35 protein-coding genes, 1 tRNA gene and 4 pseudogenes are annotated in these 40946 nt (G+C 71.3%); 18 read left to right on the top strand and 22 right to left on the bottom strand.

From position 1 onward, the window contains the following. Positions 1-68: 68 nt before the first annotated feature. A complete protein-coding gene (locus AB0I42_RS33580; protein WP_357543778.1) occupies positions 69-2666 on the bottom strand; it encodes an AAA family ATPase in 2598 nt (865 codons plus the stop codon). 126 nt (positions 2667-2792) lie between these two features. Here AB0I42_RS33580 and AB0I42_RS33575 point away from each other — a divergent pair, with 126 nt between their 5' ends. Both AB0I42_RS33575 and AB0I42_RS33570 read left to right on the top strand, forming a co-directional pair. Continuing rightward, entirely contained in the window at positions 2793-5432 is a 2640-nt protein-coding gene (locus tag AB0I42_RS33575; protein WP_357543777.1) for a LuxR family transcriptional regulator, read from the top strand. 99 nt (positions 5433-5531) lie between these two features. Then, positions 5532-5747 (top strand): hypothetical protein, encoded by a 216-nt coding sequence (locus AB0I42_RS33570; protein WP_357543776.1) that lies wholly within the window; start codon positions 5532-5534, stop codon positions 5745-5747. Between the two features lie 97 nt (positions 5748-5844). On the opposite strand, the gene AB0I42_RS33565 is transcribed toward AB0I42_RS33570, so the two are convergent. After that, complete coding sequence (locus AB0I42_RS33565; protein WP_212816866.1) at positions 5845-6051, bottom strand: hypothetical protein; 207 nt, start codon at positions 6049-6051, stop codon at positions 5845-5847. 133 nt (positions 6052-6184) lie between these two features. Here AB0I42_RS33565 and AB0I42_RS33560 point away from each other — a divergent pair, with 133 nt between their 5' ends. Next, positions 6185-6694 (top strand): hypothetical protein, encoded by a 510-nt coding sequence (locus AB0I42_RS33560; protein WP_357543775.1) that lies wholly within the window; start codon positions 6185-6187, stop codon positions 6692-6694. An 18-nt stretch (positions 6695-6712) separates the two neighbouring features. Here AB0I42_RS33560 and AB0I42_RS33555 read toward each other — a convergent pair whose 3' ends face one another. Then, a complete protein-coding gene (locus AB0I42_RS33555) occupies positions 6713-7081 on the bottom strand; it encodes an MmcQ/YjbR family DNA-binding protein (protein WP_357543774.1) in 369 nt (122 codons plus the stop codon). A gap of 159 nt (positions 7082-7240) precedes the next feature. After that, a complete protein-coding gene (locus tag AB0I42_RS33550; protein WP_357543773.1) occupies positions 7241-8410 on the bottom strand; it encodes a hypothetical protein in 1170 nt (389 codons plus the stop codon). A 129-nt stretch (positions 8411-8539) separates the two neighbouring features. Here AB0I42_RS33550 and AB0I42_RS33545 point away from each other — a divergent pair, with 129 nt between their 5' ends. Further along, positions 8540-9196, top strand: a complete 657-nt coding sequence (locus tag AB0I42_RS33545; protein WP_357543772.1) for a response regulator transcription factor — start codon at positions 8540-8542, stop codon at positions 9194-9196. A gap of 170 nt (positions 9197-9366) precedes the next feature. Next, entirely contained in the window at positions 9367-10704 is a 1338-nt protein-coding gene (locus tag AB0I42_RS33540; protein ID WP_357543782.1) for a HAMP domain-containing sensor histidine kinase, read from the top strand. A gap of 1689 nt (positions 10705-12393) precedes the next feature. Here the strand turns inward: AB0I42_RS33540 and AB0I42_RS33535 are convergent. Beyond that, positions 12394-13317 (bottom strand): annotated as a pseudogene (locus tag AB0I42_RS33535) (tetratricopeptide repeat protein); the annotation flags it as partial. Between the two features lie 61 nt (positions 13318-13378). After that, the gene (locus tag AB0I42_RS33530; protein ID WP_357543771.1) at positions 13379-13852 is read right to left on the bottom strand and encodes a MarR family transcriptional regulator; all 474 of its coding nucleotides are present in this window, start codon (positions 13850-13852) and stop codon (positions 13379-13381) included. Between the two features lie 47 nt (positions 13853-13899). On the opposite strand from AB0I42_RS33530, the gene AB0I42_RS33525 reads away from it, so the two are divergent. Continuing rightward, complete coding sequence (locus AB0I42_RS33525) at positions 13900-14421, top strand: VOC family protein (protein WP_357543770.1); 522 nt, start codon at positions 13900-13902, stop codon at positions 14419-14421. Between the two features lie 98 nt (positions 14422-14519). Beyond that, a complete protein-coding gene (locus AB0I42_RS33520) occupies positions 14520-15413 on the top strand; it encodes a hypothetical protein (RefSeq protein WP_357543769.1) in 894 nt (297 codons plus the stop codon). Here AB0I42_RS33520 and AB0I42_RS33515 read toward each other — a convergent pair. Then, positions 15394-15894 carry a potassium channel family protein gene (locus AB0I42_RS33515; RefSeq protein WP_357543768.1) on the bottom strand — a complete coding sequence of 167 codons (501 nt, stop codon included), beginning with the start codon at positions 15892-15894 and terminating at the stop codon, positions 15394-15396. The two genes, AB0I42_RS33520 and AB0I42_RS33515, sit on opposite strands and share 20 nt — an antisense overlap. Before the next feature lie 84 nt (positions 15895-15978). Continuing rightward, positions 15979-16161, bottom strand: a complete 183-nt coding sequence (locus tag AB0I42_RS33510; protein ID WP_357543767.1) for a DUF4236 domain-containing protein — start codon at positions 16159-16161, stop codon at positions 15979-15981. A gap of 301 nt (positions 16162-16462) precedes the next feature. Here AB0I42_RS33510 and AB0I42_RS33505 point away from each other — a divergent pair, with 301 nt between their 5' ends. Further along, entirely contained in the window at positions 16463-16978 is a 516-nt protein-coding gene (locus tag AB0I42_RS33505) for a flavin reductase family protein (protein WP_357543766.1), read from the top strand. A gap of 16 nt (positions 16979-16994) precedes the next feature. On the opposite strand, the gene AB0I42_RS33500 is transcribed toward AB0I42_RS33505, so the two are convergent. The 3 genes from AB0I42_RS33500 to AB0I42_RS33490 form a co-directional block, all read right to left on the bottom strand. Beyond that, positions 16995-17450 (bottom strand): Rrf2 family transcriptional regulator, encoded by a 456-nt coding sequence (locus AB0I42_RS33500; RefSeq protein WP_357543765.1) that lies wholly within the window; start codon positions 17448-17450, stop codon positions 16995-16997. Positions 17451-17480: 30 nt separating this feature from the next. After that, a complete protein-coding gene (locus tag AB0I42_RS33495) occupies positions 17481-18302 on the bottom strand; it encodes an AraC family transcriptional regulator (RefSeq protein ID WP_357543781.1) in 822 nt (273 codons plus the stop codon). A 427-nt stretch (positions 18303-18729) separates the two neighbouring features. Next, positions 18730-19161 (bottom strand): SsgA family sporulation/cell division regulator, encoded by a 432-nt coding sequence (locus AB0I42_RS33490; protein ID WP_357543764.1) that lies wholly within the window; start codon positions 19159-19161, stop codon positions 18730-18732. Positions 19162-19678: 517 nt separating this feature from the next. Between AB0I42_RS33490 and AB0I42_RS33485 the strand changes: the two genes are divergently transcribed. Further along, entirely contained in the window at positions 19679-20056 is a 378-nt protein-coding gene (locus tag AB0I42_RS33485) for a TIGR02611 family protein (RefSeq protein ID WP_357543779.1), read from the top strand. 60 nt (positions 20057-20116) lie between these two features. Beyond that, positions 20117-20188, top strand: a tRNA-Val gene (locus tag AB0I42_RS33480). 76 nt (positions 20189-20264) lie between these two features. Here the strand turns inward: AB0I42_RS33480 and AB0I42_RS33475 are convergent. The 5 genes and pseudogenes from AB0I42_RS33475 to AB0I42_RS33455 all read right to left on the bottom strand — a co-directional run bounded on the left by AB0I42_RS33475 (position 20265) and on the right by AB0I42_RS33455 (position 28310). Continuing rightward, positions 20265-21486, bottom strand: a pseudogene (locus tag AB0I42_RS33475) (tyrosine-type recombinase/integrase). Beyond that, positions 21486-21683, bottom strand: a complete 198-nt coding sequence (locus tag AB0I42_RS33470) for an excisionase family DNA-binding protein (RefSeq protein WP_357543763.1) — start codon at positions 21681-21683, stop codon at positions 21486-21488. The pseudogene AB0I42_RS33475 and the gene AB0I42_RS33470 overlap by 1 nt, the downstream one beginning before the upstream one ends. Further along, positions 21680-23230, bottom strand: coding sequence for a replication initiator (locus tag AB0I42_RS33465; protein WP_357543762.1), 1551 nt, complete (start codon positions 23228-23230; stop codon positions 21680-21682). Before AB0I42_RS33465 ends, AB0I42_RS33470 begins: the two co-directional genes overlap by 4 nt. 2243 nt (positions 23231-25473) lie before the next feature. After that, positions 25474-26334, bottom strand: a complete 861-nt coding sequence (locus AB0I42_RS33460; RefSeq protein ID WP_357543761.1) for a hypothetical protein — start codon at positions 26332-26334, stop codon at positions 25474-25476. Positions 26335-27446: 1112 nt separating this feature from the next. Further along, positions 27447-28310: a helix-turn-helix transcriptional regulator gene (locus tag AB0I42_RS33455; RefSeq protein WP_357543760.1), complete on the bottom strand. Its 864-nt coding sequence runs from the start codon at positions 28308-28310 to the stop codon at positions 27447-27449. A gap of 541 nt (positions 28311-28851) precedes the next feature. Here AB0I42_RS33455 and AB0I42_RS33450 point away from each other — a divergent pair. The 3 genes from AB0I42_RS33450 (at position 28852) to AB0I42_RS33440 (ending at position 31410) form a co-directional block, all read left to right on the top strand. Further along, a complete protein-coding gene (locus tag AB0I42_RS33450; protein WP_357543759.1) occupies positions 28852-30177 on the top strand; it encodes a helix-turn-helix transcriptional regulator in 1326 nt (441 codons plus the stop codon). Further along, the gene (locus AB0I42_RS33445) at positions 30174-30761 is read left to right on the top strand and encodes a flavoprotein (protein WP_357543758.1); all 588 of its coding nucleotides are present in this window, start codon (positions 30174-30176) and stop codon (positions 30759-30761) included. The genes AB0I42_RS33450 and AB0I42_RS33445 overlap by 4 nt, the downstream gene beginning before the upstream one ends. A gap of 175 nt (positions 30762-30936) precedes the next feature. After that, complete coding sequence (locus tag AB0I42_RS33440; RefSeq protein WP_357543757.1) at positions 30937-31410, top strand: hypothetical protein; 474 nt, start codon at positions 30937-30939, stop codon at positions 31408-31410. A gap of 179 nt (positions 31411-31589) precedes the next feature. On the opposite strand, the gene AB0I42_RS33435 is transcribed toward AB0I42_RS33440, so the two are convergent. Continuing rightward, positions 31590-31883 carry a hypothetical protein gene (locus AB0I42_RS33435; RefSeq protein WP_357543756.1) on the bottom strand — a complete coding sequence of 98 codons (294 nt, stop codon included), beginning with the start codon at positions 31881-31883 and terminating at the stop codon, positions 31590-31592. 641 nt (positions 31884-32524) lie between these two features. Between AB0I42_RS33435 and AB0I42_RS33430 the strand changes: the two genes are divergently transcribed. The 3 genes and pseudogenes from AB0I42_RS33430 to AB0I42_RS33420 form a co-directional block, all read left to right on the top strand. After that, positions 32525-32830: a hypothetical protein gene (locus AB0I42_RS33430; RefSeq protein WP_357543755.1), complete on the top strand. Its 306-nt coding sequence runs from the start codon at positions 32525-32527 to the stop codon at positions 32828-32830. A gap of 177 nt (positions 32831-33007) precedes the next feature. Further along, entirely contained in the window at positions 33008-34111 is a 1104-nt protein-coding gene (gene mraY, locus AB0I42_RS33425) for a phospho-N-acetylmuramoyl-pentapeptide-transferase (protein ID WP_357543754.1), read from the top strand. Positions 34112-34399: 288 nt separating this feature from the next. Next, positions 34400-34549, top strand: a pseudogene (locus tag AB0I42_RS33420) (transcriptional regulator); the annotation flags it as partial. Between the two features lie 158 nt (positions 34550-34707). Here AB0I42_RS33420 and AB0I42_RS33415 read toward each other — a convergent pair. The 5 genes from AB0I42_RS33415 to AB0I42_RS33395 form a co-directional block, all read right to left on the bottom strand. Next, positions 34708-35601, bottom strand: a complete 894-nt coding sequence (locus tag AB0I42_RS33415) for an IS5 family transposase (RefSeq protein WP_357543753.1) — start codon at positions 35599-35601, stop codon at positions 34708-34710. A gap of 796 nt (positions 35602-36397) precedes the next feature. Further along, positions 36398-36598: a hypothetical protein gene (locus tag AB0I42_RS33410; protein ID WP_357543752.1), complete on the bottom strand. Its 201-nt coding sequence runs from the start codon at positions 36596-36598 to the stop codon at positions 36398-36400. A 236-nt stretch (positions 36599-36834) separates the two neighbouring features. Then, the gene (locus AB0I42_RS33405; RefSeq protein WP_357543751.1) at positions 36835-37344 is read right to left on the bottom strand and encodes an NUDIX domain-containing protein; all 510 of its coding nucleotides are present in this window, start codon (positions 37342-37344) and stop codon (positions 36835-36837) included. Positions 37345-37398: 54 nt separating this feature from the next. Next, a complete protein-coding gene (locus AB0I42_RS33400) occupies positions 37399-38349 on the bottom strand; it encodes a tetratricopeptide repeat protein (protein WP_357543750.1) in 951 nt (316 codons plus the stop codon). Between the two features lie 52 nt (positions 38350-38401). Next, positions 38402-39466 carry an RNA ligase (ATP) gene (locus tag AB0I42_RS33395; RefSeq protein ID WP_357543749.1) on the bottom strand — a complete coding sequence of 355 codons (1065 nt, stop codon included), beginning with the start codon at positions 39464-39466 and terminating at the stop codon, positions 38402-38404. A 228-nt stretch (positions 39467-39694) separates the two neighbouring features. Between AB0I42_RS33395 and AB0I42_RS33390 the strand changes: the two are divergent. Further along, positions 39695-39931, top strand: a pseudogene (locus tag AB0I42_RS33390) (IS607 family transposase); the annotation flags it as partial. Continuing rightward, a partial coding sequence (gene tnpB / locus AB0I42_RS33385) for an IS607 family element RNA-guided endonuclease TnpB (protein WP_357543748.1) occupies positions 39928-40946 on the top strand: 1019 nt, incomplete at its 3' end. The pseudogene AB0I42_RS33390 and the gene tnpB, both read left to right, overlap by 4 nt.

The following is a 40946-nucleotide window of genomic DNA, read 5'->3' as shown; positions in this document are numbered from 1 at the left end:
CATTGAGCCGACGGCCGGCAGCCGGCTATAAAACGGGGCGTGACAGCGACCGACCTGCGGATGCGCGGCTACCGCGATTCCCAGAGCGGGTCGACCCGAAGGCCGGGGCTGGGCAGGCCGAGCGCGGCCGGCAGGTCCCGCCGGCCGCGCACCCCGAGCTTGCCGTACGCGCGGTGCAGGTGGTTGGCGACGGTGCGCCGCGACAGCCCCAGCCGCCCGGCGATGACGTCGTCGGGCAGGCCGGCGGCGGCCAGCTCGCAGGTCTGCCGTTCCCGGCCGGTCAGCGCCGCCGACGGCCCGGCCACCAGGGTCCAGGGTGGACGGTTGCCGTCGCAGTGCCGGTGCAGCCGGCCGACCTCGGCCCGCAGCCCCGCCGCGACCCGGCCGTGGCCGGCGGCGGTGGCCAGCGCCGCCGCGGTCGACACCGCCTCCAGCGCCAGCCCCCGGTAGCCGCGGCCGTCCAGTTCGGCGGCGACCGCCCGCAACCCGTCCAGGTCACCCGTCGCGGCGGCGCCGGCATGCCGCGCGAACACCTGGAACAGGTCGCTGTCGCAGCCGGCGACCACCTCGGCGAGCGCCGCCGCGACCAGCGGCGACGGGCGCAGCCGGCCCGCGAGGTAGTACGCCTGCGCCGCCTCGGTCGGCCGGCCCGCCAGCCGGTACGCCGTACCGAGCCGGACGGCCTCCTCGGCGGCCGTCCGCCGGCCGCTCCACGCGTCGACCTGCACCGCCGCCAGCCGCAGCATCCCGTCGGTGGCCGACGACGTGGGCACCCGGTGGCCGACCTCGGCCAGCACCGTGGCGGCCCGGTCCGGGTGCCCGGTGGCGGCCAGGCCGGTCGCGTACCCGGCGAGGACGCGGATCTGCACCGCGACCGGCGCGTCCTCGTCCAGCAGCGCCCGGGCCTCCCGCAGGTGTGGCAGCGCCCGCCCGGGCCGCCCCGCCCACATCTCGCACGCACCCAGTTCCGCGGCGAGCAGTGCCGCCTCGGCCGGCACCGCGCCGGCGACCGCCGCCCGGTAGCCGGCGCCGGCGGCGTCCGTCGCCTCGTCGAGCCGGCCGGTGAGCTGCAGCGCCTGCACCCGGCAGGCGACGGCGGCGCCGCGCATCGACGACCACGGCCGGGGCGCGCCCACCCGGTCGGCGGGGAAGGCGTCGGCGACGTACGCCGGGCGACCCGCGTGGATCAGCAGGAACGCCCGCAGCGGGTCGACGACGCTGGCCACCACCGGGTCGACGACCACCAGGTCCGCCATCTCGGCCGGGCCCGGCATCGGTGCGCCACCGAACGCCGCCATCGCCAGCCGCGCGACCCGCAGCGCCGGGGCCCCGTCCCCGGTGCAGCCGCGCACCAGCTTCGCGGCGTCGGCCGGCCGGCGCCGGTTCCACAACAGGTTCAGTGCCCGGACCACCACCTGGCCGGGACGGTTCGGCAGTGGGTGGCGGCCGAGCTGTTCCTCGGCCTCCACCGCCCGGTCCTGGGCGACCAGGGCCCGCCCGAGCAGCTCCGCGCCGGCCGGGCCGTCGACGTGCCGGGCCAGCGTCGCCGCCAGCGCCGCGTCGCAGCCGGCCAGGGCGTCCTCGGCGGCGCCGAGCACCTCGGCGTCGGTGATCCGGTCACCGGCCGCGAGCCGCCAGGCGACCGTCCGCGGTCCGGTGGCCCGGCCCCGCGCGGCCCGGGCCAGCTCCCGGTAGATCCGCGACCGGGCCGGGGCGTCGGCCCCGGCCCGCAGCACCTCGCCGAACAGCGGGTGACCGATTCGTACCACGAGCCGTTCGCCGTCGCGTTCCACGGCGATCAGGGCCCGCAGTTCCAGCTCTTCCAGGACGGCGGCGTCGACCAGCGTCTCCAGCACCCCGAGAGCGACCGGCTCGGCGTGCGCGACGTACGCCAGCGCGGCCGTCTCGGCCGCCGTCGACGCGCCGAGCAGGTCGAGCACCAGGTCCCGCAGCTCCCGGCCGGCCCGCATCGCCCCCGCCCACCGCCACACCCCGGCGGTACGCCGCAGCGCCCCGGTGGCCACGCCGGTGTCCAGCAGGTGCCGCAGGAACAGCGGGTTGCCCCGGGTGGCCCGCCACAGCCGGTCGGTGGTCAGCCCGTCGACCGGCCCGTCCAGGGCCTGCTCGACACAGTCGGCGACGGCGTCGCGGGGGAGCGCCCCGACGGTCATGGTCCGCACGAACGGCCGCTGCCGCAGCGCCGGCACGGCGCCGGCCGCCAGGTGCCCGGTACGGGTCGCGGCCAGGATCCGTACGCCGGCGGTGACCGCCAGGTGCTGCACCAGCGCGACCGAGGTGGCGTCGAGCCGGTGGACGTCGTCGACCGCCAGCACGCAGCGGCGGCCGGCCGCGGCGGCGCGCAGCTCCCGGGCGGCCGCACCGAAGGTGTCCGCCACGTCGGCGCCGGCCGGCCACGGCGTCTCGCCCGCCGACCCTGCGGCCGGGGTGAGCGGCCGCCCGCCCGCCCCGGCGACCAGCACGTACGCCCCGTCCGCCCGGCACCGGTCGACGATCTCGGCCAGCAGCCGGGACTTGCCGACGCCGGCCGCGCCGGTCAGCAGCACTCCCGGCTCACCCACCCGGGCCAACCGGGCGGCCGCCGCGTCGACCTCGGCCGCCCGGGCCACGAAGGGCCAGCCGGAGCGGAGCTTCCATTGCTTTTCCACCCGGCTTCCTTCCCGACCTGATGTCGTGGCTGGCATGGCCCATCCGCTCGTACGACACGATCCCTGCCGGTTCCAAGGAGGATCATGAGTATTTCGTACTCAATGACTTCGTCACCGATCGTGATCGTGGCTGAGCGTACGGACACCGGCGGTGCCGGATCCGACTGGCCGGTCCTCGGCCGCGACACCGAGGCCGGGTACGGCGAGCGGACGCTCACCGGACCGGACGGCCCGGGACTGATCGTCACCGGCGAACCCGGGGTCGGCAAGACCCGGCTCGCCGACCTCCTGCTCGACCGGTGCGCCGACCGCGGCCTGCTGGTGCTGCGCGGCGCGGCGGCCGACGCCACCCGGCACATCCCCGGCGTCGGCGTCGCCGGGCTGCGCCGGCACGACGCCCCCGACTGGCTGTCGCCCGGCGGGCGGCTGCGCGACGAACTGCCCCACGACCGGCCGGTCGTGGTCGGTATCGACGACGCCGACCACCTCGACGACGCCTCCGCCGCGATCCTCGCCGGCCTTCGCGCCGTCGCCGACGTACGGCTGCTGCTGACCGCCGGCCGGGTCACCGGACTGCCGGCGGCGCTCACCGACCGGCCGTTGCCCCGGCTGGAGCTGCCCAGCCTCGGCCGGGCCGTCACCTCCGAACTGCTCGACCGCGTCCTCGGCCCGGTCGACGGCCGCACCGCCGACCTGCTGTGGCGGGCCACCCGGGGCAACCCCCGACTGCTGCGGCGGATGCTCGACATCGGACTGGAGACCGGCGGGCTGACCCGCTCCCACGGCGTCTGGTCCTGGCGCGGCCGGCTCGGCGACGAGCCCCGGGTACGCGACCTCGCCAGCACCGACCTCGGCACGTTCGACGGCCCCGACCTGACCGCGCTGCGCTACGTCGCGCTCGCCGGTCGGCTGCCGGAACGGATCCTGGTCGACCTCGTCGGCGCCGACGCGGTGGCCGCCGTCGCCGGTCGCGGCGCGGTCGTCCCCTCCGGTGCCGTCGCCGTCGAGCCCGGGGCCCGGCCCCGGACGGTGACGATGGCCCACCCGCTGTACCGGCAGCTCGCCCTCGCCGGCCTCGGCCAGCTCCGGCGCCGGCAGATGTACCGCGACCTGGTCCGCGCCGCCGGCCGGGCCGGCACGCGCGGCGTCGACATCGCGAGCGCGGTGTGGTGGCGGCTGGAGGCCGACCTGCCGCGATCGGGGATCGGGCCCGGCATCGCCGCCGTACGGGCGCTGGCCGCCGGTGATCCGGTCCTGGCCGAGGACCTGGCCCACCACGTCCCCGGCCCGCGCGGCGTCGGGCTGCGCGCCCAGGCCCTGATGGCGCAGGGCCGGGCCACCGAGACCGAACGGCTGCTCGGCGCGGTCGACCGGGACGCCGAGTTGGCCGCGCTCCGGTCGTTGAACCTGTTCTGGGGACTCAGCCGCCCGGCCGACGCCCACGCCGAGGTGCTCCGGGCCCGGGTGGCGGCCGGAACCGCCGCGGGGCCGGCCGGCGACGATCTCGAGATCGCCGAGCTGGCGGTGTCGCTGTTCACCCGCGGCGCGACCCGGGCCGCCGCCGGACCGGGCGACCGCCCCCGGCCGGCCTCCGACGCCGGCCCGGCGCCGGCCGCGGGCCGGTCCAGCGCCCTCAACCCGCTGGTCGCCGACGCCGCGACGACGATGAACGCCTACCTGCTGACATTCCGTGGCCAGCCGGCCCTGGCCGCCGACCGCTTCGCCGACGGCGGCCTCGCCCTGCCGGCCCGCTGGCCGGCGATGCGGGGCTCGGCCGCCGCCTGCCACGTGCAGGCGCTCGTCCTCGCCGGCCGGCTGGCCGAGGCGACCCGGCTCGCCGACCGCTACTACGCCGAAGCGGTCCGGCGTGGCCAGCCGGTCGAGGTCGCCGTCGTCGGCCACGCGCGCGGCCTGTGCGCGATGTGGGCGGGGCGCCCCACCGACGCCCTGCCGGCGCTGCGCGAGGCCCGGGCCCTGGTCGACGAACACACCCCGTTCCCGGTACGGGTCTTCGTGTCCTGCGAGTACGCCGTCTGCGTCGCCACCCTCGGCCGGCCGGACGAGGCGTACCGGGAACTGGACCGTGGCCTGGCCGGCATCCCCGACGACCTCGGCCTGCGCGACCGCGTCGAGTTCAGCCAGATCCGGGCACTGGCCCACTCCGGCCGCCTGGCGTACGCGGCCGACCTCGCCGACCGGCTCGCCGACCGCTACCTCGACGCGGCCCGGCTGACGACCGCCGTCGAGTGCGCGTACTTCCAGGTCCGGCTGCGCCCGTCGACCCGGGGCGCGGCCCGGCTGCGTGCCGCGGCGCGGCAGTGCGACAGCCCGCTGTTCGACCTGTTCGCCGACCACGCCGAGGCGCTGGCCGCCGCCGACGCGCCCGCGCTGTGCGAGGTGGCCGACGGGTTCGCCGGGCGCGGCTACCTGGGGCTGGCGTACGAGGCGGCGGCGGCCGTGACCGGTGGCGGGCGGGCCGGCCGGGACGCCGAGCGGCGGCTCGCCGACCTCGCCCGGCGCAGCGCCGGCCCGTACCCGCCGTGGGCCGGCGGACCGGCGGCCGACCCGTTGACGCCCCGGGAGCGGGAGGTGTGCGAGCTGGCCGCCTCCGGCCTGACCAACGCCGCCATCGCGCAGGCCCTGAACATCTCCGTCCGCACCGTCACGAACCTGCTGGAGCGGGCGTACCACAAGCTGGGCATCCACCGCCGCCGCCAGCTGCCCGCCGCCCTGTCCCGCTCCCTGATCCCGGTGATCAGGGAATAGGCCCCGCGTGTCGCCGGCGTGTCCCGGTGTCCGTTCCCTGATCACGACGATCTTGCCGAGTGGCGGCAGTTTCCGCAGGTCAGAGCTATCGTCGGCCGGGTGACGGGGTTGGTGTGCCGGTGCTGCGGGCAGTGGCGGGTGACGGTCGAGCTGATCCGTGGCCGGCACGTCTACCGGCTGGCGCACCGCCGGCGGCCCGGCACCGGCGAGGGGGTCGAGGTCGTCGGCGAGGTGCCGACCGTCGGCGCGCTGGAGCGGCTGCTGTACGTCCACGCCCGGCTCACCCTGGCCGACCTCGCCGACGCCGTCCGGTAGCCGCACCCGACGCGGGCCCGCACCCGACGCGGGCCCGCACCCGACGCCGGCCCGCACCGCGGGTCGCGGTACGGGCCGGTACGCCGGGGTCGCGCCGTCACTGCGACGGCTGCGGGACCTCACACTCGATCTTCGGGTTGGCGCCCATGTAGTTCAGCGGACCGGCGATCGCGGTGACCACGATCGTGCCGGCCTTGGCACAGTTGGCGTCGTCACCGTCGAAGTAGCCGCGCTGGCCCGCCGCCACCACGCCGATCAGCACCCAGATCAGCAGCAGCACACCGACTATCGATCCTCCGCGCACGAGAGCCTCCCAGGTCGTACGAGTCGCCGCGTCCACTCTGGACCGTCATGTCCGGCGATGCCTGACCATTCGTACCCAGAGCCGGCGGCGCCCTAAACAGCACCGACTTGCGCCGGCCGGGGAGGATGGCGCGATGGGCTGGAACACGACCGCGATCTTCGCCGCCGGCTGGACCACCGACCGGCTGCTCGAACTGGCGCCCGACGACCTGCGCCACCGGCCGACCGGCGAACTGGTCGGCCTGGACGAGGCGGGTGCCGCCTTCCCCGGCGGGCGCCTCTACCTGCGCGAACACGCCGGCTGGGCCCAGCTCTGGGACCCCGAACTGCGGGTGATGCCGTTCGCCCCCGACCCCGGACGCGACGGGCTGGCCGCCCCCGGCACCCGCGTCCTCGGCGTCATCTTCGCCAGCGTCAGCAGCACCTACGGCTTCTGGTACGTCGAGGACGGGAAACTCGTCCGCCAGATCGTCTTCCAGGACGGCGAGCCGGTCCAGGAAGACGGCGAGCCGCTGCCGGTCGAGTCAGGGATCGAGTTTCCGGACTGGGGTCCCGACGAGGACTTCGTCTTCGCCGTGATCCGGGCGGTGACCGGCTTCGAACCCGACGACGAACCGCGCTACGCCGTACACGAGGTGGCCTGAACCGGCTGGTGGGCGGCCCTAGCCGCCGGCGACGCCCGGCCGGCCGGCGGTCAGCTTGCGCGGCGCGGTGAGCAGCCACGCCTCGGTGACCAGTTCGGCCAGTTCGTCCGGCGGCACGTGCGCCAGCCGCACCAGCACCCACCCGAACCGGCCCGAGCAGTGCGACCGCTCGTACGCCACCGGGTTGTCCAGCACCAGCGCCGCCTGCTCGTCGCGGGTCGCCTTCACCACCAGCGTCTCGCCGTCGTCGGACAGGTAGGCGAAACCCTTGCCCCGGACCCGGAACGCCACGTCGTCGCGCGACTGGTGCTGCTCGACGCCGGCCAGCCCGCCGGCCAGCCGCAGCACCTCGTCGGCGCTGACCCCGCCGCCACTGACGTCTGCCATACCCGCAGGTTTACCAGCCCGGGCGCCGTCCCGCGACCGGCCGGGCCGGCCCGCCGGCGTCGGGCCGGCCGCGTGGCGCCGGGCGCACACGACCGCGGCGCCGGGGACGCGGTCCACACCGCATCCCCGGCGCCGCCGGTGCCCATCCCCGAGGTCGGGCTACTTCGTCTGCGCCGCCACCTCGTAGAGGCGTTCCGGCGTCACCAGGCCGCCGATCACCCGGCCGTCGTCGGTGAGCAGCACGTTGAACAGGTGGGTCGAGAAGAGCCGCCCGCTGCCCCAGTCACCGCTGACCGCCGGGAACTGGTCGAGCATGCCGGCGAGCTGGGCCAGGTCGGTGCCGGGCTCGCCGCCCGCGCCGGGCGTGCCGGGTGCCCCGGGCGCCGACTCGGGCATGGTGCCGACCAGCACCGTCGTCCAGCCGGTGCCGACCGTACGGGTCTCCGGCCGCTGCTCCGGCGCCGTGCCGGGTTCGGCGGACTCGCCGTCCGGCCGGTGCCCGCCGAACGGCCCGCCGTCCGGGCCGGCCCCCTTGGCGTCACTCTCGGTCACCTTCGTGCCCGGCGGCGGGTTGAACACGAACTGCTCCGGCGCCGGCCGGTTGAAGTCGACCTGGGTGAACGCGACCTCGAACGCCGGCTCCTCGACGCCTTCGGCGAACACCTCGAACCGCAGCGGCACCTTCTCCTCGGCGTCGATCGCGATCCGGATCTCCTCGACCAGCGACGCCTTGTCGCGCGGGGCGAGGATCAGCTCGTACGCGTCCCGGCCGGCGATCGTCGCCGACCGGCCGACCCGTACCTCGGTGGTCGGGTCGATGGCGGCCAGCGCCTTGTCGGCGGCCTCTTCCGGGGTGGCCGGCAGCCCGCCGGGCAGCTCCGGCGACTCATCCTTCTTGCCCGGGTCGAGCTTGTAGTGGACGGCCTCCTTCTTCTGGCTCGACCAGACCCAGGCGTCGGAGCCGTTGCGGATCACGTCGGTCTCGCCGAGCGTGCCGACCAGGGCGATCCGGGCCTGGTCCGGCCCGGCGTACCAGACCCGCAGCGTGTGCCGGCCGGTCGCCAGCGCCGCGAGTTCGGAGCTGTTGCCGGCCAGCGTCTCCAGCGCCGGCGGCAGGCCGAGGTCGGCCCGTTGCAGCACGGTGCCGGACAGGCCGTCCAGGCGGGCGGTCTGCAGGTCGACCAGGAGTTGGGCCGCGTCGCGTGGCGGCAGGTTCGGTTCGGACGCGGCCGCGAGCGTGCCGATCGCCGCGCCGCCGCCCAGGACGACCACGGCGGCACTGGTGGGGACGAGCCAGCGCAGCGCGGGACGGGACTGGAACAGTGACATGTTGTGTACCTCCTGGCACCCATCGTGCCCCGAATGCCCTGTGAGACGGCTGAGAAACCGGACGCCGAGCTGTGCCCGGGCTGAGAAGGGGCATGGTTGACCGGGAGCCGGGATGGCACGCTTGACGGCGTGCGGTTGCTGGTGGTGGAAGACGAGGCGCGGCTCGCTACCGCGCTGCAGCGCGGCCTGCAGGCCGAGGGGTTCGTGGTCGACGTCGCCGCCGACGGGCCGAGCGGTCTCGACCTGGCCCGGCACGGCGGCTACGACGCGATGATCCTCGACGTCATGCTGCCCGGCCTGTCCGGCTACCGGGTGGTCCGGCAACTGCGGGCCGAGGAGCACTGGCTGCCGGTCCTCATGCTGTCGGCCAAGGACGGCGAGTACGACCAGGCCGACGGCCTCGACTGCGGCGCCGACGACTACCTGACCAAACCCTTCTCGTACGTCGTCCTGCTGGCCCGGCTGCGGGCGCTGCTGCGCCGGGGCGCCCCGCAACGGCCGGCCGTACTCACCGCCGGCGAACTCAGCCTCGACCCGGCCCGCCGCCGGGTGACCCGCGGCGATGCCGAGGTCGGGCTGACCGCCCGCGAGTACGCTCTCCTGGAATACCTGATGCGCCGGGCCGGGCAGGTCGTCTCCAAGACCGAACTGCTCGACCACGTGTGGGACGCCGGGGTGGAGACCGCGCCGAACGCGGTCGAGGTCTACGTCGGCTACCTGCGCCGCAAGATCGGCCGGGACCTGCTGGAGACCGTCCGGGGCGCGGGCTACCGGCTGGCGACGTGACCACCAGCCCGCCCCACACGACACCCGCCGGGCCGGCGACCGGTGGCCCCGACGGACCGGCGGGCGGCGCCGGGACCGCCGGTCCGCCACCGGGCCGGGCGCCCGCCACCGGTGCCACGCCGCGCCGCGGGTGGCGCCGCCTGCTGCCGGCCGGCCTGCGCGGCCGGCTCATGGTCGTCGCCGTCGCGGGCCTGACCGCCGGGCTCCTCCTGGGCGGGATCGCACTCGTCGGCACGCTGGCCTACGCCCTCGAACGCAGCGCCGACAACGAGGCCCGCCGCATCGCCGAGGCGGTCGCCATGCTGGTCACCGAGGACGCCCTGCCCGACCCGCTGCCGGTCGTCGGCACCACCGTCAAGGTCCAGGTCATCGACCCGCAGCGCCGCGTCCGGTCCGCCTCGATCGACGCCGACCGGCTGGTCCCGATGCTCTTCGGCGACGAACTCGACCGGGCCCTCGACGACGGGCCGGTGTTCATCCCCGGCAACCGGCTCGGCCTGCACGGCCCGGTACGCGTCGTCGCGATCCGGGCCGGGCCCGCCGACCACCCGCAGACGGTGCTGGTCGGCAAGTCGATGGCCGACGTCGCGCACAGCGTCGACCTGCTCAAGACCAGCCTGATGATCGGGTTCCCGCTGCTGCTGGCGCTGCTCGCGGTCGTCGCCTGGCGGGTCATCGGGGCGACCCTGCGCCCGGTCGAGGCGCTGCGGGCCGGCGCGGAGGAGATCACCGGCGGCGCCCGCCCGGGCCAGCTGCCGGTGCCGGAGTCGCACGACGAGATCCACCGGCTGGCGGTGACCCTCAACGGGATGCTCGACCGGCTCGAAGCGGCCCGCGGCCGGCAGCGCGCCTTCGTCGCCGACGCCGCCCACGAACTACGCAGCCCGCTGGCCAACATGCGCACCCAGCTCGAGGTCGCCCAGCGGCTCGGACCGCAAAGCGACTGGCCGGCGGTCGCCGACGACCTGCTCGCCGACACCGAACGGCTCAGCCGGCTGGTCGACGACCTGCTGCTGCTGGCCCGCGTCGACGACGCCGGCCCGCGACCGGCCCGGGTCGGGCCGGTCGAACTCGGCGAACTGATCGCCGGGGCGGCCGGCCGCCACCCGTCGCCACCGGTCCGGGTCGAACCGCCGGACGATCCGCTGTGGACGGTCGGCGCCCCGGACCAGCTCGGCCGGGTTGTCGCCAACCTCGTCGACAACGCCGTACGGCACGCCCACGGCGAGGTGGTCGTGTCGGCGTACCCCGAACCGCCGTACCAGGTGGTCATGGTCACCGACGACGGACCCGGCATCCCGGCCGCCGACCGCGACCGGGTCTTCGACCGGTTCACCCGGCTCGACGACGCGCGGGCCCGCGACGCCGGCGGCGCCGGACTCGGCCTCGCGATCGTGCGCGAACTCGTCCGCCAGCACGGCGGCACCGTGCGGCTCACCGACGCCCGGCCGGACCCGGCCCGGCCCGGGCTGCGGGTCGAGGTACGCCTGCCGGCCGCCCCCGGCTGACCGTCAGCCGCGTTCGGTGCAGACCGGCTCGGAGCGCCCGACCAGGTCCGTGGAGTAGACGACCGCGACCACGAAGCAGTAGTCGACGCTGGAGTCCAGCCCGTACACGACGTAGCTCGACGTGCCCGGCGCCAGATCCTGGAACGCCCGCGGCTCCTGCCCGGTGCGACCCGCCGACACCACGACCGGCCCCTCCGCGCCCGGCGGGTACGTCCACGTCAGCGTCACGCTGTCGCGGTTGTCGGTCACCGTCACCCCGCCCGGCGGGGTACCGGGCTCGGCCGGCGGCGGCGCTGCCGGCGACGTCGGCGACGTCGGCCCGGGGGCACCGGTCGCCGGCGGGACCGGCTGGCCACCGGCGTCCGGGGTCGGCTCACGACGGTCGGCGAGCGCGAATCCGGCGATCACCGCGACCGCGCCGAGGGCGACGACGACCAGCCCGGCCAGGATCACCGGCACCAGACGCCGGTCCGGCGGGGGTGCCGGCGGCCGCCGCACCGGGACCGGCAGCGCGTTGCGGCGACGTACCGGCAGGTCGCCGCGCTGGCGCACGGCCAGGTCGGTCGTCGGGGTACGGCGTACCTCGTGCACCCCCGGGTGGGCGTCGCCGGCCGGCGCGCCGCCGGCCGCGAACTGCCCGCCGTCGGGGTCGGCCGGCGCGAAGTCGGGCACGTCCGGCGGCAGCGCCGGCTCCCGCTCCGGCCACGCCTCCTGACCGGTCGGCCCGGGATCACGCCAGGTCGGTTCCTGGTCCGGCCAGGCCCGTTTGGTGAGGTCCGGGCGCCGGGCCGCGTCGGGGTCCGGTTCCGGGTACGTCGGCTCGGCGTACCCCCGCTCCGGATACCCGGTGCCGCGGTCGGCCGGGTCGTCCCAGGGTTGATCCGCGTTCCACGGCTGCTCAGGCGGGGCGTCGTACCGGTCGGCCCGGTTGTCGGCGTCGGGACGGTCGGCCTGGTCTCGGTCGGCTTGGTACCGGTCGGCGTCGGGCCGGCCGGGATCGGGCCAGTCGGGTTCGGTGGGGCCGGGGTCCGACCAGGTGGAGTCGGGGCGGTCGGTGCCGGGGCGGTCGGTGCCTGTCCAGGCGTCCTCGGGGTCGCGGGCGCCCGGCCAGCCCGGGGCGGCGTGGTTCGCGTCCGGCCAGCCACCGTCGGTGGGTTCGGTGTCCGGCCGGTCGGCGGCGGCGCGGTCGGGGATAGGCCGGTCGAGGGGGTCGGCGGCCGTCCAGTTGCGATCGAGGGGATCGGCGACCGTCCAGTCGCGGTCGAGGTGGCCGGTGTCCGTCCGGTCGGGGTCGGGGCGGTCGAGGTCCGGCCAGCCGCGGTCGGACAGCGGGTCGGGGTGCACGCCGTTGGCGTGGGCTTCCTCGCCGGGCCGGGTGCCGGCGCCGAGTGGGTCGTCGGACCAGGCCCGGTCGTCGTAGCTGGTGTCCGTACCGGCGGGCTCGTCGCGCCAGGGCTGCTCCGACCCCGGGCCGGCCGGGTCGTGGTACCAGGCCCGGTCGTCGTAGGTCGCCGGTCCGGTCGGGGCGTCGTCCCGGTCCCGGTCGGTGCCGGCGGTCGCCGGCTCCGGGCGCTCGTCGGGCTCACCCGGCTCGGGCGGCCACCACCGGTCGGCCGGCGGGTCGGCGAGGCCCGGGCGCTCCGGGTCGTCGGGTTCGTCCGGGAAACCGGACCGCTCCGGCCGGTCCTGCCCGGCGCCCGGCCGGTCCTGCCCGGCGCCCGGGCGTTCCTCCCACGGCGGCCCGGCATCCCCACCGGTCGGGATCGGCTCGTCGATCAAGGAGGAGTCGTGGCTCTCGCCCGGCGTGTCGCCCGCAACAAGTCCTTGATCGCGCCTCGGGGGCGGGGCGGGCGGGGAGAGCGGGGCGGATGCAGAGGGCGGGGCGGGGGCGGGGGGAGAGGGTGGGGGTGGGGGAGTGGCGCAGAGGTGGTCGGGGGTGGCGGTGGCCCGGGCCAGGGCCGCCACCTGCACGGCGAGCGGATGGTCTGGCGGCAGGCTCTCCCGGCACAGTTCCTGGGCCAGGGCGAGGTTGTCGTTGGCCTCGGTGAACCGCCCGCAGTCGCGCTGCATCGCGCCGAGCCGGGCGAGCATCTTGATCCCGCTCGGGTGGGTGTCGCCGTACACCTCGCGGTGCAGCGACCAGGCGTCCTCGAGGCGGTTGCGGGCGACCTCGCACTCGCCCCGGGCGTATTCGACGGTGGCGAGGTCGGCGTGGGCGGCCAGCACCCGCAGCGACTCGGGTCCGTCGATCGAGGTCAGTTCGGCGATCACGTCGCGGTAGAGGTGGGCGGCGCGGGCCTGGCTGCCGACCCGGTGGAGTACGGCGGCCAGGGTGGCGGCGGCGCCGACGGTGCGCTCGTCGTGCGTACCGTGCAGGCGGCCGACGGCGGCGTACGCGAACGCGGCCCACGGCCGGGCGGCGCGCGGGTCGCCGAGGGTGAGCAGCAGCCGCGCGTGCAGGCCGGCGGCCTCGGCCAGGTCGTCCGAGGCGTTGGCGGGGCTGGGATCGGCGCCGACGAGTGCTCCGGCGAGCAGATCCCGGGCGCCGGCCAGGTCGCCGGCGGCGACGAGGTCGTGTGCGCGTGTGGTGATTTCCCCCAGCCCGATTGACACGCCCCATCGTGCGTGTACGGCAACGTTCAGTACAAGGGGGCGAAGGCGGGTTCTTTGGTCATTAAGCCGTCCGATCCGGTTGGAGGTGGTCGATGAGCGCCTCGCTGATCCGGCGCAGCTGGTCGACCTGGGCCGGGGTGAGCGGGTCGAACAGGTGGGTGCGGACGCCTTCGACGTGGCCGGGGGCGGCGGCGGCCAGCACCTCGAAGCCGTGGTCGGTGAGGACGGCGATCTGTCCGCGCCGGTCGGTGGGGCAGTTGTCCCGGCGTACCCAGCCGGCTTCCTCCAGCCTGGCGACGGCGTGCGACAGCCGGCTGCGGGACGAGCCGCTGGCGTCGGCGAGTTCGCTCATCCGCAGCCGCCGGTCGGGCGCCTCGGAGAGGCGGACCAGGATCTCGTAGTACGCGTGCGGCATGCCGGCGTCGCGCTGCAGTTCGCGGTCGAGGGTTTCCATCAGTGCGCGGGAGGCGGTGAGGAACGCGCGCCAGGTGCGCTGCTCGTCGGGGTCCAGCCAGCGGGTCATGACCACGATCATACCGGAACTGATTGAACTCTCAACTAAAGTCGGCTACCGTCGAGTCCATGGGCATCCACCGTCTCAACCACGCCGTCCTGTTCGTCAGCGAACTTTCCCGCAGCGTCGCCTTCTACCGCGACGTGCTCGGCTTCCGCCCGGTCCCGATGACCCCGGACGGGTTCGCCGGAGCCGCCTTCCTCCAGGCCCCGGGCTCCACCAACGACCACGACCTGGGCCTGTTCGAGGTCGGGCCGGGCGCCGCCGCGTCACCGGCCGGCCGCGGCACGGTCGGCCTCTACCACCTGGCCTGGGAGGTCGACACCCTCGACGAACTCGAGGCCACCATGGTCCGGCTGGTCGGGGCGGACGCCCTGGTCGGCAGCTCCGACCACGGGACCACCAAGAGCCTGTACGGCAAGGACCCCGACGGGCTGGAGTTCGAGATCGTCTGGCTGATCCCGAAGGACCTGCTCGACCAGGAGGCCCTCGACGCCCGCCGGCGGATCCGCCCGCTCGACCTCGGGCGCGAGAAGCAGCGGTACGGCGGCCAGACCCGCGGCGGCGTCGGCATCTCCGTACCGGCCTGAGCCGGACAACGGCCCGGCCGCCGTTACCGCCCGCCGCCCGGCATCGGCAGCGGACCCCGCGTCGGTCGGGTCCGCTGCCAAGCGGGTAGAACCGACGCATGCCGCTTCGCGCCGTCACCGGTCACCTGCTCGTCCGCCAACTCGGCCACTGGCTGCCCGACGCGCTGCACCGGTCCCGCCGGGCAACCCTCGTGCAGGCGTACGGCGGTGATCCCGGCGGCACCCCCGAGGCGGCGCTGCGCGCCTGCGGGGAAGCCGCCCACCTGCTGCGTGGCCGGCAGCTCACCGTCGTCGTGGTCGCCGAGCACGCGGTCGACGTCGCTGCCCGGCTCGACGCGCCGGCGCCCGGGGTGGCGGTGCACGGCGTACCGGGTGGCCCCGACCGGGTGCCGGTCGCGCTGAAGGCCGCGGCGGCCGCCGGCGCGCCCGTGCTGACGTACCTGGACGCCCCGACCGGGCCGGCGCCCGGGCCGGCGACGCTCGCCGCGGTGGCCGGCGGCCGGCCAGGCGAGTTGTTCATGGTCCTCGGCCCGGCGGCCCGCGCCGGGTACGACCACCGGGCGGCGCTGGACGCGGCCGGCTTCCCGCTGGTCACCGCCGTCGAGCTGGTCCCGCCGGACGGGGACGGGCGGTGGCTCGTCGTCTACGCCACCCGGCTCGGCCGGGCGCTCGACGCGTTCAAGGAGGCGTTGTGGGCGGTCGACGGGGCCGGCGGGGTGCGCTACCGCGATCCGGACGACCCCGACGCGGCACCGGTCGACGTCACGCCCGGCCCGGACCTGGCGCCACTGCGCCGCGCGCTGGTCGCCCACCTCGACCGGGTACGGCGGGCGGGCGTCACCGACCTGCGCCGGTTCACCGCCACCGCCACGATCTACCGGTCCGGTGACACCGACCGGGTGCTCGCCGACCTGCTGGCCGCCGGGGTGGTCGGCCGCGAGCCGCGTGACGGCCGGCTGGCCGGTGACGTGGTCATTTCGACTTCTTCCTGATCCGGTCGGTGATCAGGTCGATGAAGATCGACGCGCCGGTGGCGAGCACGACCAGGTTGAACGCCATCTGCACCATCACCACCGCCCGGGCGAGTTGGCCGGTGGGGTGCACGTCGCCGTATCCGACGGTGGCGAGGGTGGCCAGCGCGAAGTAGAGCGCGTCGGTCTTGGTCTGCAGGCTGGCGAACTGGTCGGGGCCGGAGATGGCGATGATGTAGTCGGCGAGCGCGAAGATCACCAGGCCGCCGACGAGCGCGACGGCGAGTCCGGCGGCGCCACCGGCGGGTCGCGGGTCGGCGATCTGCCGGCGGATCTGCGCTCCGACGAGCCAGGCCACCAGCAGCAGGACGACCGCCGACGCGGCGCCGCGTACGACCAGCCGGGCGCCGCCGACGCCGGGCTCGACCGGCACCAGGTAGAAGATCGCCACGATCAGGGCGCAGGTGAGCGCGGGGTGGGTGAGCAGCGGTCGAGTGGCCATGCCCGGATTGTCGGTCGCGGCGGCCGGCGCGTACGCGGAAACGGGGTGCCGGCGGACGCCGACACCCCGTTCACCGGGCTTCGATCATCTACTGCGGGCCTTGTCCTGCTTCCAGGACAGCGGGCCGGGCAGGTCCACGCGGTGTGCCCTGGCCCGGGAGTTCCAGGACCATCGGCCGATCTTGACGCTCCACGACGAGAAGCCGTTCTCGGTGAAGTTGAGAATGATCGGTCCGTACTTCTTGCGCTTGCGGAACATCAGGCCCATGGCTGTGCTCCCTTCGGATTCGACTGCTCAACCGGGGCTGGATCGAAGTTTCCCTTTCGGCCGAACGGTCAAACGCCGCTTCGTGCGCCATGCTGGACAGTGTGGCATCGATCAATTCCAAAACCTATCTAGCATGTAGGAGATTGGGTCATGAGTCGCCTGTCAGGGCTTGATTATGGACGCCTCATGGAGTTGAATCCCACCATCTGGATGGCCGTTGACGGTGCCCGTCGGCCGGCGGCAGCATGAGTGGCATGCCGCAGCGGGCCGAGATGATCCGCCTTGGACAAGAGGAGATCCCGTGACCGCTGCCGACCTCGCTCGCGTCGACGCCGATCTGTTCCGATCCGTCCTGCGCCGCCAGGCCGCGTCCGTCACCGTCGTGACGGCCGCCGGCGACCCACCCGCCGGATTCACCGCCACCTCGTTCACCTCGGTCTCCCTCGACCCGCCCCTGGTGTCGTTCTGCCTCGGCCGCGACTCGTCGAGCTGGCCCACCGTCGACCGGGCCGGCCACCTGGCCGTGCACCTGCTCGCCGAGGGACAGGAGGAGGTCGCCCGGATCTTCGCCACCAGCGGCATCGACCGCTTCGCCACCCACACCGGCTGGCACCGCGGGCCGCACGACGTGCCGATCATCGACGGCGCGCTGGCCTGGCTGCTCTGCCGCCCGGTGCAGCGCATACCGGCCGGCGACCACACGATCGTGGTCGCCCAGCCGATCGTCGGGCGGCACGACCTCGACGGCGACCCGCTGGTCTACCACGCCGGGCGATACGCCAGCCTCGCCGAAGAGCCGGGCGTAAACCTGCTGTGACCGACGCGGCCGTCGGTCAGCGGGGCTCCCAGGCGTCCGGCCGGGTGGTGAGCTTGCGTACGTGGGCCGGCATCTTGCCGCTGACCAGCTCGGCGAGGCTGACCTCGTCGACCACCTCGCGGATCGCCGCCCGCACCGCGACCCACAGCCGGGGCAGGTTCTCGGCCGGCCCCTCGTAGCGGGTCTCCTCGGGCCGCAGCCCGCGTACGCCCGCCAGCGGGCCGTCGACGGCGCGCAGGATCGCGCCGACGGTGATGTCACGCGGAGGGTGCGCCAGGGTGTAGCCGCCCTCGGCGCCCCGCTGGGCCCGCACGATCCCGCTGCGGCGCAGGTCGGCGAGCACCGCTTCGAGAAACTTGCGAGGCATGTCCTGGTCCTGGGCGATTGCCTGGGCGGACATCAGCGAAGGGTGGGCAGCCGCCAGGGCGAGCGCCGCCCTGACCGCGTAGTCGCCACGCGCGGAGATCTGCACGCGACCATCATGCCGGTTACCCGCACCCCGTCACGGCACGGGATCCCAGCGGGTCGCGACCGACAGCGGTCGACGCTGCCCCGGCACCCGTACCGCCACCGGCCGGCGCAGCCCGCCGCGGAACGCACCCGGGCTACGCCCGACCTCCCGCTGGAAGAACCGCCCGAAGTTCGTCGGCTCGGGAAAACCGAGCCGCCGGCCGATGTCGGCGATCGGCAGATCGGTGGCCGCGAGCAGCCGCCGGGCCTCCAGGGCCACCCGGTCGTCCACCACCTGTTTCGCGCTGCGGCCGGTCGCCGCCAGGCAGGCCCGGGTCAGGGTACGCACCGAGCAGTCCAGCCGCCGGGCGTAATCCTCCACCCGACGGGTCTGCGCGTACGACCGCTCGACCTCCGCCCGCAGCCGCTCGAACGTCCCCGCGCCCGCGGTCTCCGGCGCCTCGGTCCCGTCCGGCGCGGCGGTGCCCGCCGGGACCACGGTGCCGGCCGGGCCGGTGTCGCCACCGGTCGGGAGCAGCGCGATCCGCAGCAGCAGCACGGTGAGCTGGTGGCGCAGCAGCGCGGCGGCCCGCTCACCGGAGCGGTTCCGCTGGCAGTCGACCACGAGCTGGCTCACCTCGTTGATCACCGCGTCCTCGTCCTCGCCGGCGAGCTGCCACCGGCTCGGCCCGTACGGGTCGTCGACGTGGACCGTGCCGTCCCGCCAGTAGACGACGACCGCGTCGAGTCCGGGCTGGTCGCCGAGGCGGATCACCTGGCCGGGCCGGGCCAGTAGCAGCGTGCCCGGCCGGCAGGGGTGGCTCTCGAAGTCGACGTCGTGGCTGCCGTGGCCGACCGTGACCAGGGTCAGCATGTGCCGGTCGAGCAGCACCGGCGGCGGGTACGCCCCGTCGGAGCGAAGCTCACGCAGGGTAGTTGTGGTGATCCCGGCCAGGCCGGGGAGCGGGGCGGTCGAGCGCGTGCCGCCGTCGGACTGACCGAAACGGACCATCTCGCCGACGGTAGCCGTACCAGGGCGGGTTCGCACCCCGGGAACGGAAGACGGGGGTACGGCGCACCGCCGAACCCCCGTTTCCGGTCGCGACCGGCGGACGGACCGCCGTGTCGCTGGCCCGGATTACCCGTGGTCCGACGGGGCAAACCCTTTTCTTCTGACCGATTGCTGGATTTCTGGCAGTTAGCTGGATTTCTGGCAGTTCGCTGGCAGAAAGGCGCCGCACGGATTCGGCAGATCCGCGCGGCGCTCCGTTGTCCGGTCTTCCGGGGACCGGGTGGTGCGGTCAGCGGCCGGCGAGCAACCGGTTGACCGCAGTGTCGACGTCCAGGTGCTCGGTTTCCCGGCCACGCGGTACGACGACGTACGTCCGGCGCAGGAACCGGACCAGGACACTTCGGGGCACTTCAAACAGTGCGTTCCCATCAGGTGAAGAAAGGGCGAGTGCGGCGAAGTCGCCCCGCGGGGTGGCCCAGGGCCAGACCCGCACGTCGCCGATCCCGGCCGGCTCGTCGAGGCCGGTGACGAGCAACTCTCGGGCAAAAGACCAGCTCACCGCCTCGCCGCCGGCGGACTCGGCGTGGAACAGGACGTGGACCGCGTACGGGTCCGCTGGGTCGTAGCGCAGACTGGCACGCACCGGCAATGCGGTGGCATCAGGCGCGACGAGCCGCAACGACGTTTCGACCTCGACGGTCGTCGGTCGGATGACACTCATGGACGAACTCCCCCCGGCACCGCTGCGAGGCGCGCGTGCCTCGCGTTTCCCATACTCAGGTGATACTCCTGGTTACGCTCCGCCATACGCTGATCTCACCCAGTAGTGGGAAGGCGGTTCCGAAATATCACAAGAATGCGAAAATCCTTGTACGATGTCCGGTTCTGCCTAAGCACTCGGTCCCGCCCGGCGTCGGGTGGTTCAGACGTCGACTCACTCCGGTAACGTCCAGTTGTCCTGTTGAGTGACGGGCCGTGGTGCACTGGGGAGCGAAATGACTGCGGAACAATCCTCGATCGAGCACACAACCCCAGGGCAGATCACCGATCGGTCACCCGTACAAGGTGCCGGCCCGACCGGCGCGGGGAAACGAACGGGACACGACGACGAGTGGAGGTATGCGGTGCCGCGTCAGGAAGGCGGTGACCGCCAGCCCGGCGGCGCGCCCCCGTCACCCGGTGTCGCGCCGGAACCCACCACGGTCGCCGTCGACGACCCGCCCGCCCGGCGCGGACGGCTGCGCACCACCCTCGACCTGATCCGGTCCAATCCCACCGGACGCGCCGCACTGCGCATCGGCGTCGGCGTCACCGGCGCCATCGTGGTCATCATCGGGCTGATCCTCGTACCGCTGCCCGGCCCCGGCTGGCTGATCGTCATCGGCGGCCTCGCGATCTGGGCCGTCGAGTTCCACTGGGCCCGCCGCCTGCTCGCCTTCACCCGCAGGCACGTCACCGCCTGGACGCGCTGGGTGACCCGACAGTCGCTGTTGGTGAGAGGGGCGATCGCGCTCGCCTGCTTCCTCTTCGTCAGTGTCGTCGTCTGGCTGTCGGTCAAGCTCGGCCTCGGCATCGACCTGGTGGCCACCGTCCTGAAGTACCTCGCGACCAACTGACGACCCGCCGCCCCGGATGTGCGGCGGGGTGGCGGCATCGGGTACAGTCATGCGCGCTGAGGGCGATTAGCTCAGCGGGAGAGCGCTTCGTTCACACCGAAGAGGTCACTGGTTCGATCCCAGTATCGCCCACGCAGTTCAAAGGCCACCTTCCATCGAAGAAGGTGGCCTTTCTGCTGCCCGTACAGCAGCGGAGTACAGCAACGCCTCAGCCGTCCAGGGCCGCTCCGAGCCGGCGCAGCGCGTCCCGGGTCGCGGTCGAGGACACCTGCGTGTAGACCTCCATCGTCACCGAGAAGCGGGCGTGCCGGAGCACCCGCATCGCGACTCTGGGGTGGACGTCGAGGTCGGCCAGCAGCGTCGCGCAGGTACGCCTCGCGTCGTGGACGGTGATCGGCCGTACGCCGGCTTTGATGCACCGGGACTGCCAGGAACGCTGGAAGTTACGTGGCTCGATCGGCGTGCCATATCGGGTGGTGAATACGAGGTCGGATTCCTGCCACGCCTTTCCGGCCGATTCCCGTGCGCCGTCGCGCTGTGCCTTTCGGAGTCTGAGTGCCGTGCCGCAGATGTCGGGCAGCGGGAGTGTCGCCTCCGATGCCGGTGTCTTGGTGTCGCGGTGCAGGAGCCGGCCGCGTACCCGTTGCAGTTGCCGGCCGATGGTCAGCTCGCCCGCTTCGAGGTCGACGTCGGGCCAGGTGAGTCCCAGTGCCTCGCCCTTGCGCAGACCGACGACGAGGACCAGGGCGTACGCGGCGTACAGCGGGTCTTCGTCGTGGCGGGCGGACTCCAGGAACCGGCGGGCCTCGTCGCTCGACCACGCCTTTTCCCGGCGGCGGCGGACGGTCGCCACGGTGACGGGTACGGCCGGGTTGCGGGTGATGAGTTCTTCGGCCTGGGCGTGGCCGAGGGCGGCCCGCAGCGCGGCCCGGATGTCGCTGACCGTCCGTGTCGACGGGACGGCCTGGCAGCAGCGACCGACGGCGCAGCAGCGGCGCCGGTCCTTCGGGCGGGCGGCGTCCTTGCCCTGGGCGCAGCACTGGCAGGTGCGGGCCACCTGGTTGATCCAGGTCTGTACCTCGCGTGGCCGGAGCCGGTCGAGCCGTTTGGTGCCGAGGCCGGGGGGTGATGTAGCGGTGGACGAACGTCTCGTAGGTGGCGTACGTCAGTGGTGCCCGGTGGGGTTCGATGATTTCGGCCAGCCAGTTGGAGAGGAACGCGCCGACGGTCGGGACGCTGGTGGCCACCGGTCCCTGTTTCGCCTGCCGGTGCAGGCTGATCCACTTGTCGTGGACGAGTTCGCGGGTCTTGCCGTAGACGTACTTGCGGGTCCGCTTGCCGTCCGGCTTGGTCACCCAGACGTACGCGGCGAAGCCGTTGCGGTACGGGAAGATCGAGCCTTCGCCGTTGGCACGGGTACGGGCGGGCATCAGGCGGCCTCCTGCCGTGCGACCTGCTCGCGGACGTAGTCGTCGACCCATTCGGGCAGGACGCGGCGGTACTTGCCGTCCTTGATGGACCGCAGCTCACCGGTGGCGATCTTCATCTTGACCTTGGACAGGCCGAAGCCGAGCAGGACGGCGACCTCGGCGGGGGAGTACCAGCGCGGGGTGAGGCCACGGCTCATGCGGCGGCCCCGACGAGCTGGGCGTCGAGTTCCTGGCGGCCGACCCGTCTGCTCTCCCGTCGGCGGGCGGCGGCGGTGTTGGCCAACAGGGCGTCGCCCTCGGTCAGCCACCCGGAGCCGGCGAAGCTGAGCGCCCCGACGGTGACGGTGTCTCCGTCGCTGCCGTCTTCGGCACGGCGGTAGGTGGTGCGGGTGTCGCGGAGCAGGCCGAAGGTGACGGAGTACCGGCGGGCCTTGGTGAGGAAGTGGCCGCCGAAGCCGAGCATGTGCGCCCACCGCCGCAGCCCGGCGTAGCCGCTGTCAACGGGGTCTTGACGGTGTTCGTCTGCTGTCGTGTCGCTGCTGGTTCCGGTGTGGGTGGGGCGGCCGAGGTGCCAGCAGGCGTCGATGAGGCGGGCCAGGTGGTCGCCGTCCGGATCGGCGTAGCCGTTGATGGTGTCCGGGGTGAGGCGGGTGGAACAGTGGCCGGTGATCTCAGTGGACTTGGTGGCGTACTTGGCGAGATAGGCGGCCACCGACCGGTCGGTGATATCGCCGGTGGAGTCGAGCCGGCGTACGTCGGTCTGTGCGCCCCAGGCCACCAGCCAGCCCGCCGGCCGGTCCGGGTGTGGCGGTGTGGTGACGGTGATCTGCCGGGCGGCGGCGTGTACGGCGGCGTCCAGGTCGTCGACGGTGATGCCGGCCGGCGGCGGCACCAAGGCGTTGCGGTCGTCCGGGTCGACGCCGTCGAGGCGGAGCAGGACGTGGAAGTGCACCGCGCCCCGACGCTGCATCTCGGCAACCTTGCCGTGCGCGACCCGGACCGGTGAGACGGTCCGTACCCGACTTCCGTTGATGGTTCGGACCGGCCGGATGCCGCGTCGGCGGCACAGTGCGGCGAGGTGGCGTTCGATGGCCTGTTTGGTGCGTCGCCACAGTTCGCCGGAGAAGTGGTTCCAGACGGCCTGGTGGTCGTGCTCGTAGCAGTCGAGGCAGAGCGGCTGCCCGAGCCGCGGATCGTCGGTGTCGTGGCGGGCGAAGCAGGCCGCGGGCCGCCCGTGGCGGCAGGTGGCGGCGGTACGGCGGGCGTGGCACGGTGCGGGCCGGCAGTCGCAGCGTCGCCGGTCGGCGCAGGTGTGGCGGGCGATGTGCCGGTGATGGACCGTGCCGAAGGAAGGGGCGGTGAAGGTGGCGAAGACGACCGGGTGCCGGGCGACCGAGGCGGGTACGCCCTTGCCGCCGGTCAGGCCGCACCGGACGACCTGGAAGGCGTCGCCGGCGTAGACCCAGGCGCAGTCGGGGCACTGGGCGGCGCGGCGGTTGCCGCAGGCTTTGTAGAGCGTACGGTCCGGCAGGTCGTCGGTGTGCCGGTCGTGCAGTACCCGGCCGGTGGTCGGGTCGACGGCGGTGAGCGTGCCGGTCAGGCGGATCGGGCGGGTGCAGCCGCCGGCAGCGCTGGTGTGCGCCAGCCAGCCGAAGTAGTCCGGCGTGGTGGCGGCACGGTGCAGGGCCTGGGCATCCCGGCCGGCGGCGACACCGGGCCGGTGCAGGTCGAGTGTGGTGGGCATGACCTCTCTCCTCGGGGGGTGGTGGCAGGGACGGGGACGAGCCGCCACCACCTGCAGGGTCATGCGTTCCGCTGGTGGCGTTCGTCGGGTCTCCTGGCACCGCCGTGCGAGCGACGGTTCATGCCAGAGGTGGACGGCTTCGTCAGCCGTTTCCGCTTGTTTCGGCCTGGTGGCCGGGACGGGTGGGGGAGCCTGGTTGCCGGCGTCCGGCTGGAGTGCCGCAGGCTCCGCCACCCGTGCGGTCATCGAATCCGGGCCATCGTGGACGGCGAAGAGCCGTGCTGGGTCGCTCAGTGGATTCGGGATGATCGAGAGCCGGCGGATCGTGGTCCGCGTCAGCGGCGAGAAGGCCGCTCGGCAACTCCGAAGTCGAGTCCAGCGATCCGGCGGAAGGGCCGCGCTGGCGTACTCGACGCCGCAAGAGTAGCACCGAGTCCCGACACGTCAACCCGGCGTGATCGGACCGGGGTGGCCGGCTGCCGGCCGGTGGGAGAACTTTCTGTACGTCTATCAAGGCGGCCCGAGACGGGCCGCACACGCCGCCGTCTGGGCGCGTGTCCGTCGCTCCGCTGGCGCTGCGACTCCGGCCACGCAACACGCCCGACGGCTGGCGCGGAAGCGGAAGGCCCAAGCGGGCCGCTGACGACGGCACCAGCTTTCCGAGTGGTTGGGGTGCGCCGGCCGGCAGCCGGCCACGACCGGGACCAGGCCGACGCGCCCGCCGACCCGGCCGGCGTCGACGAGCGGGAGCCGGGCCGTACGGGGTTGCGGTTACTGCGCCTCCGGCGGGGGCGCTCGGGCTCCGGGATGCCCGGCCGCCGTCGGCGGGTCGCGGTCCGTGGGTGGTTGCGGTGGCGCCATCCCGCCCGCCATCGACCCGGGCAAGCCGAGCAGACCACCGCCCCGACCCGCCAGCGTCCGTACGAGCCGTCAACGTTTGCTTGTCATGGCGGGCCGGGGCGGCGGCCCGCTCCCACAGTGGGCGGGTCGACGGCAGACGGGATGGCGGGGGAGTGAGACGGCTGTCGGAAGGCGAAGAAATTGGAAGTTAAGGGTGTAGATCATCGCTGTCGAGTAGTCGAATGGGTTCACTGCGCCCCGATCTCCGCCAGCGTCGTCCCTGATTATCGACGAATATGACATCAAAGGTTGTCCAGTGAGGTGTCCCGGGGCATCCTGGCCCGACATTCATAAGATGCCAGTCGGCCGGAGCGTCTAGCCATCCATTTCCCTCTGAGCTCTGCGGATCAACGCGCTCTATTAGCAATGGGCGATCTTCGCGGCCCGGTATAGGGATCTTGATGTCCCAGATGGGGGCATCGCTGAAGTTGAAAACCCGGACACGAACTGATGAGTAAACGTCGGGTTCGTCGCTGGTAGAGTCTACTGGCTCGTCCCGGTCGAGCGTTGCGAACACGAGTCGAGCTTGTCGGCGCTCGTCATCGAGGCGCTCATTTCGACGGTCCTCCTCCAAGTCCTTACGCGTTCGAATTTCGCCTTTAAGGACGAAGAAGGCGACTATGAATGCGGCGGCACCAAAGATTCCGCCGAGGATAGAACCAAGCGCATCTAGTTCGTTCCAGCCGAAACCGAGAGTTGACACTCTACTCCAATTCAAGATCACTTCGGGTGTTGTTCAGGTGCGGCAACGGGCACACTCCATAGTAGCCAGTACGTGCTTGAGTGGATCGAGTGTTGTGGGCCCTTCGAAGCGATCAGGCACATTGAGATCATTTTCAGCCACGGTTCCCACGCCCTCCACGCTCCCATCTAGCCCGATGGTGCGGCCGCCCCACCGACCGATGTCCACACTGCGGTGTCCGGAGGGGACTCGGCGTACCGCCCCTGGTCAGCCGTTAACGGGCCATTAGCGCAGGTCAACCAGTACCACTTCAGGCCGTTGAGGGACGGGCCAGGCCGCGCAGCCCGCCGACCCGACCGGCGTCGACGAGCGGGGCCGGGCCGTACGGGGTTGCGGTTACCGCGCCTCCGAGGGGAGGGGGAGGGCTCTGGCTCCGGGATGGCTGGCCGCCGTCGGCGGGTCGCGGTCCGTGGGTGGTAGTGGTGGGAGCCATTCCGTCCGCCATCGCCCCAGGCAAGTTGAGCAGACCATCCGCTCCGACCCGCCAGCGTCCGTACGGGATGTCAAGGTCCGCGTGTCATGGCGGGCCGGGCCGGCGGTCCGCTCCCACGGTGGGCGGGCCGACGGCAGACGGGATGGCAGGATGTCGTGGCAGTAGTCGTTAAATCTCCTTCATGTCGGGACTCTCTGCCTTAGGCGCGAACTTGCTTACGAGGCCGTTGACTAGTGAGTTTCCGACGCGGGCAAGGTGGCGGGTACTCTCTTTCAGCTCCTCATCCTCGAGAAGGATTCGTTCACCTGGGACGCGCATTTTGTCATAATTTTGGAAGTAGGACGTGCTAGCTATTCCGTTGTTGTGGACGAAGAGGTTGCGCTGTTCGGTGATCTTGGCGATGTCGTCAAGGTTGACGCCTGCTGGTCCAAGTGCATCAACGCGGTGTGTTGTCGAGAAGTAGGCAATTTGCTTCTCAATGCTCTGCCTTGTAATCTCAAGCGTCTCTCGTTGTGCCAGTACGGCAATCAGATCCTGCCTGGTATCGAACGCCAAGGCTTCTTCGTAGGTCAACCTTTTGGCAGACTGTAGCTGCGCTGGAACGTGTGTAAATATTGTCTGGAGCGCGTCGGCAATGAGTCCATCGAATAGTGCGCATGAATAGATTAGTGCCATTTCGCGCAGGATCTGTGGTTGCAAGTCGAAGGTGCCATGCGCTTTTCGCAGTACCTTCATCAGCGCTTCCAGCTGTTCTGTTGTCAGCTCTAGCGACGCCGTTTTCACTGAGGCTCTTGCTGAGTCATCCAACTTTATGGTTTGGTTGGCAGGGATTTTCGCATTCATCGGCTTTTCGAGCTTGGCAAGTACTTCTCCTGCGATGTTCTGCTGCTCTTTGATCGCATCAAATGCAAACCTGAGGAATAGGTCTAAAGCGCTATTTGCCCGGTTGAAGCTGCCTTGCTTCGCCTTCAACGCATCAACAAGGCTCCTGCGCCGTGCCGGCGTCAAAGCCTTCCAGTCGTCAGTCACCTGGGCATTGTGTCCCAACTGGAGCGTGCATGCGAGATAGGTGGATGACTGCGCAACGCTGACGATGCGGCAGGTCTGGGCCGAGCAGGGCAAAGTGTCCGTGGGCCGGTGGCAGGGGCGGGTTATTGCAGTGTCGAGAGTCGGTGCCGTGCGCGCGGTCGGCTCGAAGGTGGGTGGGACCGCTGGCGTGCCATGCCTCGCCGGGGGTTCGAATCCCCTCCGGTCCGCTCGTACGTCCGCAGCTTCGGCTGGGTGTCTAACTGGGTGACGATTGATACGGACGCCGGCGGACGAGCGTGGACTCACGAGGACCGTTTCGGGAGGTCAGAACGCGTGGCAGAGCAGTTCAGGGACCGGTGATCGTTGCCTGGGGGGCAAGGAGTCGTCCGGGGCACGAGACGGCGTGAAACGTCGTCAAGAAGCGGTGAAGGACGTGAGTCGAAGGGGGCGTGACCAGCGCTCCGGGAATGTTGCTGCAGGTCATGCCACCGCCCGTCTAGGTTCCGCTTCAACGTGTGAATGGCGCTGCCGGCGGTCGGTAGCCTCATCTCATGCAGATGCAGCTTGGTCGGGGCGATGACTCGACTGGCACGGTTCGGACCGACCCTGCTTCCGTGGCGCGGTTGACCATCGTGACGATGGTTGAGGCCGGAGACTGGGCAGTGGAGCTTCCGCATCCCGTACTGCTGCACGTAGGCGAGCAACTTTGGATCCAAGGCTCGACGGTCTGCGTTCGTCAGCGGGACGGAGGCGTGACCTTCTACGAGGGAGACGGCTTCTGGCTCTGCCGGTAGAAACCGCTTGAGGCCCGGTAGTCGTCGAGAGCCGAGCAAGCGCGCGGCCGGCGAGCCACGGCGGGTGACTATCTGGGTGACGACAGGCGCGAACGGTGCCGGACGTTCATGGACAAGAGTGGAACGTTTGGCCAGTTCAGAGCCCAGGTAGGCGCCGGTCGGTGGCTCATGATCGTTCCATGACACGGAAGCGGTCGGTGCTGAACTGCCCCTGTCGATCGTCGGCTTGGGAAGCTGCGGCCCACCCGAGGCCACGAGGATTGGCCACCCGCCTGACTGCGCGGGTGGCCGGTTGGAGCACGGTTGTGGCTTCGGTGGCTATGCCTGCTCGGCTGCTTGCCGGATGACCTTGATGGAGTCGCTGGGGTTGAGGGCGGCTTGTTGGAGTTGTTCGTAGGCGAGGACGAAGCGTTTGCTGTGTGGGGTTTCGACGTAGATGCGGCCGGCGAGGTTGTCGAGGTAGCCGACCTCGGGGTACGGGTCCGGCATCAGGAACAGTTCGAACGGTCCCCAGGCGCGGGCGGCGGTGTTGACGTCGGATCGGATGACCTGGATGTTGATCCGGGTTCGTTGGGCGAGGGCGGAGACGTGTGCGAGTTGTTCGCGCATCAGGTCCGGGTCGGGCGTCTTCACGTGGAGGGCGGCTTCGTCGATGACGACGTTGAGGCGGTTGGTGCGGGCCTCGAACGCCCGCTGCCGGGTGATGAGCTTGTCCACGAGCCGGCCCTGGTGTTCGGTGCGCTTCTTCGTCCGTTCCCGCAGCTGGATGACGTGGGCGGTGTAGGCGGGGGTTTGGAGGAGGTCGGGGAGGAGGTGGGTGGCGTAGATGTTGATGCTGGTGGCGTGTTCTTCGAGCCAGTCGTGGTCGACGTAGCCGCGGTTGTGGCGTTCGTCGGCGTAGTCGAGGTCCCATTCGCCGGTGCGCCAGCATTCCTCGGACAGTTTCAGGATCCTGGCGCGGCGGTCGGGGTCGTCGACGCCGTAGATGTCGAGCAGGGCCATCACGTCGTCGCGCTTGAACGGCCACTCCGCCCGCTCGTACCTGGCGAGGGCCGAGTGGTCGCGGTTGAGGTACTCGGTGGCCTCCTTGAGCGTGACGCCGCGTTCGCGGCGTAGCTCGCGCATGAGGTAACCGAGCCACTGGGCACGCAGGGTCTTGCGGACGGGTTCCTTGAACGGCACAGGGGGCACCTTCCGTCAGAGGTACGGGCGTGGATGTGTTGTGCACGCGGCTGTCGAGGGAGAGCGTGAAGATGGCCGTCCGTGTGCCATCCCTTGTGGAGCACAGGCTCGACGTGCGGCGCGGAACCAACCTTCTCCTCGTGCCGGCGGGCTCGACAGTCCGCATCCGGCTTGGCCGGCATAAGCGCCTCGAAAGGATCTCTATCAGGATTCCGAATATCGCGTGCCAAATTCCCGACCAGCCCAATCGCAGGCTTCGAGACGATCGGTTCCGGCCGTCTTTGGAACCCGTCAACCGGTACGGTGATCGATGTCGGATCGGCAGCGGAGCGTATGGGGGCCGATGATGGGCACGGGTGTCGACGATGCGGGCCGTCGGTGTGTGCGTTGCGATGCGCGGCTCGCGCGGGACAACCGTGAGGTGGTCTGTGCCGGCTGTGGCGCACGGGAGCGGGGCGTCGACAGCCCGCCGCAGGTACCAGCGGACTTCTGGAACCATCCCCCTCTGCGACGCGCCCTGTCGGGCCGGCATATCGGCAAGGTGATCCGGGCCTGGCGCTACCACCCGTGGCATGGCCGGCACCCGGTCGCCCAAACCGTCGTCGCCGCCTGGTGCGGGATGAGCCAGCCCAAGCTCAGCCAGATCGAGAACGGCAAGGCGACCATGCATCTCGACCGGCTCTACCAGTGGGCGAGGCTGCTACAGATTCCCGCCAACCTGCGCTGGTTCCTCCTGCCTGAGGAAAACGACCGGACTGTCACGCCGTCCGCGACACCGAGCCCGGACCCCAACGACAGCGACACCCGCAGCCGATCGGCAGCAGGGAGCGGGACGCTTGACCGACGCGCGCTGCTTCGCGCCGGAGGTCCACTCGCCTGTATCGCAGTCTCGGCGGCCGGCCAACGGCCGACCGGCACCGGCCGACTGATCGCCGCGCTGCTGACCTCAACCGGTCACACCCCGGACCAGATCCCACCTCTGGAGCACCTTCAGTCAAGAGTCGCGGCGGTACGGCACGCCTACCAGCACAGCCGGTACCACCAGGCCCTCGACGCGGTCCCGGACCTGCTCGCGGTCGTCCGGCACGCCCGAACCGTCTACGACGGTGACCAACGCCGGCTGCTCGACACCATGGTTGCCGCGGTGCACCAGGTCGCCAGCGGTCTGCTGCTGAAGTTCGACGAACCCGCACTGGCATCAGTGGCCGCCGACCGGGCCATGAACGCCGCCCGCCACAGCGGTCACCCCCTCGCCGTCGCCTCCAGCGCCCGCGCCGTCGTCCACACCCTCTCTGCCGCCGGACATCCCATCCAGGCCATCAACATCGCCGTCACCGCCGCCAACCAACTCGGCCGCGACACCGACAACGCCACCAGCGGAGCGATCTCGGTGTACGGAGCCCTGACCCTGCGCGCAGCCGTCGCCGCCGCCCAGGTCCAGGACCGGCACAAGACCCAGGGACTCCTCGACGAAGCCGACCAGGCCGCCCACCGTCTCGGGCGCGACGACAACCAACACTGGACCGCGTTCGGCCCTACCAACGTCACCATGCACCGCGTCTCCGCCGCCGTCAGGCTCGGCGACGCCGGAACCGCCGTCGACCTGGCCGCCACCATCAACCTGCACCAGGTACCGATCGCCGAACGCAGAGCCACCCTGCTCATCGACACCGCCAAGGCATTCGCCCAGTGGGGCAAGCACGACAAAGCCCTGGACGCCGTCCAGGACGCCGAACAACACGCCCCGGAAGAAGTCCGGGCACGCAAAGCGGTACACCGCCTGTTGTCCGACATCACCCACACCTGCCCGCCAAGTACCCAACGACGCGCCATCGAGTACGCCCAGACGATCGGCGCCCCGGTATGACCACCAGAACCCTGTGCGTCATCGTCTGCGGCGCCGGACCCGCACCTCACGTCGGGACTCTCGTCGACCTCGCCCACACCGACGGCTGGACGGTGCGGATCGTCGCCACCCCGGCCGGACTCGACTTCATCGACACCGACGCCCTCGGACGCCAGACCGGCACCCCGGTACGCAGCGACTACCGTCCCCGCCAACCGCGCACCCGTCGTAGCCGGGACGACGCGGTTCTGATCGCGCCCGCCACCTACAACACGGTCAACAAGCTCGCCCTCGGCATCAACGACACGTACGCCCTCAACGTCGCCGCCGAAGCTATCGGTCGCCGGACCCCGACAGTGCTCCTGCCCTTCGTCAACCAGGCCCTCGCGGCACGTCGGCCCTTCCACCACGCTGTCGAAGCACTACGCGGCGAAGGCGTCGCCGTCCTGCTCGGACCGGGTGGCTTCACCCCACACCCGCCCGGCACCGGCGACGAACAGATCGCCCGATTTCCCTGGCACGCCGGCTTGGCGGCGGTACAGCAGCGAAGTACAGCAACGCCAGCAACCGAGCCGCACCCCGAGCGACCGCAGCACCCCGGCTGACCTCGTACGCGACCAAGCCGGACCATCCTGCCGACAGTTCACACCGAAGAGGTCACTGGTTCGATCCCAGTATCGCCCACGCAGTTCAAAGGCCACCTTCCATCGATGAAGGTGGCCTTTCTGCTGTCCGTACGGCAGTGCGGTGCAGCGACCTGAGGTTCGTCACACTGAACTAGTGGATGGATGGGTCCAGGACCTGTGGCTGGTCGCGATCGTTGAAGACGTGTCCGATGACGATGTGCGGCGCTGGTGGAACGGCAATGAGACCGCCATCTTGGACGAACTCGCGGAAACGGCACCCGGGTTCCGCCTCGGCACGATCCTGACGACCTCGGAAGACCCAGAGCCGGGCAGTCCCACCCGCCGTGTCTTCGAACTGATGTTTCTGCGCGGCACCTGCCCCGAGGAGTTCGACCGGAACGTTTCGGCGCCGTACGTCCTGCCGGTGCTCGACGCTGAGCTTCGTGCGGCGCTGCTCGCGGCGTTCTCCCCGCAGCCTGAAGATCACGTCCTGATGGAGGTCGCACCGCTGGATGACCTTGCCGCGTTCCTGGATCGCCACGAGGGGGCACGCTTGGCCACGCATTCGTGGGCAGAAACTGTACGCGTGTCGCCGGGGCTGCGGCGATCGACCGGGCGCGACCGGTAGGAGCAAGGGCGGCGCCCTTTTCGGACGGCAGGCGGACAGTTTCGGGAACCCAGAGCATCGCTCTCGGTCAGCCAGCCGGAGCCGGCGAAGCTGAGCGCCCCGACCGTCACGGTGTCGGCGGTGCCGTCCTCGGCAGGGCGGTAGCGCTATAGCTATAGATGGATTTCCTAATCGGAGGATCACTCAAAGGTGCCGGTGTACTCGCTAAGGGTGAATTTTCGATGCCCATCAACGGGGTGCACGATGACGTCGACCGTGCTCCCGTCCTCGAGCCGAAGCATGAACAGGGGATCGAGATCGCACAAGAATGCGAAGCCGTCGCGGTCCTCGTCGTTGTCGCTGACCAGGCAACCATGAGCCGCCCAAGTTACGTTGTCAGCAGCGGCGATCACGACGTGCACCTCGACACTGCCGAGCACGGTTGACGAATTCGCCCACCAGTCCAACCAGCAACGGCCTTCGAAGCGGTCCACTCCGCCGTCCTTCCAGGGCAATGCCGGCCGGCTGCCGGCCCGTGTGGGAGAACTTTCTGGACGTCTATCAAGGCGGCCAGAGACGGGCCGCACGCGCCGCTGCCTGGGAGCGCGTCCGGCGCTCCGCTGACGCTCCGACTCCGGCCATGCAACACGCCCGGCGGCTGGCGCGGAGAGCGGAAAGTCCGGGCCGCCGCAGACGATAGCGCCGAGAGCGGTTGAGTTTCATGGGGGCGGCAGCCGGCTGGCGCCGCGCCCGAGCAGCGCGGCGCAGGGAAGGGCGCGCCGGGTCCGCGCGGCGGGTCGCGGCGGCGGACGGGTCGCGGTCACTGCGCCTCCGGCGGGGGCGCAACGACTCCAGGATGGCCGGGGCTCCGTCCGCGCGTTGCGGTCCGTGGGTGGTTGCGCAGGGCCATCCCGCCAGCCGACGACCCGGGCAAGCCGAGCAGACCACCGCCCGGCCCGCCAGCGTCCGTACGCGCGTCAAGGTCCGCTTGACGTGGCGACCCGGCGGCGGCCCGCTCCCCAGACGGGCGGGTCGGCGGCAGACGGGATGGCAGGTGAGCGCGGGCCTTGCCGGCGCCGGCTAGAGCAGGGTGGATGTGCGTTGTAACGTCATGCTCGCGCCTCCGCTTCGAGCCATGGAACTCATTGTGCTCGGCTCGGTCGTCCTGTTGAACGGCAGTATGGCCGCTGTCTTGTTCGTCCGGAGCCGCCGCAACCCAGTGGTAGTTCTCTGGCCCGGACGCCGGATACGTGACCCAAGATTGCTGGCCGTTCAATACCTGCTTACGGCTCTGGGCTTTGCGGCCGTAGCCATCGGCGGCTCGGTGTCGGACAGCAACCCCATAGGTCTCCTTGTGCTTGTTGTCGCCTCTGCCTTCCTCCTCTCGGCGGCGGTCATATTTCTGCTCAGGCGCAGGGCCGCCGCGTTGCTGGGTGACTAACGCGGAATCAGTGATGATGCGGCGGTGCTCGACGTGGACTCCACGATCCTAATCACGTACTCCACAAAGGACGGACCTGCCCCGGTTCGGTCGGCTCCTGATTTGTGAGGATGCGTTCCTCGCTGGAAGGATGCCGGCCATGCCGAAAGCGTTTCCGGTCCTCGTGGACGATCGCCCGTGAGGGCAGTCATCGTCGCGGCCGCGGTCGCGTTCATCATCTCCCTGTTCGGCACGCCGGTGGCGATCCGCGTGTTCACCGCGCTCAAGGCCGGCCAGCCGATCCGATCCATCGGGCTCGCCAGCAACCAGGGCAAGAAGGGCACCCCCGCGATGGGCGGCGTCGTGTTCATCGTGGCGACCGTCTGCGCGTACGTGGCTGGGCACGTCGCCCTGACGACCCTGCCCGAGCGGCAGGTCGCGCAGGAGGGGCCGAGCATGACGGCCCTGGTCCTGCTCGGCCTGTTCGTCTTCTGCGGCGCGGTCGGCTTCCTGGACGACTTCCTGAAGGTGCGCCGGCGCAACTCCGACGGCCTGTCGGCCAAGGGCAAGCTGCTCGGCCAGGCGATCGTCGGTGGCGGGTTCGGCATCGCCGCGCTCTACGGCGCCAGCACCAACGGCCAGACCGTGGCCAGCGAGCACATCTCGCTCATCCGGGACATCAACTGGCTGAACGTCGGCAAGGTCGGCACGGTGATCGTGTTCGTCTTCGTGATCACGGCGATGTCGAACGGCGTGAACCTCACCGACGGCCTTGACGGCCTGGCCACCGGCGCGTCGATCCTGGTGCTCGGCGCGTACGCGCTGATCGGCTTCTGGCAGTACCGGCACTGGTGTGCCGACGACGCGTACGCCCGCGCGAACGACTACTGCTACCAGGTCCGGGACCCCTTGGAGATCGCCATAATCGCGGCGGCGGCTGCCGCCGCCTGCGTGGGCTTCCTGTGGTGGAACACGTCCCCGGCCCGGATCTTCATGGGTGACGTGGGCGCGCTCGGGCTCGGCGGCCTGATCGGCGGCCTCGCGGTGGCAACCCGCACCACCCTGCTTTCGATCATGATCGGCGGGCTCTTCGTCATCATCACGACGACCTGGGTGATCCAGATCGTCTCGTTCCGGACCACCGGTAGACGTGTCTTCCGGATGGTGCCACTGCACCACCACTTCGAGCTGGCCGGATGGAGTGAGGTCAAGATTGTGGTCCGGTTCTGGATCGTGGCCGGTGTCTGCGTGGCGGTCGGCCTGGGCCTGTTCTACTCGGATTACCTGGCGGCCGTTGGATGAAGCCACGCGACAAGCCTGGCCCGCACCCGGAAGTCGGAAGGTTCAGGGTCGCCCGGCACGCGCCGCACGTGATGCGTACGCCCGGGGGCTGCGGCAGGTGGACGGGCTGGCGGTAACTGGCCGACGTTTCTGTACTCATCCCGATTCGTCGGCCGGGTCGCTGGCCTCGCGAGCCGCATGTCACCGGCCAGGCGTCGTGACCTGATTTGAGGTTGAGCCCGAGACGTTAGGTTCCTCGAATGCGCCCGCTGCGACAGGAGGTCGAGCAGCGGTGATCCTGGGTCGTCCGCGCAGGTCGTCGCCCCGGCCGGCTCTTCGGCGCTGATCCAGGCAACCGCGCAGGAGGGGCGGGCCTGGTCGCGAATGGGCGCGGCATCGGAAACACGTAGTTCGCTAGCGCGCGTCGACCGGCTCGTCAGCAATCTGGCGACGCCCGAGAACCCCCGCGCCGCCAGGGGGTCAGTTTTCACGCGTCGACGACACCCCGTATGTGCCCCTCCGAGAACTGAGCGACCGAGGCACATTTCGTGCCAGAGAGGTCTTACGGGCATTGGCGTGCCTGCCGGCCCCGAACTAAGGCGTGTTTCATAAGTCGGTCAGAGCCATTCGGTGATGATGGTGATGGTCAGGACGGCTTGGAAGCGGACGGCGAGTTTGTCGTAGCGGGTGGCGACGCCACGGTGGCGTTTGAGTCGGTTGATGCCGTTCTCGACGGCGTGGCGTAGCCGGTAGAGGTCCTTGTCGAAAGCGGGTGGGCGGCCGCCTCTGGAGCCTTTGGCCTTGCGGTGGGCGTCCTGGTCCTTCTTGTTCGGGATGCAGGCCTTGATCCCGCGGGAGCGTAGATATCGGCGGTTGCCGCGGCTGGTGTAGGCCTTGTCGGCCAGGACCAGGTCGGGGCGGGTGCGGGGCCGTCCCACGCCCGGGCGGGTCACGCGGATGCGGTCCAGGACGGGGATGAACTGTGGGCTGTCACCACGGTGCCCGGCGGTCACGATCAGGGAGAGGACCTTCTGTCCCTGCTCGCAGGCCAGATGCGCCTTGGTGGTCAGCCCACCCCTCGATCGGCCCAGCGCGTGGTCGGCCGGCTCGTCGTGTACGCCGCCGGGTGGCTCCTTCTGCAGATGGCCGTCCTTACGGGCACCCGCGGCGTGCTGGTGGGCGCGGCTGGTCATCGAGTCCACGCTCACCGTCCAGACGATCCGGTCCCGCGCGTCGCCGGCGGCCTGCAACGCGGACAGGATCTGGTCCCAGGTCCCGTCACGCTGCCAGCGGCGGAACAGGCCGTAGACGGTGGGCCAGGGCCCGTACTCCGCCGGGACGTCACGCCACGGGGCGCCGATCCGGATCCGCCACCGGATCCCGTCGATGAGCTGTCGTCTCTCCCACTTCGGCGGACGACCCGTCACAGGCGCGGCAGGCAGCAGCGGGGCCAGAACGGCCCACTGCCTGTCGGTCAGGTCATGCCGCCTCGTCACCGCTACGCTGGGCACGAGGTCTCCGGTATGAAGTTCTTGCTTGGTCGCAGAACCAGATACCGGAGACCTCTTCAGTTACCGATCACGCCACGCCGCAACTACGTGGCGGACAGCCCGACTTACGAAACACGCCTTAGTTCTCGGTGGGGCGGCCGCCTCGCGTGGTCGGGTGTCGGGTCGCCGCCTCGGGCACCCAGCCTGTGGGGCATCCATGGTGAGGTTGGGGCATGAGTGCGGTAAGAATCCAACAGGTGCGGCATGAGATTCTGCCGTTGTACCAGCACTTCAGCCTCCGAGACTGGCTGCAGGAACCCGAGCTTGGTGCCACACACGCCCTCTTCCGGCATGCTCGGGAGTCCATTGTCGCGACCGACACCTCGCAGTTGTTGGTGTATTGCGCCCAAGCGGAAGTCGTGGTCGAGGTGGAGTTCCAGGTATGGGATTCTGATCCAGCGGAGAATGGTCCGGTTCGGGCCGGCTGGGATGGCGGTCAGACCTTCCTTCTCGAATGCCCCAGTGGCGAGGTCTTCATCGACCAGCCCACTATGCCCGCGATCGAACTCGGAGCCCTGGGCGCCGGACCCGGCTGGTACCAGGGCCGGGTATCGTGGCGAGATCGAAACCCTTACCCCTCGCAGCCACATGAATCAACTCTGACGGCCGTACCGGCATCTGGCTCGAGCAGGGAGCGTTACCAAGTTCAGATCTGGCGGGTAGAGGGCGGGTCCGAGTCTGTGGGAGCTGGATCGGGGCCGCCCCAGCGTGTGTTCGAATCGTCTGTAACCAGTCATCGGCGTGAGCCGGTTGAATCTCACTCGTTGTGGAGAGCGGTGACGAAGCCATCGTCCCACCGGGCTTCGTCGATCGTGTGCCGGTCGATGAGGAAGCAGTTGGGCTCCTCGCGGAAACCAGGAAGTGATCGTGCGAGGACGATGCGTTCCTGAGCCTTCTGCTCCGTGGAATAGACGCCGAGCATCTTCAGGTCATCGCCATCCTGCTCGTTCCACTCCAACTGTCCGTCCTCATCCCGGTGCCGAGTCGGTCTACCGTCGATAAAGGGGGCATGTCGAACATGCCAAAGTAGGAAGACATCCACGAGCCGACCGTACGACCTGCTGGATCGTGGTGGAAGACAGGGAGCTCCGGCCGACACCTCATGTGGGGCCGAACCGCCCTCACCATGCTCCCGATGATCGATTGCCCGGATCCGTTCGACTCCGGTGCCGACCGCGAAGAAGGTGGGACGCCCTACTCGACACCGGCTTCGTCCAGCGCCCGCAGCGCGATCCGGGTGGCCGCCTCGTCGGGGTCGCGAACCACGTCCGTCGCCTCTGTCACTGGAATGATCCGGCGGTGCGTGATCTCGAACCGCGGCTGCCACGGGAGAAGTTCGACCTCCGCCCACCAGTACGACCGGACCAGCACCAGCCCTCGCTCGTGCCCGCGAAGGCACCGGCTGCGGGAGTAGTCGAGGACGCGCGCGTCTCCGACCACGGCGCAGGCCTCCTCGAGGACTTCCCGACGCAGTGTCTCCAGTGGGCTTTCGTCGCCCTCGGGTCGACCGGCGGGAAAGCCCCAGTGCGCGCCGTCGTGGCTGATGAGCACGAGTTGGGCATCCCCGGTGACGCAGATTCCGGCGGCACCGTGCGACCGACCGGCCGGGGCGCTGGCGCCCGGGTGCCAGGAGACCGACCAGTCCTGACCGTTGGACCGGGTGACCATTTCCTCCAGGTCACGTGCCTGCAGGTGTTCGCCCAAGAAACCTCTCCGCGTCGATCGGTGGCGAATCCGGCACCCGGAAGCCGCTCCCGTTCAGGATGGGCGGCTCAGGCCGAGTTGTTCCAGCCAGCCGCTGACGTCGAAACCCTGCTCCTCGGCCTGGTCGAGCCACCTCGCGGCCCGGGCCGGGTCGGTGGTGACTCCGGAGCCGAGCAGACACATCACGCCCAGGGTGGCGGCAGCCCGAGGGCTCCCGGCGATCGCCGCCCGCTCGTACCAGCCGGCCGCGGCCGCCTCGTCCCGCGGAAATCCCTGGCCGGTGGCATGACCGGCCGCGATGTTGTAGAGGGCGCGCGGATGCTCCCGATCGGCGGCCCGCATCAGCCACTGCCGGGCCGCCACGTCGTCGCGCGGCACCGTGTCCCCGGTTCCGTACAGGACGTGCAGTTCGAACATCGCGTCGGCGTTTCCGGCCGCGGCGGCCCGTTCGTGATACCCGAGCGCGGTCCCGCCGTTGCCCAGCAGGTAGTGCGTGATGCCGGACCAGTAGCTCGCCTCCCCGGTCGGGTCGTCGGCCAGCAGCGGTTCCAGCAGCGTCAGCGCGTACGGCCCGACCCGCCGCACCGCCGGCCGGCCGGCGGCGGCGAACCGGTACGCGCCCTGGCGACTGCCGTGCCGGGCGGCCTCGGCGAAGCAGCGCAGGGCGGCGTCCAGGATCTCGTCCTCGCCGGCCGGGAACGGGTGCGGCGACGGCAGGGCCGGTGGCCGCCCGAACGGCAGGTCGAGCAGCCGCTGCCCCAGCAGCGTCCACACCTCCGTCCGGCCGGCCAGCGCCGCGGCGACGTAGCCACGGACCAGTACGTCGTACGCCTGGACCGGCAGGATTCCGATCATCGCGTCACCGCGGGTGATCCGGCCGTCGATCTCCCGGCACAGACCTTCCAGGTACGCGGCGTCGAGCGGATCGGCCTCCGTCGCCCGCACGGTCTCGGCGAGCAGGGCGTTCGCGTTCGAGGACGCGGCGGCGGCAGGGCTCAAGGTCATGTTCGCACCCTAAGCCGTACGGTCCACCCCGGCCGGAACGGCAACCACGGCGCTACTCGAACTCCGTGCCACCCTTGCGGGTCAGGTACGCCGGTGACACCAGCTTGCCGATCATCCGAGAAGACGCAGACTCCCGCCGGGCGGCGGGCCGAACCACGATTCCCTCCCGGATGTGGGTGCCGTCGCCGAGAACCGTCGTCCCGTCGGCGAGCGCGATCAGCGCCGCCTCGTCGTAGGGACCCGCGTAGAGGGTCGGCACCATCGGCAGCCGGCCGTCGAGCAGGTCGGCGACCTCGGCCGGGGCGAGCCACACGAGGCCGTCGCCCGGCGTCTCCACCGCGATGTCGAAGGCGGCGTAGCCCGGAACCCGGCCGGCGTCGGCTCCGTACCCGAGATCCTGGACTCCCTTGCCGAACACCTCGCCGAAGATGCCGACCCGGGACGCGCTGAACTTCGCGACCAGGTCGGCGGCGACCTCGGCGACGGCATGGGCGCGGACCGCGCGCCAGTAGAGGTTGGAGTCGGACTCGACGATGGCGAGGTGCTGGTGGCCGAAGCCCTTCGAGGTGACGTGTACGGCGCCGTCCGCGGTGACGGTGGTGAGGCAGGCGGTTCCGTGGATCTTCTCGGTGGCGACGACGGGTTCGCCGGGCGCGAACATGTCCGGGTAGCGGCGGATGTTCTCGACCTCGACCCAGCGGATCAGGTCGGAAGCGGCGGTCATCTCGCCGGCCATGTGCGTGGGAATCGACGGTACGTACTTGGTGATCCCGAGCAGGTCGGCGAAGTCGGTGCCGGCGCGGTGGTGGGCTTCGAGGTCCTCACCGGCGACCGCGGAGGGGCGGCAGACGATGCCCTGCGAAAGCTCGCCCCGAAGCCGTACGGCCTTGACCCGGTCGTGGTTGGCTCCGGCGAGTTTCCCGGTGAGGCCGAGTTCGGCGATCAGCGGCTCGGGGAGTACGGCGGCTTCGGGGATGTAGACGGCGTAGTCGCCGGTCCGGTACGCGCCCTTGGCGACGACGGCACGGTAGAGCCCGACCTGGGCGAGTTCGAGGGCGTCGGCGTTGTCGTGGGGGTGGATGGTGAGTGGTTCGGCGGTGACGCTGAACGTGGACAAGGGGGCACACCTTCCGGTTTGGTCGGTGACGGGTCGGGGCGTGCTCGGCCGAGCCTGCTGATCATGCTGACGTACTTCTCGTCGACGACCCACCGATTTTGCCTCGGGCTGTCACGACGGAGCCGAGTTGTCGTACCCCTGATCTACGGTGTCGACAGTGAGCCGGTCTGAGCAACCCTTGCGGAGAGCGCGGCTATGGGGGACGACAAACTGATGGCCGTTCGATCGTCAGTTGTGGTCGAGCATCGGGACCGGTTCGCCCGGTTCGGTGCCGAGTACGTGGAGGCTGCCCTGGCCGCGCAGGGGCGCCGACTGCTGGTGGTCGACCCAGCCGGGGTCGATGACGACCTGGTCGGCGACGTCACCGAGATCCTGACATCGTTGTGCGCCCGCCTGTATGGCCGTCGTGCCGCCGCGGACCGTGTCCGCCGCGCGGTCGAGGCGGTCACCGGGGACCCGGGGTGAAGACGGTCCAGGCGTACCGGTTCGCCCTCGACCTGACCGCCACGCAGGAACGTGACGTGTACGCGCATGCCGGTGCGGCTCGGGTTGCCCGTAACTGGGCTCTCGCCCGGGTGAAGGCCGTCATGGATCAGCGCGCGGCCGAACGTACCTACGATGTTCCCGACGAGTTGCTGACCCCCACGGTGTCGTGGACGCTCCCGGCGTTGCGGCGGGCGTGGAACGCGGCGAAGCCCGAGGTGGCGCCGTGGTGGTCCGAGGTGTCCAAGGAGGCGTTCAACACCGGCCTCGACGCACTCGCTCGCGGCTTGAAGAGCTGGGCCGACTCCCGGTCGGGTAAGCGAGCCGGCCGGCCGGTGGGCTTTCCCCGGTTCGCGTCCCGTCGGCGCACCACACCGTCTGTGCGGTTCACCACGGGGGCGATCCGGGTCGAGGCCGATCGGATGCATGTGGTGCTGCCCCGGTTGGGCCGGTTGAAGCTGCACGAGTCTGCCCGCAAACTGGCCCGCCGCCTCGAGGTGGGCACGGCGCGGATCATGTCCGCGACCGTGCGTCGTGACGGCGGACGCTGGCACGTGTCGTTCACCGTCGAGGTCGAGCGCACCGTCCGTACTCCGGTCCGGCCGGGCACCGTGGTCGGCGTGGACGTCGGTATCAGGCACCTCGCGGTGCTGTCCACCGGGGAGCTGGTCGACAACCCGCGCCATCTCGCCGCTGTGCAGACCCGGTTGCGGCAGCTCGGCCGGGCGTTGTCCCGCAAGATTGGCCCGGACCGGCGCGCCGGCCGACGTGCGTCGAAGCGGTGGGAGCGTGCGGCAGGCCGGCTCGGCCGGGCACACGCCCGGGTGGCGAACCTGCGCCGCGACGGGCTGCACAAGCTCACCACCCGCGTCGCCGCCACTGTCGGCACGGTCGTGGTCGAGGACCTCAACGTCTCGGGCATGCTCGCCAACCGCAAGCTGGCCAGGCATGTCGCCGACGCTGGTTTCGCGGAGATCCGCCGCCAGTTGGCGTACAA

Source organism: Polymorphospora sp. NPDC050346 (genome assembly GCF_040655695.1).
Taxonomy (GTDB): domain Bacteria; phylum Actinomycetota; class Actinomycetes; order Mycobacteriales; family Micromonosporaceae; genus Polymorphospora; species Polymorphospora lycopeni.
This window is presented reverse-complemented; position numbering and strand designations above follow the sequence as displayed.

Bases quoted from the DNA above. Each gene is read 5' to 3' on its own strand.
- AB0I42_RS33560 (WP_357543775.1), top strand. From the start codon at position 6,185: ATGGGCTGGAACACGACCGCGATCTTCGCCGCCGGCTGGACCACCGAC.
- AB0I42_RS33555 (WP_357543774.1), bottom strand. From the start codon at position 7,081: ATGGCAGACGTCAGTGGCGGCGGGGTCAGCGCCGACGAGGTGCTGCGG.
- AB0I42_RS33550 (WP_357543773.1), bottom strand. From the start codon at position 8,410: ATGTCACTGTTCCAGTCCCGTCCCGCGCTGCGCTGGCTCGTCCCCACC.
- AB0I42_RS33540 (WP_357543782.1), top strand. From the start codon at position 9,367: ATGGTCGTCGCCGTCGCGGGCCTGACCGCCGGGCTCCTCCTGGGCGGG.
- AB0I42_RS33530 (WP_357543771.1), bottom strand. From the start codon at position 13,852: ATGATCGTGGTCATGACCCGCTGGCTGGACCCCGACGAGCAGCGCACC.
- AB0I42_RS33525 (WP_357543770.1), top strand. From the start codon at position 13,900: ATGGGCATCCACCGTCTCAACCACGCCGTCCTGTTCGTCAGCGAACTT.
- AB0I42_RS33520 (WP_357543769.1), top strand. From the start codon at position 14,520: ATGCCGCTTCGCGCCGTCACCGGTCACCTGCTCGTCCGCCAACTCGGC.
- AB0I42_RS33515 (WP_357543768.1), bottom strand. From the start codon at position 15,894: ATGGCCACTCGACCGCTGCTCACCCACCCCGCGCTCACCTGCGCCCTG.
- AB0I42_RS33510 (WP_357543767.1), bottom strand. From the start codon at position 16,161: ATGGGCCTGATGTTCCGCAAGCGCAAGAAGTACGGACCGATCATTCTC.
- AB0I42_RS33495 (WP_357543781.1), bottom strand. From the start codon at position 18,302: ATGCTGACCCTGGTCACGGTCGGCCACGGCAGCCACGACGTCGACTTC.
- AB0I42_RS33490 (WP_357543764.1), bottom strand. From the start codon at position 19,161: ATGAGTGTCATCCGACCGACGACCGTCGAGGTCGAAACGTCGTTGCGG.
- AB0I42_RS33470 (WP_357543763.1), bottom strand. From the start codon at position 21,683: ATGAGCCGTGGCCTCACCCCGCGCTGGTACTCCCCCGCCGAGGTCGCC.
- AB0I42_RS33465 (WP_357543762.1), bottom strand. From the start codon at position 23,230: ATGCCCACCACACTCGACCTGCACCGGCCCGGTGTCGCCGCCGGCCGG.
- AB0I42_RS33445 (WP_357543758.1), top strand. From the start codon at position 30,174: ATGACCACCAGAACCCTGTGCGTCATCGTCTGCGGCGCCGGACCCGCA.
- AB0I42_RS33430 (WP_357543755.1), top strand. From the start codon at position 32,525: ATGGAACTCATTGTGCTCGGCTCGGTCGTCCTGTTGAACGGCAGTATG.
- AB0I42_RS33400 (WP_357543750.1), bottom strand. From the start codon at position 38,349: ATGACCTTGAGCCCTGCCGCCGCCGCGTCCTCGAACGCGAACGCCCTG.